The organism is Clostridium sp. 1001275B_160808_H3, assembly GCF_015550425.1.
In the GTDB taxonomy this organism is placed as follows: domain Bacteria; phylum Bacillota; class Clostridia; order Clostridiales; family Clostridiaceae; genus Clostridium.
Genome location: NZ_JADNAT010000015.1, coordinates 1 through 57,671, shown reverse-complemented (window position 1 = coordinate 57,671; position 57,671 = coordinate 1). Strand labels below are relative to the sequence as shown.

Genomic DNA, 57,671 nt, shown 5'->3' with positions numbered 1-57,671 from the left:
TAAGGTGTTAAGGTAAGCAAATACACAAACTTTTATGTTTAGTTTTTAATAAAATAAAAATAATATTATATGTATATAAGTAAAAGGTGCAGTCTCAGAAATTTATTTAATATAAAATTTATTCAATTTCAAGTAAACTTTATTTCCTTAAAAAGTTAATTTATTATTTTTATAAAGGGGCTAACGAAACGTGAGCCCCTTTTAAACCACTGATTCTACTTGCTTAAAGATGTATTTAAACTTAAATAGAAATTTTGATCTATTATTTATATATGTGCAAAAAAAAGGAAGTTCGAATTAGAACTTCCATCTTTATAGGCCAATATCAAAATTTATTTTGATATTGCCATTTTTATTATTTTGATATTGTTTTAAATTTTGGTAAATGATTATCTATAACTAATGATGGAATTCCAGCAATAAGAGGTAAGAAGTAATCCAATGCTTCTTCTTTTATATGATTTCCTTCATCATTAATTAAATTCTTAGGAAAGTATTTAACATTATTAGCTATCTTATCTGCTTCTACAAGGAAGTGAGAAGTAGAATAAGGTGCGTTTGACTCTCTTTTTATAGCAACCATATATCCACTATTGCCTTCAAGTGCAAACTTTAATGCAGAGTATCCAGCTTCAAAAGCTTCATTTAAATCAATATCTGAAGAACAATGGATTGCACATCTTTGTAATACTCCTAATTCTAGAGATTTAACTCTAGATGTTATACCAGAATGTATTATTAAGTTTTTTAGGTATGAACCGACACCACCTAATTGTGCATGACCAAATTTATCATGAGCTTGCTTTTCAACTTCAGTTATAAACTTTCCTTCAGCATTTCTTATACCCTCTGAAACAACTATGAAAACTTTATTTTTTTCTTCAAATCTTTTTTTTACATCTAAAAGAAATTTTTCTATATCAAAAGCAACTTCAGGTAAATATATAAAATCTGCAACAGGCTCACCATTTATTCTAGCTGCGCAAGAAGAAGCTGCTAGCCAACCTGTATCTCTACCCATTGTTTCTAAAATAAATATTCCGTTATTTATGTAAACTGATGAATCTAAATATGTTTCTAGGGCTGTAGTTGCAATAAATTTTGCGGCACTTCCAAAACCAGGAGTATGATCAGTATACATTAAATCATTATCTATTGTTTTGGGAATACCAATAAACTTTATATCTATTCCAGTTTTTCTTGCATATTTGCCTAGTTTAGCAATGGTATCCATAGAATCATTACCACCTACATAAAAGAAGGCTTTTATGTCATTAACTTTCAATATATCTAAAAGCTTGTCATATTCTTCGCTTGATTCTTCTAAACTCTTCATTTTATATCTACAAGAACCTAAGCCAGAAGATGGTGTATACCTAAATGTATTTATTTCATCATCAGTAAAAGAAGATAATTCTATTATATTTCCTTTTAATATACCTTCTATTCCATTTAGACCGGCATATACTTTATCAAATGAACCTAAATCTTTATTTGCCTGCAATAAACCTACTACACTTGAATTAATAACAGATGTTGGACCTCCAGATTGAGCAATTATACAATTCGCCATTAAGTTACTCTCCTTTATATAAAACTACAAAATATGATATACTTTTTCAAATATTATATACTCTATTTAATAATATACAATAAAATTTGTCTTATTAAAAGTACTTATTTAAAAAAAATAATACATAAATACTATACTTTATAATTATATATAGAATAGAATTATATAATTTGGAGGAGTTTCTAGAAGATGGGATTAAAAGAAGTAATTTTAATAGGTGTGGCTATGGCTATGGATGCACTTGGACTTAGTATAAGTTTAGGGATAAATCCTATATTAAAAAGAAGAAATAAAATAGGGTTTATAGTATCATTTGCTTTCTTTCAGTTTTTATTTATATTTTTAGGCGGAATAGGGGGAAAGTTTTTTGATACATATATAGTTGCTATACCTAACGTAATAGGTGGAGTTATAATAGCCTTAATAGGATTTATAATGATACTAGAAGCGTTTAAAAAGAATGATAATGATGAGTCGGTTTTAATAAGAAAATCAATGTATATGATTTTAGGTATGTCAGTAAGTATTGATGCTTTAGTAGTTGGATTTACGGCATTTCATGAAGTAAATGAAATATTATTATTTGTTGATGCTATTTTGGTAGGATTAATAACATTACTTATATGTACAATTGGTTTTTTTATGTGTAGATATGCTAGGCGAGTTGATTTTATATGTAAGTATGCTGATTTATTAGGTGGAGTAATATTATTAATACTGGGAATTAAAATGATATTTTTTTAATATTTAATATGTGGAATATTAGTGTTATAATTATATAAAGATTAGAACGTTAGGAGAATAAAATGAGCTGGGAAAATTATTTAAAAGAAAATGGAATGAGAGTAACAGCAGGAAGAATTTCAATTTTAAATATAATAGAGTCTTCAGATAAAGGGCTATCAGCAGAAAATATATATTGTGAATGTAAAAAGCAAAATGAAAACTTAAATCTTAGCACTATATATAGAACACTAGAGTTACTTGAAGAAAAAGATATAATTAAGAAAATAAATATAGATGGACCTGCAATATATATACTAAAAAAAGAAAGTCATAAGCATACTTTAAAGTGTGATGTTTGCCATAAGTGTGTTGAAATACCTTGTCCGATGGAAGAAATAGAAGAAGCTATAAAGGCTAAAGTTGGATTTAGCTTAACTGAACATAAGTTGGAGCTTAATGGTATTTGTGATCAATGCAAGAATAATAAGTAAGATTTGTAATATAATAAATATAAAAGGATGTCGCACTCTTCTAAATTATAAATGGGATATTTTCTTATGAAAATATCCCATTTATAATTTTTAATATTATTTAAAATTTAAAAATTTATCTAGTATTATTACTATAATTAAAGTAAATACTGAAGTAAGTGCAATAGTACCTCCAGGAGCACTATTTACATAGTATGATAAGAATAGTCCTACCATAATATCAAACATTCCAAAGAATATTGAATATAATAAAGTTGTTTTAAAGCCTTTTTTTAATTGCATTGCAGTTGCAACAGGAACAACCATTATAGATGAAATCACAAGTATTCCCATTATTCTTATAGACATAGAAATAGTTGCACCAACTAATATAGTGAAAATATAGTTAATTAATTTTACTTTTATTCCCGCTGTTTTGGCACCTTCTTCATCAAAGGTAATATAAATAAGTTTATTATATAAAAATATAAGTGCTGTCAAGCAAACTATTCCTACAATTAATATCATAAATATATCTTGCGTAGAAACAGTAAGAATACTACCAAATAAAAAAGAATTAACTTTAGCTGAAGCTTTTCCACTACTTATAAGTATTATTGCTATACCTAAGCTAAAGGTTAAAACTAGTGACATAACAAGTTCAGCATATTTTTTATAATATTCTCTTAATAATTCAATAATTATTGCGCAAAGAGTTGTAAATAAAAATGCTGTTATAAGTGGATTAACCCCTATAACTAATCCTATAGCAACTCCAGCAAAAGAGGAATGTGATAATGTATCACCAATCATGGAGTAGCGTCTAAGCACTAAAAAAAGTCCTATGAAAGGACATAGTATTGATATTATAAAGCCAGCCATAAAGGCGTTTTGCATAAAATCTAATTGAAGCATATAATCTACCTTTCTTAATCATAAACTTAAATAGCATCATTTAACTTAAAATTATTATTTCTAAAATTCTTATATTCATCAACTGTAAATAATGTAATATTTCCATTATCTACTTTAAGTATATGAGTTGAATTATTTAAAGCAATATCTATATTATGTTCGATTGATATAATAGTCTTTTTATCTACTTGATTTAGTTTCTTTAAAATACTGTATATTTCAATTTGATTTGATTCATCAACGCCAGTAGAAGGTTCATCGAGAATAATTATATCTGGATTTCCCATTAAGGCTCTAGCAATAAGAACCCTTTGCTGTTGTCCACCTGATAGCATTCCCAAAAGTCTAGTTTTGTAATCTTTCATATTAACAGTTTCAAGAATAGAAGAAATATTTATATTATTATTTTTTAAACTTTTTTTATGACAAGATAAAACTTCTTTCACTGTAATAGGAAATTGAGAATTAAAAGAATCTAATCTTTGAGGAACATATCCAATAGAATTAGATTGAACTTCAATTGTACCAGAGGTTGGTTTTAATAAACCTAAAATTAGTTTTATTAGTGTTGTTTTACAACTTCCATTTTCGCCAACTATAGATAAATATATACCTTCAGGTATATTTAAATTTATATCTTTAAGTAAATATGGTGGTTTATTGGAATATGAAAAACATAAATCTTTTATATTAATCATTAAAAAAATCATCTCCTAAATAGTCTAGACTTATTATATATGAAAATGCAAATAGTTTGCAACAATTACTTTAGAGATATTAATATATTTGTTTGATTATTTATATTATAGACACATTAACTCTTTAACTATTCATTCTTAACAATTAACTCTTAACTATTTAATTCTGTTGATTTATATTATAAATAAAACATATAATATAGGTAAGTTATTAAAACTAAAGTAAAGATGTTGGAGGAATATACATGGATTTTTCAAGTTTAGTATTAATGGAAAAGGATAAGGATACGGGATTTATAACTAAGGAGCTTGGAAGTTTTCAAGTTTCAGAGGGAGCTTTATATGTAAAGAAACTTTTTGTTGTTAATGATGTTGTAAATTTATATTTTGATACAAATAAAGATGTTGAAGAATGGGAATACTCAGCAATATACGATGTTTTTAATTATGATGCCTTTATAAAAGAAGAGTTTGAAATTGAGGATATGTTAGATGAATATAATCCTACATTTTTAATAAAATTTAAATATGTAGATGATTATGAGGTTATGAAGGAAAGAATAACAAGATGTGTAGAATTAATTGAAGACTCTATGGAAAATGCTTTTAAGGATATTGTAGGAAAAGAAGAAGAATATAATTAGAAGGGAGGGCCTAAAAATTTAGGCAAAAATTATGAGTGAATCAAAGGTATTGAAAAAAAGAGAAGAAATCGAAGATAAATATAAGTGGAAGGTAAATAAAATATTTTCAACTGATGAAGAGTGGGAAAAAACTTTTGAAGATTTAAAAAAAGAGGCACCATCACTTAAGGATTTTGAAGGAAAATTAAATAATGAAGAAAACATTCTAGCTTACTTAAACAAATATGTAGATTTAGGCATAAAGGCTGAAATCGTATATGTATATGCTCATTTAAAATGTGATGAAGATACATCTAACCCTAAATATCAAGCTATGATGAATAAAGTAGATTCTTATATGGCAGAATTTGCATCATATACAGCTTATTTTGTACCAGAAATATTGTCCTTAGAAGATAATTTTATAAGAAATATTATAAATAGCAATGAAAAGCTAAAGATGTATTCATTTATGTTTGAAGATATATTAAAAGAAAAACCTCATATATTAAATAAAGAGCAGGAAGAATTATTAGCACAAGTTTCAGATTGTTTAGATGCTCCAGATTCAATTCACAATATGCTTACAAATGCAGATATGAAATTTGGAAAAATAGTTGATGAAGATGGTGAAAAAGTAGAATTAACTGAAGGAAATTATTCAGGGTTTATAAAAAGTAAGGATAGAAAAGTAAGAGAAGAAGCATTTAAAACTTTATTTAAGTCATATAAAGATTTAGAAAACACTTTTGCAACTACATTAACAAGTTCAATAAAGAACTTTAACTTTAGTGCAAAAGTTAGAAAATATAACTCTGCACTAGAAGCTTCATTAAAGCCAAATGATATACCGCTAGAAGTCTATAAGAATTCTTTGAAAACTATAGACGAAAATTTAAAATCTCTTCATAGATATGTAGCATTAAAGAAACAACTACTAGGATTGAATGAAATGCATATGTATGATTTATATGTTCCAGTTATTGAAATACCAAAAGAGCATATAGAATTTAACAATGCTGTAGATATGGTTTTAGAAGGATTAAAACCATTAGGAGATGAATATTTAAATATCTTTAAAGGCGGAGTTGAAGAAGGCTGGATAGATATATATCAAAACAAAGGTAAAAGAGGAGGAGCTTATTCTTGGGGTGGATATAAAACAATGCCATATGTTTTATTAAACTATAATTATGAGTTACATGATGTATCTACTTTAGCTCATGAAATGGGGCATTCTATTCACTCTTATTATTCAAGAAAAGAGCAACCATATATTTACGCAGGATATACGCTATTTTGTGCAGAAGTAGCATCAACTACTAATGAAGCACTTCTAATACATCATTTAATAAATAAAGAAACTGATAAGAAGAAAAAGTTATATTTAATAAATCAAGAATTAGAACAAATAAGAACAACAGTGTTTAGACAGCTTATGTTTGCAGAGTTTGAATTATATACTCATGAAAGCTTAGAAAAAGGAATACCTTTAACAGCTGAAGATTATAATAAAGCATGGCATGAGTTAAATGTTAAATATTTTGGAGCAGATATGATAGTTGATGAAGAAATTAATATTGAGTGGGCAAGAATACCACATTTTTATTCTGATTTCTATGTTTATCAATATGCAACTGGATATGCTGCTGCATCAGCTTTTGCAAAATCAATATTGGAAGGAAAAGAAGATGCAGTTCCTAAATATATTGAATTTTTAAAGAGTGGTGGTAGTAACTATCCAATAGAAATTTTAAAGAAAGCTGGAGTCGATATGACTACATCTAAACCTTTAGAAGCAACTATTGAAAGATTTAATGAACTTTTAGATATGCTAGAAAAAGAAATTAATTAAATTATTAATATTTAATAAGCAATTAGTAAATAGTTTACTAATTGCTTATTATTATTTAAATGATAGGGGGATATAGTTGGATAAGTTTGAAAAAGTATTTTTTAATTCAATAACAAAGGAATTAAAATTCTTTATGAGAGATTATTATAGTAATTTTCATGAAAAAAATAAATGGATAGGCTTATTAGATTTAGATGAAGTAATAGTTGGCGTTATAGTAGTAAAGGATTCAGATGAAGAAGTTGATTTTAATGAAGCAAGAGAATATTTAGCAAAATCCTTAAATAAGCCATTTATAGTGAACCTAATAATTCTAACTTCTGGAGAATATATAAATTATGGAGAAAGTAATTATAATAAATTAATATTTTCTTTAAAAGAAAGAAAAATAATATATTGTAGTAATGGTTCTAAAGCATTTATTCCTATTATAGATTATATGGTGAATATAGATAGTAAAAGAAAGATAAGCTTTAAAGAATACAAAGTTACATATACAATTATTATTTTAAATATTTTAGTATATTTAATTGAAGTAATTAAATCACGAAATTTAATTGATATAGATATCTATATCTTAATTCAAATGGGTGCTAAAGTTAATGTTTTAATCAATAGCGGAGAAATATATAGATTATTAACATCTGCTTTTTTACATGGTGGAATAATTCATATTTTCTTTAATATGAGTGCACTTAATATCATAGGAAGAGAAGTTGAAGCGGTATATGGAAGTAAGAGATACATAGTAATTTACATTATATCAGCTTTAGGTGGATCAATATTTAGTTATTTATTTAAACCTAATAGCATATCTGTAGGTGCGTCAGGAGCAATATTTGGACTTTTAGGAGCAATGTTAATATTTGGATTAAAAGAAAAAGATAAAATTGGAAAGCAATATATGAAAAACATATTAGAAACTATAGGGTTGAATGTTATTATAGGTATAACTATTCCGAATATAGATAATTTTGCACATTTAGGTGGATTAATTATTGGAGCACTAATTTCGCTTATATTATTTAGAAAGAAAAATCTTAAGATTAATTAGTTAATATTTAGTGAACAATATTTATAAAGTAAAAATAAATTTGAAAATTTGTTATATAATTATTGGTATTAAATTCTAGGAGTGATGCAATTGAAAAATAAAAAATATAATAATGAATTTATACTAGCAGTTATTTTTACTTTATTATTAATAATGACTGCTATATATGATTTTGTGGTAAGAGATGGAGAAAAACTTTTTAGAATAGGACTTACATTTATAACTATAGTAGGAGCATATTTATTATATATAAAGAGCTTTCTTAAGGGATCTAGAATTATATATTATATAAATATAAGTTTTATATTCTTGTCAATGTATTTAGCAAGTGTTTGGGATTTTTATTCAATAACTAATTATGATAAATTCTTACATTTATTATCTGGTGCTATAATTGCTATAATTGGATATGTTTTATTTTTATATTTAACTAATGAGAAAGCAAGGAAAGAAATAAATCCTCTGACTTCAGCTATATTCGTTATATTATTTGCTACAGCTGCAGCAGGAGCATGGGAAATATGGGAGTTTACAACAGATTCGTTATTTGGACTTCATGCACAAAATGGTAGTCTATATGATACTATGTGGGATATAATCTGTGGAACTGTTGTTGGAATAATAACATCTATTCCTATATATATGTATAGTAAGGGTAAAGATATAAAAGTAATAAAATATATAATAGCTGATGTGGAAAAGATTAGAAAATAAATTTAAAAAATAAATTATTATAATTTTAAATATAGGTTATAATAATTTATTTTTTTATTATCCTTATAAATTACTTTTTATTTATAATATAATAAAATTTATATAATGATTTTTAAATGTTTTCAATTTTCTGAAATTATATAAATATATATATAAAATTATTAAATTAGTAATTTTATAGAATATTAAAGAAAGATATGGTAAAAAATATTCTGATAAGGTATTATATATATTATTGGAATTTAAAGGAGTTGGGGCCAATGTTAGGAAGAGACTATGTAAATAAAGTTATTACTGAGGTAGAAAAAAGAAATAATGGTGAAAAAGAATTTTTAGATGCAATAAAAGAAGTACTTAATTCTTTAGTACCAGTATTTGATAAGCATCCTGAATACATAGAAGAGGGGATATTAGAAAGAATTGTAGAACCTGAAAGGCAAATTTTCTTTAGAGTGCCATGGATAGATGATGAAGGAAAGGTTCAAATTAATAGAGGATTTAGAGTACAATTTAATAGTGCAATTGGACCTTATAAAGGTGGATTAAGATTCCATCCATCTGTAAATCATAGTATAATAAAGTTTTTAGGATTTGAACAAATATTTAAAAATTCTTTAACAGGCTTGCCTATAGGTGGAGGTAAAGGTGGATCAGATTTTGATCCTAAAGGAAAATCAGATAGGGAAGTAATGAGATTTTGTCAAAGCTTTATGGCGGAATTATGTAAGCATATAGGACTTGATACAGATGTTCCAGCTGGAGATATTGGAGTTGGAGCTAGAGAAATAGGATATATGTATGGCTATTATAAGAAAATTAGAAATGCAAATGATCAAGGTGTTTTAACTGGAAAAGGATTAACTTATGGTGGAAGTTTAGCTAGAAAAGAAGCTACAGGTTATGGATTAGTGTATTTCACAGAAGAAATGCTAAATGATAATAATTTAAGTTTTAAAGACAAGACTGTAGTCATATCAGGGTCAGGAAACGTTGCTATATATGCCTGTGAAAAAGCAACAGAATTAGGTGCTAAGGTTGTAGCCTTAAGTGATTCAAATGGTTACATTTATGATGAAAATGGAATAAATTTAGATGTAGTAAAAGAAATCAAAGAAGTAAAAAGAGGTAGAATCAAGGAGTATTTAGATTCTGTACCAACTGCTAAGTATGTAGAAGGATTTAGAGAAATATGGAAGATTAATTGCGATATAGCACTTCCTTGTGCAACGCAAGGAGAATTAGATAAAGAATCAGCAAAAGTTTTAATTTCAAATGGAGTAAAGGTTGTTTCAGAAGGTGCCAATATGCCAACTGATTTAGATGCAATTGAGTTGCTACAAAAAGCAGGTGTTATGTTTGGCCCAGCAAAAGCTGCTAATGCAGGTGGAGTTGCATGTTCTGCATTAGAAATGTCTCAAAATAGTATGAGGTTAGCTTGGAGTTTTGAAGAAGTTGATTTGAAACTTAAAGATATAATGAAAAACATATATAAGAACTCTAAAATTGCTGCAGAAAAGTATGGAGAACCTGGAAATATATTAATGGGAGCAAATATAGCTGGATTTGAGAAAGTTGCAGAGGCTATGTTAGCTCAAGGAATAGTTTAATCTCAAAAATAGCAACCCCTATTTTAAGATTATTAATAAGAAGTCACTTAGTTTTAAGTTAATACTTATATCTAAGTGGCTTTTATATTTAGTAGTATAAATTTTTATAAGAAAAAGTATTAATAAAAGGGTAATCATAGCAATATATTTATTTAGGGTAAAAAATTAGGGAATTATTACATAAGTACATTAATTATATCTTTATTTATATAGGATAAAATAATATATAAATAAAGATTTGCTATTAATAAAACTATAGCTAATTGAAATATAGGCAGAGTTATTATTTTAGTAAGTTATAAAAACAATTAAATATTATATTGTTTTAATTTCGTTAATATAGTAATGCGGTAGTTATTTACTGCATTACTAGTTTTGATTATTAACTGAAGTATATATAAGGCTAATATAATATTAATGAATTTTTAAGATTTCTATACTTGATTTTTTACCTCTATTAGAATATATTTAATAAAGATGTCAAAGATAATGTTCAAAAATAGTAATACAAGGAAAATTTCCTTTATTTATAGGAGTGGATGTAATGGAAGAAGTTATTTTAACTGTGACAGGCGTATTTCAGATCAGTGTCTTTGCAATAATGATGTATTATTTTATATTAGCTTTTTTTGGATTAAGAAGAAAAGTTGAAAAGAAAAATTATACACCTACAAAAAAGTTTGCAATGATCGTTGCAGCTCATAATGAGGAAGTTGTTATTGGAAAGTTAATAGAAAGTATGCTGAATCAGGATTACCCGAGAGAGCTTTTTGATGTTTTTGTTATTGCAGATAATTGTGATGATAACACTGCAAAGATAGCAAGAAAATATGGAGTCTATGTTTACGAAAGATTTAACAAAGAACAAAAGGGTAAAGGCTATGCATTAGAATGGATGTTTGATAAAATATTCAAAATGCAAAAGAAATATGATGCAGTTGCAGTATTTGATGCTGATAATTTAGTGTCAAAAAATTGGTGTAAAGAAATAAATTCAAAAATGTTAGAAGGTTATAAAGTAGTACAAGGCTATATTGATAGCAAAAACCCTAATGATTCATGGATTGCTACTTCTTACTCAATAGCTTTTTGGACACAAAATAGAATGTATCAATTAGCAAGAGCAAATGTTGGATTATCAAATCAAATTGGTGGAACAGGATTTGCTATAGACACAGATATTTTAAAGAAATTTGGTTGGGGAGCTACATGCTTAACTGAAGACTTAGAGTTTAGTTGTAAATTAGTTTTAAATGGTGAAAAAGTAGGTTGGGCTCATGATGCAATAATTTACGATGAAAAACCATTAACATTAAAACAATCATGGGTACAAAGAAGAAGATGGATGCAAGGATTTACAGATGTAGCATCTAGATATTTTATTAAACTTATTAAAAAAGGCATCAAAGAAAGAAAGTGGTTTGTTTTAGATTGTGCTTTATATGTTATACAACCTTTCTTTACTTTAATGATTGGTATATCAGCAGTATTGAGCTTTATTCAAGGCATGAGCCCAGAAGGACTTAATATCTTTTTAATTAGTTATTTAACAGGAGATATTTTCTTTAAGGTTATTGGTATTATGCAATTTTTAATTACTCCTTTAATTATGAGATTAGATAAAAAGATATCACCTGGACTTTTTGTAATGCTTATATTCTATTCTTTAAGCGTATTTATATTACCTATATTTGCTACAAAGGCGGAAAATTATGCAACAGTTTTATTAATAGACATAGTTTATAATTTAGCATTCTTATTAGCGACAGCATTATTCTTAGGTAAAAAGAAGCTTGTTTTATTCTTTAGATTCTTATTATATTCATTATATACATTAACATGGATACCAATTACAATAGAAGGTATAATAAGAAAGAATAATAAGGAATGGAATCCAACTAAGCATGTTAGAAATATAGAAATTTGTGATGTTCAGTAATTAAAAGAGCTGTTATAAAACTAATTATATGGTTTTATAACAGCTCTTTACATATGTAAAGAAAATTATAAATATAGTTAGTTCTTATTTTTTTTGCGAACGTTTGTTTGACTTTTTTGGTATAAAGATTTATATTTTTATTTGTAAGTTAATTATGATAAAATTAAAAAGATTATATAAGTTGCATAAGGGCTTAATATTTTAATAAAATATATAAGTAATTAGCAGTATATAAATAAAGTAAATATTTTATTGACTTATAAAAAATAAGTAATATATATGATTTCAACTTAGCTATTTTACTTAATAAGTATATTAATTGTTTAATATACTCTAGATGTAATTGTGTAGATTGTTAATTGAAACATATATATTGAATATGGATGGTTAAACTAATTAAAAGATCTTGGTTTGACATATTAATAGTGATTTTGGAGGTTTGTATGAGCGAAGATTTGATGAAAGGATATGATGTTACTGATTTAACTTCCTTAGAAAAGCTAGAGCCAGTTAGGATAAGACCAGGGATGTACATAGGATCTACAGGAACAAAGGGACTACATCATTGCGTTTGGGAAGTTTTGGACAATTCCATAGATGAAATATCTAATGGGTATGGAGATAAAGCGACAATTATTATAAATAGAGATAAAAGTATTACAGTAATTGATAATGGAAGAGGTATTCCAACAGGTATTCATCCAACTAAAAAGAAATCAGGAGTAGAGATGGTTTTTACAGAACTACATACTGGGGGAAAGTTTAATAATAAAAACTATAAAACTTCTGGAGGATTACATGGTGTAGGAGCTGCTGTAGTAAATGCTTTATCATCATGGTTAGAGGTCGAAGTACATCAAAATGGGAATATATATAAGCAAAGATTTGAATATGCTTATGATAAAGAGTTAAAGAGGGATATGCCTGGTACACCTGTAACAAAGCTTGAGGTAATTGGAAAAACTAAGAATACAGGAACTAAAGTCACTTTTATGCCAGACAAGGAAATTTTTTCAAGTGTTGATTTTAAAGTTGACGTAATAGATGAAAGGTTACAGGAATTAGCATTTCAAAATAAAGGAATGCATCTAGAGTTAATAGATTTAAGAAAAGAAGAAGAATTTAGAAAAGAGTATTATTCTGAAAGAGGACTTTTAGATTTTATAGAATATTTAAATGAAAGTAAAACTACACTTCATCAAGTTCCTATTTATTTTGAAGGAGAAAGAGTAGTTAATAATATACAAATGTTTGGAGAACTTTGTATTCAATTTACAGATTCATCGACAGAAAATATAGCAAGTTATGTTAATAATATTCCTACTACAGAAGCCGGAACGCATGAAACAGGATTTAAAACAGGAATGACTAGAGCTTTTAAAGAAGGTGCTAAGAAGCTTGGACTTGTTAAGGAGAAGGATAAGGATTTTGAAGGTGACGATTTAAGAGAAGGTATGACCGCCATAGTAAGGATTAAAATAACTAATCCGATGTTCGAAGGTCAAACAAAGACTAAATTAGGTAGCACTGAAGCATATACTATGATGAATGATCTAGCATATACTAAGTTCAGTGAATGGATAGAAGATAATAAAGAAGTTGCAACTATGCTTATAAATAATGCGCTTCAAGCAGCTCAAAGAAGAGAGAAAATAAAAAAAATAAATGAAGCTGAAAAGAAAAAGGTAGGAAAAGGAGCTGCACCGCTTGCAGGAAAAGTAGCTGTGTGTACTTTAAAAGATAATACAGTAAATGAATTTATAGTAGTTGAGGGAGATTCAGCTGGTGGTTCTGCAAAACAAGCAAGAGATAGAAGATTCCAAACTATAATGCCTTCAAAAGGTAAGATAATGAATACAGAAAAGCAAAAACTAGAAAATGTTTTAGCTTCAGAAGAATTAAAGATATTTAATACAGCCTTAGGAACAGGTACTTTAGATAATTATAAAGAAGAAGACTTAAAGTATGACAAAATAATAATAATGAGTGATGCTGATGTAGATGGATATCATATAAGAACATTATGGATGACATACATATACAGATATATGAGGCCTTTAATTGCAAATGGTCATTTATATTTAGCACAACCACCACTATATAAAGTATATAAAAATGTTAAAGGAAAAGAAATTCACAAATATGCTTATAGTGATGAGGAACTTGAAAATGTAAAGAAAGAAATTGGTAAAGGTGCACTTATACAAAGATATAAAGGGCTTGGTGAAATGAATCCAGAGCAGTTATGGCAAACTACATTAAATCCAGAAACAAGAACTTTACTTCAAGTAACTATTGAAGATGCTGCTAAAGCTGAAAAAATGGTTTCTTTACTTATGGGTGATATAGTTGAACCAAGAAAAACTTATATGTATAAATATGGAGAATTTTAATTATAGGATGGAGAAAAAATATGGCGAAGAAAGTTAATGATATACCAAGGGATAATAATATAATTAGAGTCCCTTTAGAAGAGGCAATGCCTGATAACTATTTGCCCTATGCTATTGAAGTTGCAAAGGATAGAGCACTGCCTGATGTTAGGGACGGATTAAAACCAGTTCATAGAAGAATATTATATGGAGCGTATCAGCTAAAAGCATTCCCAGACAGACCATATTACAAGTCTGCAAGAATAGTTGGAGATATCTTAGGTAAATATCATCCGCATGGAGATACATCTGTTTATGATGCTATGGTTATAATGGCTCAAAACTTTTCAACTAGAGAAACACTTATAGATGGTCATGGTAACTGGGGCTCTATGGATGGAGATGGGGCAGCAGCTATGAGATATACAGAAGCAAGACTTGCACCAATTGCTATGGAGATGCTTAGAGATATAGATAAAGACACTGTTGATATGGTTCCAAACTATTCAGATAGTGAAATGGAACCTAAAGTTCTTCCAAGTAGATATCCTAATCTTTTAGTTAATGGTACTTTTGGAATTGCAGTAGGACTTGCGACGAATATTCCTCCTCATAATTTAGGAGAAGTTACAGATGGAGTATTGGCATATATAGATAATTCAGAGATAACAACTAAAGAACTTATGAGTTATATAAAGGGACCAGACTTACCTACTGGTGGAATATTAATAGGACAAAATTCTATTCTGGCAGCTTATGAAACTGGAGAAGGTAAGGTAACATTAAGAGCTAAAACTAACATAGAAAGACTTGAAAATGGAAGAGTTGGAATAGTAATAACTGAATTCCCTTTTAGAAGAAATAAAGCAAAACTTCTTCAAACTATATCTGAAATGACTGGAGATAAAAGACATGCTAAAGCTTTAGAGTCTATAGTTGATATAAGAGATGAGTCAGATAGAAGCGGGGTAAGAGCTGTTATAGAATTAAGAAAAGCAGCTGACGAAGATGTAGCAGATAAAGTTTTAAAATATTTATTTAAAAGAACTGATCTTCAATGTAACTTAAGTTTTAATATGGTAGCCCTTGCAGATGGAAAGCCTCAAACGATGGGTATAAAAACTATAATAAAGCATTATGTTAACCATCAAAAGGAGATAGTTACAAGAAGAACTATAAAAGAATTAGCTATTGCTGAAAAAAGATTTCATATAGTTGAAGGATTTATTAAGGCTATAGATGTTCTAGATGAAATAATTAAAACAATAAGAGAATCCAAATCTAAGAAAGATGCAGGAGTAAATCTTATAAGTAAATTTGGATTTACAGAAATACAAGCAGAAGCAATCTTAGAATTGATGTTATATAGATTAACCGGACTTGAAATAAAAGTATTCAAAAAAGAATATGCTGAGCTGGAAAAGACTATAAAGAAACTTAAGAAGATATTATCAGATGAAAAAGAGCTTCTTAGAGTAGTAAAAAATGAGCTAAGCGAAGTAGCTGATAAATATAGAAATCCTAGAAAGACGTCTATTATAAAGGATGACAATGAAGCTAAAATAGATGTAGAAGAGCTTATAGTTGTAGAAGATGTTATGGTTACACTTTCTAAGGATGGATTTATAAAAAGAATACCTTTAAAAACATTCAATAGACTTAGTGCGAAAGCAGAAGACATTGAGTATAGAGAAGGGGATGAATTAAAGTTCTTATTTAAATCTAACACAACAGAAAGTATCCTTTTATTTACTAATAAAGGAAATATGTATCAAACTAAGGGTATAAACGTCCCAGAAGGTAAATGGAAAGAAAAAGGTGAAAGAGTAGACAATATAATAAAAACTTTAAATCTTGAAGAAGAAAGTATTGTATTTGTAACTTCAGTAACTTCATTTATACCAAGCAAGTATGTTCAATTTATAACATCGAGAGGTGGAATTAAGAAAAGTTCATTAGATAAGTTCCAAACTAGCTATACAAAATTACAAGCTATAAAACTTAAGGATTTTGAAGAAGTTATAGATGTAGTAATACTAAATGAAGATGAAGCTAAAGAATTTATAAGCTTTGAAACAAAAGAAGGACTATCATTTAGCTTGCAAATTCCTAAAATAGAAGATTTACCTAGAAATATACTTCCAAGCGTAATGTTTAATTTATCAAATAAAGATGAAATTACAAAGGTAGAATATAGTGAGTTTATGGAGTTTTTCAGCTTTTCAATAGGTATAACTTCTAAAGGAACTATAAAAGGATTTAATAGTATTAAGAAAAATGACAATTTAAAAGTAAGTACGGATTCCTTAAGTACTATACTAATGTTTACAAATAAGGGGAAAGTATTTAAAATACCATCATTCCTTTTATCAGGAGTAAATAAAGGAGAAATTCCACTAGATAAGATTGTAGATAATATAGAAAAAGATGAAAAAGTAATAAAAGTATTTTCTTTGAAAACTTTTGAAGATAACAAATTTATTTACTTCTTTACAAGAAGAGGAATGGTTAAAAAGACTGTTTTAACAGAATTTGATGGTAACTATTCAGCACAAATAACATATAAGTTTAAGTATGATAATGATGAGCTAATATCAGTTGAATTATATGATGAGTGTCAAGTTGAAATGCTTATTATAACTAAAAAAGCCATGGGAATAAAATTCTCTTCTGAAAATGTAAATACAATGGGAAAAGTTGCTTCAGGAGTTACGGGAATAAGTTTAAAAGAAAATGATGAAGTAATTTATGGTGCTTTAATTGGCTCACAAAGTAGAGATATTACAAGTGAAATTGCATTAACCTCTACGGATAAAATAACTTTAATTTCTAAAAATAAAGAAAAAAAGGAAGTTGAACTAGAAGATATAAAGCTTCAAAATAGAGCTGGTAAAGGAAGTAGTATAATGATTATATCTCTAGAGGATGAAATAAAAGAAATTATATAATTATGGAGGAGATTGTAGAATGAAAGTAGCAATTTTATTAGCAAATGGCTTTGAAACTTTAGAAGCTTTAACTGTTGTTGACATTTTAAGAAGAGCAGAAGTAGAATGTCATACTTTCGCATTAGAAGGTGAAGATGTAAAAACATCTCATAATATAATAGTAAAAGCTGATAAAAATATAATGGATGAAGAAATAAAAGATTATGATTTTTTAGTTTTACCAGGAGGTATGCCAGGAGCTAAAAATTTAAAAGATAGTGAAAGGGTTATAGAGTTAGTAAAAGAATTCAATGATAAAAATAAATGGATTTGTGCAATTTGTGCAGGACCTATAGCTTTAGGTAAAGCTGGAATAACAGAAGGCAAAGATATGACATGTTATCCTGGTTTTGAAGATCAAATAAGTAATAGTAACTATAAGGAAGATTTAGTAGTTGTAGATGGAAAAATGATAACAGGCAAAGGTCCAGCAGCAGCAATTCCTTTTGCTTTTGAAATATTATCAAATATTTCAGAAGATAAGGCAGATTCTATTAAGAAGGGTATGTTATTTAAATAGTTTTGTCTTAGGAGGAAAAATGAAGGAAAATTGGATATTAGTAAATAAAAAAGAGAGCTTTTTAAGGCTCTCTAATTCTATAAATGAAAATCCATTAGTATTGAGACTTCTTGCAAATAGGGGTATAGATACTTTTGAGGCAGCTAACAGATTTTTAAATGGAACAATAAATGATTTCTATGATGGATATTTAATGGCTGATATGAAAAAGGGAATAAGCATTATAAAAAATGCTATTTTAAATAATAAAAAAATAATTATTTATGGAGACTATGATTGCGATGGAGTAATTAGTACTACTATATTTTACAAAGCATTAAAAAATGTTGGAGCAAATTATAGTTATTATATTCCAAATAGAGAAGATGAAGGCTATGGAATGCATAGTGGAAGAATAAAAAAGTTAAAAGAAGAAGGATATGAAGTGATTTTAACTTGTGATAATGGTATATCTGCATTTGAGCAAGTAGATTTAGCTAAAGACCTTGGTATGGAAATAGTAATTACTGATCATCATGACATACCAATTAGAGAAAATGATAAAGGTGAGCTAAAAGAAACTATACCTAGTGCCGATGCTGTAATAAATCCAAAGAGAAGTGACTGCAACTATCCATTTAAAAAACTTTGTGGAGCTGGTGTGGCATTAAAATTCTCTAAGTGTTTATATGATGAATTTAAAATAGACGAAGAAAAGTTTTTAGATTTAATACAGTTTGCAGCTATTGCAACAGTTTGTGATGTTGTGGATTTAGTTGATGAAAATAGAATTATAGTTAAAAAAGGATTAGAATTATTAAATGATACGAAAAACTTTGGAATAAAAGAATTAAAAAAAGCAACTGGATTAGGCGATAAAAAAATTGAAGAATATCATTTAGGATTTGTAATAGGTCCATGTATAAATGCTACAGGACGATTGGAAACTGCAGATTTATCAGTAGAATTGTTGATAACAGATGATGTTAATAAGGCTAAAGCCTTAGCAAATCAATTAAGTGAATTGAATACAATAAGACAAGAATTAACTAAAGAAAGTTCTGAAAAAGTAATTGAAAAAATAGAGAATGAAAAAAAGAAAGAAGAAAAGGTAATAGTTGTATATGAGGATACTATACACGAAAGTATTGCGGGAATAGTAGCAGGTAGAGTAAAAGAAAGATATAACATGCCTTGTATAGTCTTAACTAAAGGTAAAGAAATGCCTAAAGGATCTGCAAGATCAATAGAAGGCTATAATATATTTGAAGAACTTAGTAAATGTAGTGAACTTATAGAAAAGTTCGGTGGACATCCAATGGCGGCAGGATTATCTATTAAAGAAGAAAATATAATTCCGTTACGAAATAAGTTGAATACTATATGTAATCTATCAGATGAGGATATAATTCCTACTGTTAAGATAGATTCGCCGCTTGGATTAAATTACTTAAATGAAGAGTTAATAAATGTTATTGAAAGTTTAAGGCCATTTGGAAAAGGTAATTCTAGTCCTTTATTTGCTGTTAAAAATGTTAATATAGAAAGATTATGGCTACTTGGAAAAGAAAAGAATTTCTTAAAGTTAAGATTTAAATTTGAGTCTAATGGAAGATTTTTATATATAGATGGAGTGAGTTTTGATAAATTTGAAACTTTTAAAGAAGAAGTAATAAATAAATATGGAGAAGAAGAATTTATTAGAGCTTGTGACAGTAGTTATATAAATATAAAATCAGATGTGATTTATTATCCTAATATTAATGAGTTTAATGGTAAAAGAAACATACAACTTATGATAAAAAATATAAGAATAAACTGACGAGGAGTTACCTTAATATGATATAAATCACTTTAAGGTAACTCCTTAAGCTTATTGGTTTTTAATGATTTAACACATGAAAACTATTTTATTCCATTTTCATATTGTTCTACCATTCTTTTAACCATTTCTCCTCCGACGCTTCCGCATTGTTTTGAAGATAAATCTCCATTGTAATCAGAGAATGGTACTCCCATTTCGTTAGCCACTTCATTCTTGAATTTAGCTAATCCTTGTTTAGCTTCTGGTATTAAACTTCTGTTACTTGCCATGATTCTTACACCTCCTTCTCTCTTTTGTAATTATAGCTTGTGTATATTTTTAAAAAAATATTATATGTAACTTCAGGGAATTGGACATAATAGTGGAAGAGATAATTTTTTTAGAATAACTTAAATAACATTTAAATTGTATTGAATAATATGATATTATTTAATAAGTAAAAAATAATTAAAAATTAACAACTAGAATTTAATGATTTATGAAACAATTCAGCTTAGTTGAATTATAAAAAAGTTAGACTCCAGAGGAGTTTAGCCTATAATTATCCATTATCAATTATTAATTGTTAATTAAATTAGTGGGGTGTTTAAATGAGTAAATATAAAATAATAATGACTGGAGGAGGAACAGCAGGTCATGTTACTCCTAATTTAGCATTAGTGCCAAGGCTAAAAGAAGAAGGTTTTGATATAAAATACATAGGAAGTAAAGATGGAATAGAAAAAGAAATAATAAAAGATGCTAATATACCTTATTATGAAATATCATCAGGAAAGCTTAGAAGATATTTTGATATTAAAAATTTCACAGACCCTTTTAAAGTTATGAAAGGTGTTATAGAAGCAAATAAAATAATTAGAAAAGAAAAACCAGATATAATATTTTCTAAGGGGGGATTTGTTGCTGTTCCGGTTGTAATAGCAGCTTCTATGAAGAAAATTCCAGTTGTATCGCATGAATCAGATTTAACTCCAGGCTTAGCTAATAAGCTATCAGCGCCATTTTGTTCAAAGCTATGTGTTACATTTAGAGAAAGTCTAAATTATATAAAGGATGGAAAAGGTGTTTTAACTGGAACCCCAATACGAAAGGAAATATTGAGTGGTAGTGCAATTAAAGGAAAACAGATATGTGGGTTTAATGATAATAAGGAAATTTTACTTATTATTGGAGGTAGCTTAGGTGCTAAAAGTATTAATGAGGAAGTAAGAAAAAATATTAAAAAGTTATTAGAAAGCTTTAATATTATTCATATATGCGGAAAAGGAAACTTAGATAAAGAACTAAGTAATTTAAAGGGATATGTGCAATATGAGTATGTTAAAGATGAACTTCCACATTTATTAAAATCAGCTAATTATATAATATCTAGAGCAGGTGCCAACGTTATATTCGAATTACTAGCATTAAACAAACCTACTCTTTTAATTCCATTATCTAAAAAGATAAGTAGAGGGGACCAAATATTAAACGCTAAATCTTTTGAGAAGGAAGGATATTCAGTAGTCCTTGATGAAGATGAAATGATGGAGAATAAAGGAATGCTACTTACAAAAATTAATGAGTTGAAAGAAAAAAGCAGTGTTTTGGTAAGAAATATGAAAAAAAGTGGGATAACGAATGGTGTAGATGCGATTTTAGAAGTAATTATTCAAAGTATGGAGTTAAATAAGTAAAATAGGATTTTTTTAATTTGAAAAGGATATATTGAAGTAATATGGCTTGTATAAAACTTGCAAAAAAAAAATAGTGTTATATAATAAAATAGTGAGTAAAAAAATAGGTAATATATATCCAACAAAGTGACTTAATTTAGTCAAAGGATGAGGTGATGTAATTATGAAAAAAATTTCTATTATCTATTGGAGTAACGGGGGAAACGTAGAAGTTCTTGCAAATTCAATTGCAGAAGGTGCTAAATGTGCTAATGCAGATGTAAATATAAAATATGTTTATGATGCAACAATTGAAGATGTAACAGAAGCTGATGCAATTGCTTTCGGAAGCCCATCAATGGATAATAATAGAATTGAACAACATGAAATGGAACCATTTATCAATCAATTCAAATTGTTACCAAACAAACAAAAGAAAGTTGTATTATTTGGATCATATGGATGGGATGATGGAAAATTCATGGTTGACTGGGTTCAACGTATGAATGATTACGACTTTAATGTTGTAGGACACATCGCCGTTAAGGAATCACCAAGTGAAGAGGAATTGCTAAAAGCAAAAGAACTTGGTGAGAAATTAACTAAATAAATTCTTTGAGGGGGTAAAGACTCAGGGAAGTACCTTAGGGGTTAGGTACGGAGACGTAATTAAGCGGTTGAATCTTTTCTTACCAATAATTTATTTCAATTGAATACAGTGTTAAATTTCTGTATTTAGCGTATTTATAAAATTTTATATATAAGGAAGAGAGGTCAAACACGATGAGAAAAATGAAAACTATGGATGGTAATACGGCTGCGGCTCATATATCATATGCGTTCACAGAAGTAGCTGCTATCTTCCCAATTACACCATCATCACCAATGGCTGAGCACGTTGATGAATGGGTAGCACAAGGAAGAAAGAACATATTTGGACAACCTGTTAAGGTTATGGAAATGCAATCAGAAGCAGGAGCAGCTGGTGCAGTTCACGGATCTTTACAAGCTGGTGCATTAACAACAACATATACTGCATCACAAGGGTTATTATTAATGATCCCAAATATGTACAAGATTGCAGGGGAAATGCTTCCAACAGTATTCCATGTATCAGCAAGAGCTTTAGCAACTTCTTCATTAAGTATATTTGGAGACCATCAAGACGTTATGGCTGCAAGACAAACTGGTTTTGCAATGCTTGCAGAAGGATCAGTTCAAGAAGTTATGGATTTAGCTCCAGTAGCTCACTTAACTTCTATCAAAACTAGAATACCATTTATGAACTTCTTTGATGGATTCAGAACTTCACACGAAATTCAAAAAATAGAAGTTTTAGAATATGATGAATTAGCTAAATTAGTTGATTATGATGCTTTAGATGCTTTTAGAAGAAGAGCTTTAAATCCAAATCACCCAGTAACTAGAGGTACTGCACAAAACCCTGATATATACTTCCAAACTAGAGAATCAGTAAATAGATTCTATGAAGATATTCCAGAAGTTGTAGAAAGCTACATGGCTGAAATAACTAAGTTAACAGGAAGAGAATATCACTGCTTCGATTATTATGGAGCTCCAGATGCAGACAGAATAATTGTTACAATGGGTTCATCAACTGACGTTGCTGAAGAAACTGTAGATTACTTAAATGCAAAAGGAGAAAAAGTTGGGGTTGTTAAGGTAAGACTTTACAGACCATTCTCTATAGAAAAATTATTAAAGGTAATACCAGCTACAGTTAAGTCTATAGCTGTTCTAGATAGAACTAAAGAACCAGGTTCAATTGGAGAACCATTATACTTAGACGTTAAGAGTGCATTCTATGGAAGAGAAAATGCTCCAGTTATAGTTGGAGGTAGATATGGATTAGGTTCAAAAGATCCAAACCCATCACATATAGCTGCTGTATATGCTAACTTAGCATCAGAAAATCCAAAAGATGGATTTACAATTGGTATTGTTGATGACGTAACTAATACTTCATTAGAAGAAATTGGTGACATCGATGCTACTCCAGAAGGAACTAAAGCATGTAAATTCTGGGGATTAGGATCAGACGGTACAGTTGGTGCTAATAAGAGTGCTATTAAAATCATTGGAGACCATACAGACATGTATGCTCAAGGATATTTCTCATATGACTCAAAGAAATCTGGTGGTATAACAGTATCACACTTAAGATTTGGTAAGAAACAAATCAAATCACCATATTTAGTTGACAAAGCTGATTTCGTAGCATGTCATAACCAAGCTTACGTTTATAAATATGACGTATTAGAAGGCTTAAAGAAAAATGGTAAATTCTTATTAAACACAATCTGGAGCCCAGAAGAAGTTAATGAAAAATTACCTGCATCAATGAAGAGATATATAGCAGAAAACAACATTGATTTATATACTTTAAATGCTGTTAAGATAGCACAAGAAATTGGTCTTGGTGGAAGAATTAACATGATAATGCAAGCTGCATTCTTTAAGATTGCTAACATCATTCCAGTTGAAGATGCTGTTAAATACTTAAAAGACGCTGTAGTTAAGTCATACGGTAAAAAAGGTGAAAAAGTTGTTAACATGAACTATGCTGCTATAGATAAAGGTGTTGAATCTATAGTTAAGATAGAAGTTCCAGCAGATTGGAAAGATGCTGTTGAAGAAGTTAAGGAAGAAAGAAATGACGTTCCTGCTTTCATCAAGAATATAGTTGAACCAATCAATGCTCAAAAAGGATTTGACCTTCCAGTTTCAGCATTTGATGGAATGGAAGATGGTACATTCATGGCTGGTACTGCTGCATATGAAAAGAGAGGTATAGCTATCAATGTTCCAGAATGGCAACAAGATAAATGTATCCAATGTAACCAATGTGCATATGTATGTCCACATGCTGTTATAAGACCATTCTTATTAAATGAAAATGAAAAAGAAAATGCACCAGAATCATTAAAGATTGTTCCTGCAAAGGCATTAAAGACAGAAGAGCCAACATTCTATACAATTGGAGTTACTCCATTAGATTGTACAGGCTGTGGAAACTGTGCTCAAGTTTGTCCAGCACCTGGTAAGGCATTAATAATGAAACCAATGGATACTCAAGAAGATCAAATCGAAGCTTGGGATTATGCAGTTAAAGAAGTTGCACCTAAGAAGAACCCAATGAACAAGAATACAGTTAAGGGTAGCCAATTTGAACAACCATTATTTGAGTTCTCAGGAGCTTGTGCTGGTTGTGGAGAAACTCCATATGCTAAGCTTGTAACTCAATTATTCGGTGATAGAATGATGATAGCTAATGCTACTGGATGTTCATCAATTTGGGGTGGATCAGTTCCAGCAACTCCATACACAGTAAATAATGAAGGACATGGTCCAGCTTGGGCTAACTCATTATTCGAAGATAATGCTGAATTTGGATTAGGTATGTTCTTAGGAGTTAAGGCTATAAGAGAAAGAATAGCTGATAACATGAAGAAGGCTCTAGAAATAGAAACTTCAGAAGATGTTAAAGCAGTACTTCAAGACTGGTTAGATCATATGAACAGTGGAGAAGGAACTAGAGATAGAGCTGATAGAGTTCTTGCTACTTTAGCAAATGTTGATGCTGACTATGCAAGAGAAATCTTAAAAGATAAGGAATTCCTAGTTAAGAGATCTCAATGGATATTCGGAGGAGACGGATGGGCATATGACATCGGATACGGTGGATTAGACCATGTTCTTGCTTCAGGAGAAGACGTAAATGTTCTTGTATTTGATACAGAAATATACTCAAATACTGGTGGACAATCTTCTAAATCAACTCCAACTGCTGCAATAGCTAAGTTTGCTGCATCAGGAAAGAGAACTAAGAAGAAAGACCTAGGAATGATGGCTATGACATATGGATATGTATATGTAGCTCAAATTTCTATGGGAGCTGACAAGAACCAAACTCTTAAAGCAATAGCAGAAGCTGAAGCTTATGATGGTCCATCATTAATCATTGCTTATGCTCCATGTATAAGCCATGGTATTAAGAGTGGTATGGCTAACAGCCAAGATGAAGCTAAAAAAGCTGTTGAATGCGGATATTGGGGATTATATAGATATAATCCAAGCTTAATTGGAACTAAGAATCCATTCTCATTAGATTCTAAGGAACCAAAGGCTGATTTCAGAGAATTCTTAATGGGTGAAGTAAGATATGCATCACTTGCTAAGGCATTCCCAGAAGCTGCTGAAGCTTTATTTGAAAAGACAGAAAAGGATGCTAAGGAAAGATTAGCAAACTACAAGAGATTAGCAGAACAACAATAATTTTTATAGATGAGGGGCTATAAAGCTCCTCATTTTTTCTTTAATAATATAAAATATAAAAAAAATTAATATTTTTCTTTTAATTTTTACTAATTAAGGGTAGAATTAAATAGAATCATAATCTATTGAAGGAGGATTATTTTAATGGATAACGAAAAGAAATGTGGATGCCACGAAGAAGAAATGGAATGTGGATGTGGTCACGATCACGATCATGAACATCATGAAGGATGCGGATGTGGAGAAGACCATCATGAACACTTTGTTGTAGACTTAGAAGATGATAATGGAAATGTTATATCATGTCCAATTATAGATGCCTTCGAATTTGAAGAAAATGAGTATATTTTAGCTCAAGATCCAAATGAAGATTCAGTTTACTTATTTAGATCAAATGAAGATGGAGAATTAATAATTCCAGAAGAAGAAGAATTTGATAGAGTATCAAAGTTCTATAGTGAAGATTTAGCTGAGTAATAAATAAAAGAAGTGCCAATTTTGGCACTTCTTTTATTTATGTTTACTTTTTAATTGTCATTTTATATTAATAATGATATATTTTTAATATATACTTAAGAAATAAGGTGTTAAAATGAACTATGCAGATTTACATATTCATTCAAGTTATTCAGATGGTAGTATGACACCAGAAGAAATTGTGGATAAAGCAAAAAGTCTAGGTGTGAAAAGTATTTCTATTACAGATCATGATTCGATAGCTTCGCAATATATAGTAGAAAATAAATCCGATGATATAAATATAATATCTGGAATAGAATTAAGCACTGAATATGATGATTTAGAAATTCATATATTAGGATATTTTATTGATATAAAAAATAAAAATTTAAATGAAACAGTAAATAGATTAAATAAAGCTAGAATAGAAAGAATAGAAGAAATTCTTTTTAAATTAAGAAAGAATGATATCCATTTAACTTTAGATGAGCTTGCTATTGATTTAGATTCTACAGTGATAGGAAGAAGTCATGTTGCTAATGCTATGGTGAAAAAAGGATATTTTGATAGTTATAAAGCTGCTTTTACTAACTTTTTAGTTAAAGGAAAGCCTGCATATGTTAAAGGTTTTAAGCTTAATTATAAAGATGCTATACAAGTTATAAATAGCTCGGGAGGAGTTGCAGTTTTGGCTCACCCAGGTCAGATATATAAAGGATTAGCTATAGAAAATATAATTAAAGATTTTAAGTTTTATGGTTTAAGAGGTGTAGAAGTATATCACCCTAGTCATAGTAGAGAACAAACCAATAATTTTTATAATTTATGTAAAAAACATAAATTATTTATAACTGGTGGAAGTGATTATCATGGTAAAGAATGTTATAATGAAAATTTAATAGGAAGCTATGGGATAAATGAAGCTTTACTAAAAAAATTAATAAATTTTAAAAAGTAAATTGGGGGGTATCAAAATGGATTTATCTAAAAAAGCAATGGGAATTAATCCATCAATAACACTAGAAATTACAGCAAAGGCAAAAGAGTTAAAAGAATCAGGGGTGGATGTAGTAAGCTTTGGGGCAGGAGAGCCAGATTTTAATACTCCAGAAAATATAATAGAAGCTGCTATAAAAGCCATGAGAGATGGAAAGACGAAATATACGCCTACAAGTGGTATTTTAGATTTAAGGAAAGCTATTTGTAATAAATTAAAAAAAGATAATGAATTAAATTATGATGCAGATCAGATAGTGGTATCTACAGGAGCTAAGCAAAGTTTGGCAAATACTTTTTTAGCTATATTGAATGAAGGGGATGAAGTGATAATACCAACTCCTTATTGGGTAAGTTATCCAGAACTTGTGAAATTAGCTGGTGGGATTCCTTTATTTATAAATACTACTAAGGAAAATGATTACAAATATACAGTTGATGAGCTTAGAAAATCAATTACAAATAGAACAAAAGCAATATTAGTAAATAGTCCCAATAATCCAACTGGTAGTATATATACAAAGGAAGAATTAACTGAAATTGCAGAATTAGCTAAGGAATATGATTTAATAATAATATCAGATGAAATATATGAAAAGCTGATATACGATAATGCAAATCATATTAGCATAGCAGCTATATCAAAAGATTCTTATGAAAGAACGATAGTAATTAATGGATTATCAAAAGCATATGCAATGACAGGGTGGAGAGTAGGATATTCTGCATCTAGTAAGAAAATTGCTAAGTTAATGAGTAGTGTTCAAAGTCATGTTACGTCAAATGTAAACTCTATATCTCAGTATGCTGCAATTGAAGCTTTAAATGGACCACAAGATAGCATAAAAATAATGATAAAAGAATTTGAAAAAAGAAGAAATTATATGATTGATAGAATTAATAAAATTGATGGGTTATCAATTATAAGACCTAAGGGTGCTTTTTATATAATGGTATGTGTAGAGAGGTATTTTGGTAAAAAAATTAATGATAAGATGATTAATTCATCTCTAGATTTTTCAAAAAGTTTATTAAATGAAGAAAATGTTGCAGTAATACCAGGAATTGCTTTTGGATTAGATAATTATATTAGATTATCTTATGCAACATCTATGGAAATAATAGAAGAAGGATTAAATAGATTAGATAAATATTTGCAAAAATTAGTTTGATAGATTAAAAAATATAAATATTACTACAGTGATCCTGTGGTAATATTTTTTTTATAGAATAATAATAAAGTTAATATTATTTTATATTTAAGTCAATTCAGTTACTAATTTGTTTAATTATAGCAAATTATAGTATATAATTAATAATGAATTAGCTTAGGAGGAATGATAATGGATAAATTAGCAATATTTGATGTAGACTATACTATAACTAAAAAAGAAACTTTAATGCAATTATATAAATATGTTATTAAAAAAGATATAAGAAATATTAAATTTCTTCCAAGAGCTTTATATAGTGGAGTTATGTATTCTATAAAGGTTTATGATGAAAAGAGAGTAAAGGAGAGTTTCCTTAAATTTATAGATGGTATAGATGAAAATGATTTAGCTATATTAGTGAAAGGTTTTTATAGAGATGTTTTAGAGAATATATTATATAAAGATGCTATAAAAATGATGAAAGATTTAAAAAGTCAAGGATATAAGGTATATTTAATATCTGCATCTCCAGAATTTTATTTAAAAGAATTTTACGCTATAAAAGAAGTAGATATGGTGATAGGAACAAAATTTACTATAGATAGTGGTAAGTTTATAAGAAAAATGGAAGGTGAAAACTGTAAGGGGGAGGAAAAAGTAAGAAGGCTTAAAGAAGTACTAGCAAAAGAAAATATCAAAGTTGATTTTAAAAATTCCTATATGTTTTCAGATTCCTTATCAGATAAACCATTATTAGATTTAGTTGGAAATGGTTATTTAATAAATTATAAAAAGAAAAATAATTTTGAAGTATTAAAATGGAAATAAGAGGAGGAGTTACTTATGGAAGCTATTTTAAAATATTATTTAGAAGATGGACATTTAGAAGAGATAAACAATTATACAAGTGATTCAACAGAAAAAAACAGAATCATATATGAAGTTATACGAGTTATAGATAGAGTTCCATTATTCTACGAAGATCATATTAAGAGATTGGAATCATCTTTTAGGCTTATGGGAAAAACATTTTCTTATAAATATGATAAAATAAAAGATTATCTTATAAGGTTAATTGAAGCAAATAATGTAGAGTGTGGAAATATTAAACTTACATTTGATATACAAAGTGATACTATGAAAGTCTTTAGTATTAAGCATAGTTATCCAACCGAAGATATGTATAAAAATGGAGTGGAGACTATACTTTATCATGGAGAAAGAACAAATCCTAATGCTAAGGTAATTGATAGTAATTTTAGACAAAAAGTAAATGATGAAATTAAGAAAGCAAATGTTTTCGAAGCAATACTTGTAAATTCAAATGGATTTATAACAGAAGGAAGTAAGTCAAATATATTTATGATTAAACAAGATACATTATACACTTCTCCATTAGATGATGTTTTACCAGGGGTGACAAGAGGTAGAATTATATCATTAGCTAAAAGCTTAGGTATAAGTTTTGAAGAAAGAAAAATAAATTTTGATCAATTGGAAAGTATTGATGCAATGTTTATATCTGGAACATCACCTAAAATATTACCGATTTCTAAAGTTGATAAAATTAATTTTAATATTGAAAATAAAAAAATGCAAAAATTAATTAAAAGTTTTGATGAAGAGATAAAAATATATGTTAATCAATTTAGATAAAATAAGAGTTTTTTGTATTTTTAAAAGATTTATGTCTATTCAAAAATATTTTAAATTATGGTATTATTAAACTGGTAAATTTATTACCATATATATGCAATGGGGGCTTGGGTATGGAAGAAAATTATAATAAGGTCAATAACATTGATGGAACTGTCTATGTTAAAGATAGAAAAATAGTAATTAGAAATCCAGTTGGAAATGGGAAATATGCAACCATTTTGCCGCCTATAAATGGAGAGTTATATATAAATGGAGAAAAGGTAACCAAGCAATCTATTATAAAAGCGGTAGACATTATAGACTTTAAAGGGTTAAAAGAAAAAGCACAACGTCTTATTGATATAAGATTTAATGATGATAAAACAGAAGCGTATATTTCAATTACATATAATAAGGAATTAGTTTATTATTTGAAAGATTCAAAGGAAAGTAATATCTTATCATTAGATGTAGATGTTGAAGAAGGAATAGATGCACCTATAATAACAGAATCTGAGCTGTTTACTTTATTAAAAGATAAGGGTATATCTTATGGTATAGATAATGAAATTATAAAATATATTGTGTCTAATAGAGAAATTGAAAATAAATTAATAGCACAAGGAATAAAGGAAAAACTTCCTATTGAAGACAAAATAAACGTGTTTTTTAATTCAAATAATAAATTAGAAATAGATGAAAATACAGAAAAAATAGATTATAGGGAGTTTAATTCTATAACAAGTGTTAAAGCTAACGAAGTTTTAGCCGAGATTATAAAGGGAGAGAATGGTGTTGATGGAAAAAATGTTTTTTCACAACGAATACCAGGAAAGGCTAAAAAGAAAAGTAATTTTTCAGCGGGACAAGGATGTAAGATAAAAGATAATTTAATAATTTCAACTATTTCTGGAAAGCCATATTTTAGTAAGAATACTATAGGAGTTGAGCCTATATATGTATTAAATGATGATGTTACAATTTTAAGTGGAAATATTAAATTTCCATCAAGTGTGCAAATAAATGGCAAGGTTACTGAAGGAATGAAAGTTACTGCAGGAGGTAGCCTTGCTATAAAAAATGGAGTATTTGGTGGATTTATTGATGCAAAAGATACATCTGAAATTACTGGAAATATAGTTAACTCTAAAGTTGAAGTTGGAGGAACCAATTTAATTAAAGAAAAGAGAGTTAAAGCATTAAAAGAAATTAAGAATGATTTAGAATCTTTATTAAAAAACTCTATATATCTAAAAGATAATAATTTGATTAAGAGCAATATAACAGATGGAATGATAATTAAATCGCTAATTGAAACTAAATATAAAAATATCCCTAAAACATGCATCAAAATAATTTCAAATGCCATGCAAGATAATTGCTATAACTCTATTGTTGTAGAATTGGCTAAATCAAAACTTATGGGCGCTGGTCCTAGCACTATAAAGGATATTAATGAAATAGAGAATATAATTTATCAAGTTGCTAAGGAATTAGAAGATTTGGAAAAGGATGTTATAACAACATCAGACTTAACAATTGAGTATGCACAAGAATCTGAGATAAGTGTTACAGGAGATATAAATATAATAGGAAAAGGTTTATTTACTAGCCAATTAAATTCATCTGGTAATATTAATTTTTGTCTTAAGTCTTCTGTCTGTAGAGGAGGTCACTTAAAATCAGGAAAATTAATTAAGGCTTCAATAGTAGGAAGTGATTCAGGAGTATTTACGAAATTAGAAGTAGATAAAGATGGAGAAATAAATGTAGATGTTGCATATCATAACACTATTTTTATTATAGGAAATAAAAAATATATCTTAGAAAAGCCGTCTAAAAATGTACATGCATATATAGATAAAGATGGCAGTTTAATTGTGGATAAATTACTTCTATAGGAGGAAAAGAAAAGGGAATGAAGGAGATAAAAATTTTAGTTTTTAAATTAGGTAATGAATTCTATGCTACTGATATAATGGAAGTAGAGAGAATTTTAGGGTATGAGGAACCAACTATTTTGCCTGATTCACCAAGTTTTTTGGATGGTGTTATTAACTATGAAAATGGAGTTTTACCTATTATAAATCTTGCAAATAAATTCAAATTAAAATTAGAAAATAGTTTAGATAAAAAAATAATAGTTGTAAAAAGAAATACAGGGAAATTTGGAATATCAGTAGATAGTGTTAGTGAAGTTCTTAGTATATTTGATGAGGAAATAAATAATCCAGAAAGTCTTTCAACTTTAATTTCAAAGAAATATATAAAAGGATTAATAAAGAAAAACAACAACATAATCATAATGTTAGATTTAGAAAAAATACTAACAGTAGAAGAAGAAGAGAGTATTTTTCAGGGGTGACAAAATTGGAAGAAAAAAAAGAGGTTAGAGTTGGAATAGCCGATGGAGCTATTGTATCTGCCCCAGATAAACTAATAACGATGGGACTTGGATCATGTGTTGGAATAGCCTTATATGATAAAGAAAAGAAAATTGCAGGACTTGTTCACATAATGTTACCAGATAGCACACAATTCAAGAATATATTAAATCCTTTTAAATATGCAGATTTGGGAATTCAAAATTTACTAGAAAAAATGCTATCTCTTGGGTGTAGAAAAGATAATATTGTAGCCAAAATTGCAGGGGGAGCATCAATGTTTAACTTCCCAGATAAGAAAATTATTAGTGATGTAGGAAAAAGAAATAGTACTGCTGTAATTGAATCTATAAGAAATTTATCTATTCCAATAATAGGAGAAGATATAGGAGGAAACAAAGGAAGAACTATGATTTTAGAGAGTGAAGATGGTGCAGTTATAATTAAGAGTATTGGAAATAGTCTAAGAAGACTATAGGAGGTGCATGCACTATTGATACATAATGACATAAATAACAGGCGGGATATAATTTTAATAGGTGCATCAACAGGTGGACCGAAGGCAATAGAAAGAGTAATTACGGAATTAACTAAAGATTTAAATGTATCTGTTTTAGTTGTTCAGCATATGCCAAGTGGGTTTACAAAAGCATTTGCTGAAAGATTAAATAAAAAATGCTCATTACATGTTTTAGAAGCAGAAGATGGAATGAAGATAGAGAAAAACAAAATATATATAGCTCCAGGTGGATTTCATATGATAGTCCAGAAGTCCGGTATTTTAAAGCTTAATACTGATGACGCAATCTGGGGAGTAAGGCCTGCTGTAGATAAATTATTTATATCAGCATCTACTGTATATGCTAGTAGAGTAATATCTGTTGTACTAACAGGAATGGGAAAAGATGGAGCAGAGGGAACTGTAGTTGTAAAAATGAATAAAGGTATAACTATAGCACAAGATGAAGCTAGTTCTGTTATTTATGGGATGCCAAAAGTATCTTATGAAACAGGATGTGTAGATTATGTACTTTCTATAAATAATATTGCAGCAAAGATAAGAAGTTTAGTTAATGCAACTTAGGAGGAGATATGGACTTTACAGAATTTCATAATTGGATATATAGAGAGTTCAATATTAATTTAAACGCATATAAGCAAGAACAATTAAATAGAAGAATTGGAAGCTTGATGTCAAGAATAGATATAAAATCATTAGATGATTACAAGAGGCTTTTACTATCTAATAATAAAGAAAGACAGAGGTTTTTAGATTTTATAACTATAAATGTTACAGAGTTTTTTAGAAATCCAGAACTATTTAAAGAATTAGAAAAAAACTTAAAATCTTATCTTTTAAATAATAATAAATTGAAAATTTGGAGTGCTGCTTGTTCAATAGGGTGTGAGCCATATAGTATTGCAATGATGGTGAATGAGCTAAATCCTATTGGAAGGAATACTATAATTGCAACAGATATAGATAATACTATATTGAATAGAGCAAAGCTTGGAGAATATGTACAAGCTGAGATGAAAAATGTAAGTGAAGATTATATGAAAAAGTATTTCCAATTAGAAAAAGATAAATTTTTAATAAATAATAATATAAAATCCATGGTTATATTTAAAAAGCATGACTTAATTTTAGATAACTATGAAAAAGATTTTGATTTGATAGTATGTAGAAATGTAATAATATATTTTAAAAATGAAGTTAAAAAAGAGATATTTAAAAAATTTTCAAGCTCTTTAAAAAAGGGTGGATTACTATTTGTTGGCGCAACAGAAAGTATTTATAATTATAAAGATTATGGATTAGAGAAAGTTTCTACTTTTATTTATAAAAGAGTATAAAGGGGTGAATAAAATGGACGTATCTCAATATATGGGAATGTTTTTAGAAGAGTCAATGGATAATTTACAAACCTTAAATGAAGCTTTATTAGATTTAGAGCAAGAACCAGAAAATATAGATAAAGTAAATGAAATATTTAGGGTAGCTCATACGATAAAGGGTATGGCTGCAACAATGGGATTTAGCAATATAGCTGAGTTAACTCATAAAATGGAAGACGTGCTATCAAAGTTTAGAGAAGGCAAGTTACAAGTTAGTAGAAATGTTGTTACAGTTTTATTTGATTGTTTAGATACTTTAGAAAGAATGGTTAGAAATATAGAAGAAGGCAATGACGAAGAGATTGAAATAGAAAATATAATGAAGTCTCTAGAAAATGTTGGAAGCAAGGAAGTGTCAATAGCTAAACAAGAGTATATAACAGAAAAATATAATAGTGAACAGGATAGTAAATTAACAAATGAATCTATTAATATAGGTTTAAATGAATATGATTTATCAGTCTTAAAGCAAGCAAAACAAAACGGATTTAATGGAGTTAACGTTAAAATAATATTAAGAGATGATACATTATTAAAATCAGCAAGAGCATTTTTAATTGTTCAAGAACTTGAAGCGCAAGGGGAAATATTAAAATCTTTTCCTTCTACAGAAGATATAGAAAATGAACAGTTTGATACAGAATTGATATTTGTTTTAATTACTACTAGATCAAAAGAAGAAGTTAATGAAATAGTAAGCAATATTTCAGAAGTAAGAAAAGTAGAAACATCTTATGTTTCTATTGAAGATATTTATCAAGATGAAGAAACTACATTAAAAGATGAAATAATAAGTGGAATAGAGAAGATTCATATAAAAGATAATATATCAAGTGATAAAATAGAAAAGCAAGATAAGAAAAAAGATAATAATAAGAGAGCGCATCAATCAGTTAGAGTTGACTTACAAAGAATAGATAAGCTAATGAATATGGTATCAGAACTTGTTATATACAGAACTAGATTAGAACAAATTGTAATTAATGATAAGTCTCAAGAACTAATAGAAACATTAGAGCAAGTTGAGAGAACAACATCAGATTTGCAAGATTTAGTTATGAAGATAAGAATGCTTCCGTTGGAAGTAGTATTTAATAGATTCCCTAGAATGATAAGAGATTTATCTTTAGAACTTAAAAAAGAGATAAATTTCATTATAGAAGGATCAGAAACAGAATTAGATAGAACTGTTATAGACGAAATTGGAGAACCGTTAATACATCTTTTAAGGAATGCAGCCGATCATGGTATAGAAACTAAAGAAGAAAGAATTGCAAATGGCAAAGATCCTGTTGGAAAAATAAAACTAGTTGCTTATCAAGAAGGAACTAAGGCTTTAATAAAAGTTAGTGATGATGGAGCAGGAATTAGTATTGAAAAAGTAAAGGCTAAAGCCGAAAAAATAGGAATAAATACAGAAGGATTAAGTGACAATGACATTAGGAACTTAATATTTGCTCAAGGTTTTAGTACAAATACTGTAGTTACAGATATATCGGGTAGAGGTGTTGGAATGGATGTTGTTAAAACAAAAATTTCCTCACTAGGTGGTACTGTAGATGTTGTTAGTGAAGAGGGAAAAGGGTCAAGTTTTATAATAAAGTTACCTTTAACACTTCAAATAATTCAAGCACTTTTGGTTAAGGTGGGTGATGAAACTCTTGCTATATCATTAGGATTTATTGATAGAGTTATAGATTATAAAGAAGAAAATATTAAAAAGACAAATGGAGAGGAAGTAATAGTTTATAGAGATAGTATTATACCTCTTATAAGATTAAATGAGAGACTTGGAATCGAAAATAAAGAAAGTAAAAAGAAGTTCATTATTATAGTAAAAGTTGGAGAAAAAACAGTAGGATTACTTGTTGATTCATTATTTGGTCAACAGGAAATAGTAATTAAGCCTTTAGGCAAAACTTTAAGATCCTTAAAAGAATATATTGGAGCTACAATACTTGGAAATGGATTAGTAACATTAATTCTTGATGTGGCGGCATTGATTTAGAAGGGAGGATTTTTATGGAATACAAGAATTTAACTTCATTTCAATTGGATGCATTAAGGGAAGTTTCTAATATAGGAGCAGGAAATTCAGCAACAGCTCTATCAATGCTACTTGGAACTAAAATTGATATGTCAGTTCCAAATATGAACTTAATAGAATTCGATGAGTTATTTAATAGTTGCAGAGAAAATGAAGTTGTAGCTGTATTGGTGAAAGTACTTGACGATATTCCCGGAAGTGTCCTTTATATATTTGAAGAAGACGTAGCATTAAATATGATATCAAAAATGACTTATAAAGATGAAAAAACTTTTACTGAGATGGGCATTTCAGTTATAGGGGAGATTGGGAATATAATATCCTCATCTTTTATGAATGCAATTGCAAATTTTACAGGGCTAAAGGCAACTGCCTCAGTACCTGCAGTAGCTAATGATATGCTAAGTGCAATACTTGTTTCAACATTCGTTGAAACAGGGCAACACGAAGAGTATGTTTTAGATATAGAAACATTATTTATGGGAGAAGGAGATAACAAAATAGAAGGACATTTTTATTTTGTTCCAGCTCCAGGATCATTAGAAAAAATTTTAGAATCATTAGGAATAAGATAATTTGGAGGGATTAAAATGACAAAAGTTTTAATAGTGGACGATGCAGCTTTTATGAGAATGATGATAAAGGATATACTACAAAAAAATGGATTTGAAGTAGTAGGGGAAGCTTGTAATGGTATAGAAGCAGTAAATTTATATAAAAAAGAAAATCCGGATGTTGTTACAATGGATATTACTATGCCAGATATGGATGGAATTGAGGCAGTAAAAGAAATAAGATCATTCGATCCAGGAGCAAAGATAATTATGTGTTCAGCTATGGGACAACAATCAATGGTTATGGATGCAATTAAGTCTGGTGCAAAAGACTTTATTGTGAAACCATTCCAAGCAGATAGAGTTTTAGAAGCAATAAGAAAGGTAGTTGGTTAAAACTATTTAGGAGGCAAGTTAAATGCAATTTGTAGTATTTAAATTAGGAGAAGAACATTTTGCAGTAGAGACAGATAAAATATTAAGTATCAATGATATGATGACTATAACAAGGGTGCCTAAGGCTCCAAATTATATAAGAGGTTTAATAAACCTAAGAGGTAGCATAAAATCTTTAGTTGATGTTAATTTATTACTTAATATAGAATCAGAAAAAGAACAAAATAACATAATAATATTAAAGGTTGACGAAGAAGAAATAGGCATATCTGTAGATGAAGTTGAAGAAGTAATAGATATAGATGAAGATAAACTGCAAAGGTTAGAAACGCATAATACTGAAGTTTATATAAAAGGAGTAATTGACTTAGAAGGAAGATTACTAACAATTATAGATATAGAAAAGCTACTAAATTACTAGGAAATGAGGGAGAGAAATGGCAGAGGTTTTAAGTCAGAGCGAAATAGATGCTCTTCTTTCTGCCCTATCTACAGGAGATGTTGAACCAGAACAGCTAAAAGAAAAAGAAGAAAAACATAAAATAAAAAAGTATGACTTCAGAAGTCCTCAGAAGTTTTCTAAGGATCACATTAGGACATTAGAAATGGTTCATGACGCTTTTGCAAGAATAATAAGTAATTACCTTTCAGGTCAACTTAGAAAGCATGTCAAAGTAGATATCCAAAGTGTGGAGCAGATAACATATGAAGAGTTTGTGCACTCTATTCCTAATCCAACTATACTTACTATATTTAAGATGCCACCACTACAAGGAAACATATTACTTGAAATGAATCCACAATTTTCATTCCAAGTATTAGATATACTTTTAGGAGGAACAGGGGATAGGGATGAAAAGGCAAAAGAGTTTTCAGAAATAGATAAAAATATTTTATCAAATATAACTTCAGAAATGATTAAGTCTTTAATCTTAGCTTGGGATGGAATATTAGAAGTGAAGCCGGAATTTGAAGGACTTGAAACTAATCCATCAGCTAATCAAACTTTAGCACCAAATGAGCCTGTTGCTTTGCTTAGCTTTTTAGTTGAGTTAGGTAAAAGTACAACATATATGAACTTATGTATTCCATATCTAAGTATTGAAAAAGTATTAGATAAGCTTGTTGTACAATATTGGTTTAAAACTGATGAATCAGAATTACAAGATGAGGCTAGAGAAAAGCTCAAAAAGGGAATAGATCCTGTAGAAGTGAATATGCATGTTGAACTTGGAAAAACAGAGATAACTGTTGATGATTTTTTAGAGTTAGTTAATGGAGATGTCTTATTATTAAATTCTCAATGCAGTGATCCTGTAAGAGTTTTTGTAGAAAATGAAGAATGTTTTATAGCTAAACCAGGAATTATAGGTAAAAATATGGGGATACAACTTTTAGATATTTTAGATAAGGATGTGATTGAGAATGAGTAATGGGTTTTTGTCTCAAGAAGAAATAGATTCATTGTTAAATGGTGCTACAGATAGTGAAAAACCAGAGTTAATATCAGAAATAGAGAAAGATCTGTTAGGTGAAATAGGGAATATTTCCATGGGATCAGCTTCAACGGCTCTTTATCAACTTATAAATAAGCAAGTAAATATAACAACACCTAAGGTTAGGATTACAACATTAAAAGAAATAAAAAATGGATTTGATTATCCTAATATAATATTAGATGTTGAATATGTTTCTGGGATAACTGGAAGAAACATATTAATAATGCAAACTACAGATGCAGCTGTAATTGCCAATCTTATGATGGGTGGAGATGGACAAGTTAATACTTCTACGTTATCAGAAATCGAAGTTAGTGCAGTTCAGGAAGCTATGAATCAAATGATAGGTTCTGCAGCAACTTCTATGGCGACTATGTTTGCAAGGGAAGTTAATATATCACCTCCTAAATCAAAGATATGGAAGGATATGAATGAAAATATATCAGAAACTATCCCAGAAGATGAACCAATAGTTGAAGTTTGTTTTGATTTAACTATAGAAGGATTACTTCAATCAAATATGATGCAAATATTACCAATAGGTACTGCAAAAAAAATTGTTTCAATAATGATGGGTGAAGATCAAGAAGTTGCAAATGAAATAGATGATAGCTATGAGTCTTCAGATATTTATAAAGAAGAATATAAGATAGAAGAAAAGCCTATTGTTAATACAGTAGAAGAAAAAGTAGCTAAAAATGTAGTAGAAAAGCCAGTAGAAGTTCATGGAGCTACTTTTGAGCCACTGTCACAAGGTCTTGTTGGAGAATCACATAGAAATATTGATTTAATACTGGATGTTCCATTAGAGGTTTCAGTTGTTTTAGGAAGAACTAAGAAGAGCATTAAGGATATATTGGATTTAAGTACAGGATCTTTAATAGAGTTAGATAAACTTGCAGAAGAACCAGTAGAAGTATTAATAAATGGCAAGAAGATAGCTTATGGAGAAGTTGTTGTTGTTGATGAGAACTTTGGAGTTAGAATAACAAGTATCGTAAGTGGAGCTGACAGAATAAGGTCACTTAAATAATACATAGATTTAAATATTTAAGAATTGAACCTATATAATAGACACTTAAAAAGAGTGTATTTATATAGGTTCTATTTTATTTATATCTAGATTAAAGTTAGAGGTAAATATATTAATTTAAGAGAGAAACAGTGAATAATATTAAATGGATATATAAAATATAGATTTAACAATTTTAAATTAACGTCTAAACTTATAATTAATAATTACGATAAATAAATATAAGAAGTATTATTAGGAGGAAATTATGAATATTAAAGGTATAGGTTATGCAAATGGAATTAACTATTATAATAAGGTAACTTCTAATAAAATTGAAAAGTTAGAGAAAAAAGAAACTTATGACAGAATTGAATTATCAGAAGCTGCAAAAATATTAAATGATTATTCAATAGATAATAAAAACTTTGATAATAGAAAAAAAGTTTTAGAAGTTAAAAATAGCATTTACAATGGAACATATACTTATGATTCAAAGCTTATTGCTAAAAGTATGTTAGATGCTATGAGAGGAAAAGAATAGTATGATAAATAGTTTAAGAGATGTACTTTATGATGAAGAAAAAGAGTTAAAAGAATTATTAATTCTATTAGATAAACAATATAAATTAATTATATCCAAAGATATATTTGGAATGGAATCAATAGTAGAAGATATAAAACAAAAAAATAAAGATGTTGCTGAAATTGAAGTAAGAAGAAGAAGGTTATTAGGGAATCAATCCATAAAAGAAATTATATCAAACTATAAAGATGAAGAATTAGAAAATGGGTATAGAAGGATACAAAATCTACTAAATGAAATGATTCTTCAAAAAGATACAAATGACTTATTAATAAAGCAACAGCTAAGCTTTACAAATAAACTTTTAAATTTAATAAATCCTAAAAGGGATATACCAACCTATAACTCTTATGGAAGTATAAAAAGATAGTAGGAAACTGGAGGTGAGGGAATGTCAGGATTATTTTCAACATTTAATATAGCAAAAAGAGGAATGAATGTACAACAAAAAAGTATAGATGTGACATCTCATAATATTGCAAACTCTAATACTGTTGGATACTCAAGGCAAAGAGCAAAAATAGAAACAAGTAGACCTTTTGGAGGAACATCAATGGGTTCATCTGTACAAGCAGGACAGCTTGGTACAGGAGCTCAAATTCAGGCGATAGAAAGAGTTAGAGATAATTTTTTGGATTATCAAGTAAGAAGTGAAAATGCAGTTTTAGGAAAATATGATATAAGAAATAATTTTTTATATGAAGTAGAAAGTGTTTTTAATGAACCATCAGAAACTGGTATTTCAACTTTAATGGGAAAGTTCTTTGATTCATTTCAAGAGTTATCAAAACAGCCAAATAGTTCTAATGCAAGAACTGTAGTAGCTCAGCAAACAGCAGCTTTAACAGACGCATTAAATGCAACATATACAAAGATTGAAGGCTTACAAGCTAATGCTCAAGATATGTTAAAGAGCTCTGTTACAGAAGTAAATAGTGTTTTAGAACAATTAGATAGGGTAAATCAAGAAATAATTAGCGTAACTGTATCTGGAAATACTCCAAATGATTTAATGGATAAAAGAGATTTATTGTTAGATCAATTAAGTAGCAAGTTTGGAATACAAGTAGATAAAAGAGAGTTTAATGGTATAGATTTAAAGCCAACAGAAACAGGTAGCATGAAAGCACCGCTTTTAGTAAATTCAAGTCCAAATGGAGATGTTGCGAGATTTTCATATGTAACAGATGTTGAATTAGATTCAAGTGATTTTTCAGGCAAGACGTATATAGTTACATACTATAAAAATGGTAATATGGATAGCGAATCTAATAAACAAACACTAAAAGTAACTGGTATAACACCAGAACAAGCTAAAGAAATTAAAGATAATAGAATAATATGGGCTGATAATAATGGACAAGCCGCAAGAGGAGATGGATATCCAATAAAAGATGGAGATGTCATCAATTACTCAGAGCTTATGATATTTAAACCGGAAAGTGGTAGTGTTAATGGGTTAGTTTCAGTACAAAAAGATATAGAAGACTACATGGGACAATTAAATAAATTAGCAAAATCAATAGCTTTTTCAGTAAATGCAGTGCATAGTGGAATGGAAGATCCTTTAAGTAATATTGCTGGGGCAGAGAAAGATTTCATACCATTCTTCGTTAATAAAGATATTGCTAAGTATAAAAGTAATGGTATTTTAAGTAATTTAGATGAAACATTAGTAGGAGAATCTGAGATCACGGCTAAGAACATAACTGTTAACAAGGAAATATTAGAAGATGTAATGAAAATAAAAACTAAGACTCATGATGATTTATTCCCATATACTCACGAAAATAACATGGATGGAGATAGTGATGGTTCAAGAGCATTGTCAATAGCGCAATTAAGAGATTCGTTAATTAGAATTCAGGATATAAATGAAACAGTAATATCTAGAAAAGATATATTTGATAAAAATAAGGGTGGTAACTCACTTATAAATAATGGATTGAAAATTGAAAATAGTACATCAGGAATGAAAATGGATTCTTACTTTAAGGATACAATTGATAGGCTAGGTGTTCAAGCACAAGAGGCTCAAAGAATGGTAATAAATCAAGAAGATTTATTATATAGCATAGAAGAAAGTAGAGCTTCAGTTTCAGGGGTATCATTAGATGAAGAAATGGCAAACCTTGTACAGTTCCAACATGCTTATAATGCAAATGCAAAAATAATATCAACAGTTGATGAACTTTTAGATGTAATAATAAATGGACTAAAAAGATAGGGGGAAGAAGTAAATGAGAATTACTAATCAAATGATGAGTAAAAGCTTCTTAAAGGATCTTGGTAGAAATCAAGGTTATATGAAAAAACTAAATGATCAGCTTACTTCAGGAAAGGAAATTAGAAGACCTTCTGACAATCCTTTTAAGGTTGCAAGAAGTATGCAGCTACATAGAGATATAGGAGCTAATACTCAATATAATGAAAATATAAAGGATACTACAAATTGGTTAGATACTACAGATACTGCGCTAGAGCAATTAGGAAACAGTTTTGGGAGATTTAGAGAACTAATGGTTTCAGCTGGGAATGCTGCATATGGAAGTGATGAGAAAAAAGCAATAAAAGATGAAATGAATGAAAAAGTAAATGAAATAGCACAAATATTAAATAGTAGCTTTGATGGTAAATATATTTTTGGTGGTACTAAGGGAAGTACAAAACCTATTGGAACTAATAAAGATATAAGTACCGGAAATAATTCTATTCATCTAAGTGGAAATGATGGAGAAGTTTTAGAACTTGATAATTCAGATGAATCAGTACAAAATCAAATAAGTATGATAAATAAAAAGCTTACTGTAGAAGTTTCACAAGGAGTAACTATGGATTACAATGTATCTGCTACAGATTTATTATTGTTTAAAGATAAAAATGGAGCAGATGTTAATGTTATGGACTTATTAAAAGAAATAACAAACAATATAGATTCAGAAGATTCTAATATAAGTGGTAAAGTAACAAATGAAAATCTAAAAGTTATGGATGAAACTATATCTAATCTTTTAAAGGTAAGAGCAGAGGTTGGAGCAAAGCAAAATAGAATGGAGTCAGCTGGAGATCAAAATGAAGAACAAAACTTCAATTTAAAAGATATATTATCACAAACAGAAGATATAGATTTAGCTGAAAAGAATATAGAAGCTACAGTTGCACAAAGTGTATATATGGCTTCACTTCAAGTAAGTGCAAAAATAATACAACCATCACTTTTAGATTTCCTAAGATAGGAGAAGATATAATATGGAATTAATATCACCAATACATGGAAAGATGATATATGAAGAAAATGAAATAATATATTTTGAAAAAGGAATTCCTGGATTCGATAATTTAAAAAAATATATAATAAAAGAAATTGGAAATGAAAGTCCATTCAATATTTTACAATCAATAGAAGATAAAGAATTAGGTTTTATAATTATTTCTCCGTTTTTTATAAATGATAAGTATGAAATAAGACTAAATGATGAAGTAATAAAAAACTTAAATTTAGAAAATCCAGAAGATGTAATGTTATATTCAATTGTGACATTAAATTCTAAATCAGAAGAAATAACAGCAAATTTAAAAGCACCTTTAGTAGTAAATATAAAAAACAAAAAAGGGGAACAATATATTTTAGACAAAGAAATATATAGCATAAAAGAAAAAGTATTCAAGTAAGAAGGGTGTGTTAAATTTGTTAGTTATAACAAGAAAAAAAGGAGAGTCTATTTTAATAGGTGATGAAATAGAAATATCTATTTCTAAAATAGAAGATGGCAGCGTGAAACTAGCAATAAAAGCACCTAAAGAAATGACTATTTTAAGAAAAGAGCTTTATGAAGAAGTTGAAAATGAAAACAAAGAAGCAACAAAAATGAGTATAGAATTATTAAAAATGCTAGGAAAAAAATAAGAGAAATGAAATAGTGAAAAATGAAAAAACGAAAAGTTATTTGAAATTTCTTTCAAATAATATTAAGAAATTAATGAAATAATTCAGCTTTGCAGAATTATAACAACAATTTTTTCATTCCTTAATTTTTTCATTCTTTCATTATAACAAGGGTGGTGTTTTAAAATGGAAATAAAGGTTGCAAGTCAAGGAGGACAAGTTAACCTAAGTACAGTTAAAAATCCAGAAATTAAGCAAATTGCAGAAAACAAGGATGTAGTAGGAGCTGTAAGTGCTAAAGATAAAAATTATCGAAAAGATGATGTAATAAAGGCAATAGATAAATTAAATGAGTTTTTAAAAGATGAGCATACCTATGCAGAGTATTCAGTCCATGAAAAGCTTGGAGATGTAATGGTAAAAATAATAAATGAAGATACTAAAGAAGTTATTATGGAGTGCCCACCTAAGAAAATACTTGATCTAGTAGCTAAAATGATGGAACTAGTTGGTGTTGCAATAGACAAAAAAGCTTAATAGGGGGAAGTACTATGAATTTCTTACTAAATAAAATAGATACAGATCTTAGAAAAAAGGTTTACGAAAAAACAAAAGATGGTAAGGTTCATAGAAAGTCTAACATAAGTATTAATAAAGATAGTGAAAAGCAAAAGAAAAAGTTTTTCAATGAATATGTAAAAAAAGAAAGAAAGCAAATGGAGCAAAATAAATTTACTGTAGATGCTACAAAGTTAGAAAAGTCCACTATAAGTCTTCATGGTGAAAAAGAAGAAAACTTAAATGCAATAGGTTATGGCACCTTTTTAGATGTTAAAAAGTAGGAGGAAACAATAAAATGTATGGCAATAATGCATTAAATGTGTATAAAAATAATAGCGTAAACTACGCATCAAAAGAACAATTACTATTAATGTTAGTAGATGGAGCTGTAAAATTTGCAAAAATAGCAAGAGAAGCTTTAGTTAGTAAAGACATTAAAAAAAGTCATGAAAATCTAGTTAAAGTTCAAGATATATTTACAGAACTTATGATAAGTTTAGATCAAAATGCAGGTGAGTGGGCAAAGCAAATATATCAAGTATATGAATTTATAAAAACAAGATTATTTGAAATAAACCTAAAAAAAGATGTGAAAATGATGGACGAGCTTATGCCAGTAATAGAAAATGTAAGAGATACATGGCATGAAGCATACGAAATATCTAAAAAATCTAGATAATATATATAATTGATAATGCACAATTGACAATGGACAAATTAGGATATAATTCAGACGGGCTGAATTATTAAAGAAATTTATTCAAAGTAAAATTCCATAGGAGTTTTTTTAATAATTATCAATTGTCCATTATCAATTATTAATTGTAAGTCGGGGGTGTTTAAGTGAGAATAACAGGTTTAGCAACTGGCTTGGATATGGATCAAATTGTTAAAGATTCCATGAAGCCTTATAGAATAAAGATAGATAGAAAAGGTCAAGATAAGGAAATTTTAGAAATAAAGCAAAAGCTTTATAGGGAAGTTATTAAAGATTCAAGAGAACTTTATAATAAATATTTTGATGTAACAAAAAGTGATAGCATATTATTGAGTAAAAACTGGGCAACTACTAGATTTACTTCGTCTAATGAAAATGTATTGACAGTTACTGGAGGTAGTGATGCAAAGCCGGAGAATTATACTATAACTGGTACTACTGCTAAAGCTGCTAAAACAGTTTTATCAACGGGAATAGATAAGGATGATAAAATTAGTATAAATGGTAAGGAATTTATATTAAAAGGAGATACAGAAAAAGATAGAGCTGCAAATTTAAATAAAGAATTAAAGGAATTAGGAATAAATGTATCAGTAAGATATAGTGATTTTGCAGGAAGTGAATCTGGAAATGCTAAGGGATTTATATTTGAATCTACGGTATTAGGAAAAGATAGTACTTTTACTATTGGAGGAACTTTTGATAATAAAGGAACTGTTAATAAAGGTATAAATGCAACAGCAGCAACAATAACTGGAGATAATTTTACAATTAGGGATTTGGAAGCTTCATATGGGAAAATATTTATCAATGGTGAAGAAATATCACTAGATATTAATGATACTCTTACAAATTCAGATATAGAAAAATTATTACAAAGTAAAATAAAAGATAAAAATTTAACGGCAAAAGTAGCTGATGATGGAAAGATAACTTTTAGCAGCACTGTTTTGGGAAGTGATGTTAAAGATCCTGAGATATTTATAAATGGGGAAGGTGGAACATTTGTAAAAGGAATAGATGCTACTGCAACTACTAATACATTAGATATAAACTTGATAAAAGATAAAAAAATATCTGTTAATGGAAATATGATTGATCTAACAGGTAAAAATGATAGTACTGATATATTAAATCACTTAAATAAAGTGTTAAAAGATGAAAACACAAATGTTACTGCTAGTATAAATGTTGATGGTAAAATAGTGTTAACATCCAATAGACTTGGTGCTGATTATGATGTCAATGTAAGTATACTGGATAAATCATTAGGAAATGTAATTGAACCTTCTGCAGGTAGAGATGCGGAAATTGTATTTAAGGATAATAAAGGTGGAGTTTATACTCATAAAGGAAATTCTAATTCAGTTATATTAGATGGAGTAACTTTTAAGTTTTCTGGAGAAATATCATCAGAAGGAATAACTGTTAATGGAAAAACAAATGTAACAGATATTAAGGAAAAGTTAGTTACTTTTATAAATGACTATAATACTTTAATCGAAAAATTAAACACTTTAACTATGCAAAAAAGGAATAGAGATTTCGACCCTCTAACATCAGATCAAAAAAGTGAAATGTCAGAGAGTGAAATTAAGCTATGGAATGAAAAAGTTGAAAAGGGACAACTGAATAGAGATTCAGATTTAACAAGAATTTCAAATAGTTTAAAGCAAGCTATGAGGACTTTTGTTGAAGGATCTGGTTTAAATTTAGAAAAGATAGGGATAAAACCAACAGAAGATTATCAAGGAACTAAAAATGGTACATTCACAATAGATGAAACTAAGTTAACAAAAGCATTAGAAGAAAATACAGAAGAAGTTATGAATTTATTTATAAAAGCAAAACCAACTACAGAAGGTCTTTCAGATAGTAAAAAGTATGCACAAACAGGATTAATGCAAAGAGTCAAAGATATATTATATAAAGAGTCTGTAACTGTTTCTGCTCTATTAATGAATAAAGCTGGACTAGAGGGTTCTTCTACTGCTTATACTAATGAATTAACTAGATCCATTGAAAAATATGAGCAAAAGATGAAAGATATGGAGAAGGATTTTACTAGAAGAGAGCAAGTTTTATATAGTAAATATGCAACTTTAGAGACAATGATGAATAAATATAATTCTCAACAAAGTTATTTAATGCAGCAACTAGGATTGAGTTAAGATATGGTAGATATGATATTAAATGATTATAAGAAGATAACTGAAGATATAATAAGTAATTTAAAAGAAGATTTGCCAATTGATGAACTTATGAATATACGAGAAGAGTTAATACATAAATTATTTGATCAGCAATGTATAAGTAAGAATGAAATAAAAGAATTATATATCTCGAAGGGGTTATTAGAAATTGACAAGAAATTAAGGATTTCTATTGAGGAACAGCAATTAAAAGTAAAAGAAGAAATTAAAAATCTTCATAATATTAAAAATGCTAATAATGCCTATGAAAAAAATAGAAGAATAAATAGTTTTTTTAGTACAAAAATATAAAAAACTTTATAAAAATATATAAAGTTATGTAAATATGTACGATACTTATAATATAAGCTTAAGCAACTTAAACTCTATATAGAGAATTTCTCTACCAAAATGGTAGGATTTCTAAATATAAAATTAAATGACAAGGATGTCAAGTTAAAATCAAGGAGGAATAAAAATGATAATTAATCACAATATGAATGCATTAAATGCACATAGAAATATGGGAATGAACACATCAGCAGCAGGAAAATCAATGGAAAAATTAAGCTCAGGTTTAAGAATAAACAGAGCTGGAGATGATGCTGCAGGACTTGCAATATCAGAAAAAATGAGAGGACAAATCAGAGGATTAGATCAAGCATCAAGAAACTCTCAAGATGGTATCTCATTAATTCAAACAGCAGAAGGTGCTTTAAATGAAACTCACAACATTCTTCAAAGAATGAGAGAACTTTCAGTACAAGGTGCTAATGATACAAATGTAACAGTTGATAGAGCTGCTATAAAAACTGAATTAGATCAATTATCTTCAGAAATAACTAGAATAGCTAAACAAACTCAATTCAACAAACAAGATATATTAGCAGGAGCTGCAACAGTAAATATTCAAGTTGGAGCAAATTCAGGACAAACAATAGCTATTTCACTAAAGACTATGGATGCTGCAGCATTAAAGGTTGTAGGTGGAACTTTAGATGTTACAACTACAGATAAAGCAAATGCACTTACAGATGCTTTAGATACAGCTATAGAAAATGTATCAACTCATAGATCAAGCTTAGGAGCTCTACAAAACAGATTAGAACATACTATAAGCAACTTAAATAATACATCAGAAAACTTAACAGCAGCAGAAAGCAGAGTTAGAGATGTAGATATGGCTAAGGAAATGATGAGTTTCTCAAAAAATAATATTTTACAACAAGCTGCACAAGCTATGCTTGCTCAAGCTAATCAACAACCACAAGGTGTTCTTCAATTATTAAGATAAGCAAGGAACCAATTTTAAGCTTTAGCTAAAATTTTGTGAGTTGCTTACTCCTTCGAAGTAGTGAGAAGGAGTTTCCTTTAATAAAGGAAAGATATTTTATATGATATTAATAATATTATGACAAGGATGTCAAGTTAAAATCAAGGAGGAATAAAAAATGATAATTAATCACAATATGAATGCATTAAATGCACATAGAAACATGGGAATGAACACATCAGCAGCCGGAAAATCAATGGAAAAATTAAGCTCAGGTTTAAGAATAAACAGAGCTGGTGATGATGCTGCAGGACTTGCAATATCAGAAAAAATGAGAGGACAAATCAGAGGATTAGATCAAGCATCAAGAAATTCTCAAGATGGTATCTCATTAATTCAAACAGCAGAAGGTGCTTTAAATGAAACTCATAACATTCTTCAAAGAATGAGAGAACTTTCAATTCAAGGAGCAAATGATACAAATGTATCAGTTGATAGAACAGCTATTGAAACAGAGTTAAATCAATTATCTTCTGAAATAGATAGAATATCAAGCCAAACTCAATTTAATAAACAAAGTATATTAGCTAATACTTCAAAAGTAAATATTCAAGTTGGAGCTAATTCAAATCAAAAGATTACTATTTCATTAAAAACTATGAGTACATCTGGATTAGGAATAACAGCAGCAAGCTTAAAAGTAACTAATACATCTTCAGCTAATACATTAACAAATGTTCTTGATAAGGCTATAGAGAAAGTATCAACTCATAGATCAGATTTAGGAGCTCTACAAAACAGATTAGAGCATACTATAAGTAACTTAAATAATACATCAGAAAACTTAACAGCAGCAGAAAGTAGAGTTAGAGATGTAGATATGGCTAAAGAAATGATGAATTTCTCAAAGAATAATATTTTACAACAAGCTGCACAAGCTATGCTTGCTCAAGCTAATCAACAACCACAAGGTGTTTTACAATTATTAAGATAATAATTATTTTTAGGAGGGGCTTAGGTCCCTCTTTTTAAATTATAATTTAAGGAGTAATATTAATGAAAGAAGCAAATAAGCATATCGAGGAATTAAAAAATAAGTATAGTTATAGGCTTAGTGTATGTATGATAGTCAGGGATGAGGAAAAGTTCCTTGATAATTGTTTAAAAAGCTTAAAGCCATTACTTGATTTAAACTTAGCAGAATTAATAATAGTTGATACAGGTTCAGTTGATAAGACTATTGAAATAGCTAAAAAATATACAAACAAAGTATATTTTAAAGAATGGAATAATAATTTCTCGGAAGCGAGAAATTACAGTATTTCTCTTGCTAAAGGCGATTACATATTTATAATGGATGCAGATCAAGAAATGGAAGAAAATGAGGTTAATAAATTAATACAACTTTTTAGTAGCAATGAATATAAAAATTTTAATACATATTCATTAGTATATAAAAACTTTACAAAAGAAGATTTAAGTGAATATACCTATTTTTCGTTGAATTTAATATTTAAAAATGATGGAACATTCAGATATGAAGGTAAAATACATAATCAGCCAATATATAAAGGACCTGTAAAAAATTTAGAAATATACATGATGCATTATGGATATATAATGACTGAGGATATAAAAGAAAAAAAGTTTAAAAGAACAGCGACACTATTGAAAAGTGAATTGAAAAAAGATCCAAATAATATTTATTATATATATCAACTTAGTAGAAGTTATGAGATGCATGGAGATACTAAGGAAGCAATAATTGAATTAGAAAAATATCTTTTGTTAATTGAATCAGAAAAAATTAATGAAAGTTTAAGAATAAATTATTATCATAATGCCACAATAATATACTTTAATGCAAAGAAATATGATAAGTGTATTTATTATTGTGAAAAAATGAAAGAATTAGACGAAGAATTAATAGATTGCTACTATCTAATGGGAAAATGCTATCTTATTGAAGGTGATCTTGATAGAGCGGTTTATAATTTGAAAATGTATTTAAATTATTTAAATACATTTAAATACGAAAAATATGCGAGCACTAATGGATTAGAAGTATTTTCTTATGGACATAAGTTTAGTGTCATTGGAGATATTTTAAGGCTTAAAATTAAGATAAATCAATTAGAAAATATAGAAGAATACATAAATAAGCTAAATGAAGATAAAGAAACATACATGCTAGTGGTTGGAAAAATATTGAAAGTAAATATTTTGAAAGAAGACATATCTTCTATAAATAATTTAATCGAAAAATTAAAGGAAGAAGATGAAATTATACTACTTAATTATTTACTTTCAAAGATAGTTGTTAGTACAAAAAATATAGATGAGGATTTACTTATAGAAAAATTAAATTTAGATGATGAAGAAAGAAAAATAGTAAAGAAAAAGATTAGTTTCGAAAAAGATAGCAGTTTTAAAAATTTATTAAGTTTCATAGATGAAAACTCAAAATTAAATAAGGCAATTAAAATAGAAAATTGTATTGAATCTTTAATTGACACTTTAAATAATTCATCTATTGATGATATAGTTGGATGTAATTACAGAAATGAGATTATTTATATAATAGGATATTTACTTGAAAAAAGTGATATGATAATCAATTCTTATTTAATTAATAAAGAAAAGCTAATAGCTTTAATGTATAAATATATATTAATAGTTGAAGATATTGAAGATAGTAGTCTAAATGATGCTAGAGAGTTTTCAAACAAAATCAATAACTTCAATAAGTTTATTAAAGAAAAAAATATATTAAAAGCAATTTCTGTTTTAAAAGAAGCAGTTACTATAAAGCCTGAGTTTAGTAATTTGATATCTATAATAAAAGATTCTTTAATATTAGAGGATATAGAAGACAATAATTTGATTACAGAGAGTGATATAAGAAAAATTAAAGAGAATCTAATAACTTTAATAAATAATAATATGATTATAGAGGCAATAGAGGTATTGAATCAATTAGAAGAACTATATAATCTTAAGCAAGATGTTGAGTTACTATCTATTAAGTCAACCTTGAAGTTCTATTCAAATGAAATAAAAGAAGCAGAAGATATCTTAAAAAATGGGTTAAAATATTACTCACAAAGTATAGATTTATTATATAATTTAGCTTATATTTATGAGTCAAATAATAAAAATATATCGGCATTATCTATTTATTATGATATTTTAGATATACAAACTGAAAAGATAAATTTAGAGGAAATCAATACTAATATAATTAGATTGAAAGAAAAAATAGATATTATATAAAAATAGATTAGTTTAATAAGGAAGATAAATATGAAAAAAAATCTAAGTTTAAGTATTTGCATGATTGTTAGAAATGAGGAAAAATATATAGATAGTTGCTTGAAAAGTATGAGCCCATTAATAGAAAATGGTATTGCAGAATTAGTGATTGTTGACACTGGTTCCACAGATAAAACTATAGAGATATGTAGAAAGTACACAGAGAGTATTTATGATTTTGAATGGCAAGACAATTTTTCTATGGCCAGAAATTATAGTATTTCTAAGGCTAAGGGTGAGTATATATTTATTCAAGATGCTGATCAATGCGTAGATACGAATAGTATTAATGATCTTATTAATCTTTTTAAGAGTAAAGAATATAGGAATTATAATACCATATATTTAAAATTAAGAAATTATTTAAATGAAAATTTAAAAGAATATTCAGATTTGAAATTTCCTTTGATATTTAAAAATGATGGAAATTTTAAATATATTGGGGCTATTCATAATCAACCTATTTTTACTGATCCTATAAAATTTACAGATATTCAAATAAACCATTTTGGATATATAATGGATGATACGAAAAGGTTAGCTAAGTTTAATAGGACAGCAACTATATTGAAAAAAGAGTTATCTAAAAATCCTAGCAATTACTATTATATGTTTCAACTGGCTAAGAGTTATAATTCAATAGGAAATTTTGAAGATTCTAAGCATCAAGTTGATAGGTATTTAAAATTAATATCAAAAAAAATTGATGAAGAATCATTAATGTATTATAGGACGGCAGCACAAACTTATTACTTAAATAATGAATTTATAAAAACTATAGATATTTGTAATGATGTTTTGAAAGTATTTCCTTACTTCTTAGATTGTATTTATTTAGAAGGATTATCCCTAAATAAAATAAAAAAATATGATAAGAGTATTGAGTTTTTAAATAACTATTTAAATATTTTAGATAATAAGCTATATATTGATGATATAAGTGTAGAAATGTTTTCTTTATCTTCTAAAGAAAATGCTATTAAAGTGATAGAAGAAAATAAAAAGATAATAGAGTTTAATGATTGGATAATAAAACTAAAGGAAAATTTAAAAGTATTATTAGACTCTAATATTGAAGAAGCAATTAATATTTTAAATGAACTACGAAATATGCCTGAATATAAATATATTACAGATGCAGAATTTTTTACAATAACTTCAGCTATATATTTTCTAAGTAAAGATTATAATAAAGCTTTAGAAGAAGTTAATTATGGGCTTATTATTAACGGAAATAATAGTGATTTAATTTATAATAAAGCTTGTATATTAGAAATGCTTGGAGATAAAGTGGGAGCTATATTTAATTATAAATTATCAAGAAATCAATATGTCGAAGAAGATATATTAGCTGTTATAGATAGAAAAATATTAGAGCTCCAGGCTAAGTAATCATGAAGACATTTGAAACAGGTATTCATTTGGTTTGCCTGTTTTTTTCATATAAAATAAATAATGAAAGGAGTAATTTATGAAAATATCATTAGCTATGATAGTTAAAAATGAAGCGGAAGTTTTGGAGGACTGCCTTGGAAGTGTAAAGAATTTGGTGGATGAAATAATAGTGGTAGATACTGGATCCCAAGATGGCACAATAGAAGTAGCAAGAAAAATGGGAGCTAAAGTATATGAATTTCGATGGTGTAATGATTTTTCAATGGCTAGAAATTTTGCAGCAGAGAAATGTAGTGGCGATTGGATATTAGTATTGGATGCAGACGAAGTAGTTAATATTGGAGAAAAAGAAGATTTAATTGATTTTGCCATTAATAATCCAAGATGCATAGGGAGAATTAAAATTGAGAGTAAATTTATTGATGGCAATGAAATTAGTTCTTCAACTGAATATGTATCTAGATTTTATCCAAAGGGATTGGTGTATAAGGGATGTATTCATGAGCAGTTGGAATCTTTGTATATGCGAAAGAATATTAATTTAGAAGTAATCCATAGTGGGTATTTTAATAAAGATAAATCTAAAAGAAACTTAGATTTGCTTTTTAAGGAATTGGAAAGCGATAGCAATGATAATTATATTTTATATCAAATTGCAAGGACATTACATGTAGCTAAAAGGTATGAAGATGCAGATATGTACTTCGAAAGATGCTATAAAAATATTAAGTTCAATTATTCATATAATAAAAGTTTTATTAATCTATACATAAATAACTTAGTAAATATAAATAAATTTGATATTGGGCTAAGTATTATTGAAAAATATTATAATCAATATTCAAATGATGCAGATTTTAATTTTTCTTGTGGTATATTCTATATGAATTTAATTTTATCTAATGTGATGGAATATGGACAATATTTATACTTAATTGAAGAAAGTTATTTAAAATGTCTAGAGATAGGAAGTACAGCAAATGAGATTGTTAAAGGTGTAGGAAGTTTTAAAGCTGCTTATAATTTAGGTGTGTTTTATGAAACCACTGGGGACTTAGATAAAGCTAAATATTATTATAAAGTATCATATAATGAAGGGTATAAGAATGCAAAAGATAGATTTGAGAAAATAAAAGATAAATAAGAAAGTTGGTAAAGTTTTATAATTAGAAAAATAAATAGACAATATATTTAAGAGCACTATTTATGAAGATTTATTATTACATATTAAACTTTATGAGGTATAAATGTGAATGAAGAATTAAAAGAATTAAAAAATAAAGCAAAAAATAATATAAACATACTAATCAGTAATGGATTATTTTTTGAAGCTAGGAAATATTTAAAAGAGTATAAGGAAATATTTAAAGATGATATTGAGATATATTCAATTGAATCAATTTTATTGATTTTAGAAGGAAAAATGGAAGAGGCTAAAAATATAATAAATGATGGTCTTAAAAAATCATGTATTAACTTTGATTTAATATATAATCTTGGATATTTATATGAAGTAAATAACGAGATAGAGGCAGCCAAAATTATATATAATATAGCTAGAATCGCAAATGAAAATAATGATTATAAAGAAATAGTAAATAGTAAATTGAATGAAATTGGATATAATAGAAAAAAATATGATGTAATATTATTAGGAAATTATGATAGATGTATGCAATTTAATGAATTATTTGATGAATGGAATGTATTAAAGATTATAAATCTTGAAATTTTATATAATAACGAGTATATTTTGAATCTAGAAAATTATAAATACGATTTTATCTTTGTAGTTGAAGATATTGATAAAAATAAAATATTAAAATCTATAAAAAAATATAATAAAAAAAATATTTATTTCTTTGAAGATTATAAACTCTCAGTTATAGAAGGATTAGACTATAAAATTTTGGACATGTTAAGAAGAAATAAAATTAATGGAATAATAACGGGATTATCTTATGCAGAGGTAGGAATAAAAGAAGATATTAATGACAATTTTATTAATTTTTCTTTTTCATCTCAAGATTTATACTATGATTTTAAACTAATAAAGTATTTATTTAATTTTAAACAGGTAAAAGATAACTTGAAGTATGTAATTATAAATATGGGGTATTATTCTTTTGATTACGATATGACTAAAACAAGTGCTAGCAATAGAATTCATAGATATATTAATTATTTTAAAGATTATCATAATAATGATAACATCATCGAGTTAGATATAATTAAGTCTTTTTATGAAAAGCGTATAACGTTTGAAAAATATATAAATATGAATAAAATAAAAGAAAGAACAATATTAACTTTAAATGATACAAGTGGAATTTATGAAGCTCAAAAGAATTCATCTATGAATTATATGGAAACAAGAATTGAAAATGAAAAAATATTAGAACAATATATAGTATTTTTAAAAGAAAATAATATAACTCCTATTATTGCAATATGTCCTACAAGCAAATATTATAGAGAGAATTTCGATATAAATAGAAAAAATATATTTTACAGCATACTAGATAAGCTAAAAGATAAATATAGTTTTCAAGTCATCGATTATTTTGACAGTGATTTATTTGAAGATGATGATTTTTGGGATTATTCTCATTTAAACGGAAAAGGATCAGTAAAGTTTACTGAAGTATTGAAGAAAGAGATTATATGGTAGAATTAACTAATGATAACGAGTTAGATGAGTTATAGAAAATATGGAATACCATGGAAACAAATATGAAGTAAGTAAAATAAGTAAAGATATTTTTATAGGGCTATAATAAAGTTTTAAGGTGATTATAATTTTATATATAGTTAGAAGTATATAAAGGAAATTATAAAAGTAACGATAAATTAAACATAAGTATTTAAATTTGTATAATGTAGGAGATAATATTATGAGATTAAATCAAAATATGCAATCTTTAAATGTATATAGAAACTATAAAAAAAATTTAGTTACCCAATCTATTGCTTTAGATAGAATTAGTACTGGTACTAAGATTAATTCGGCTAAGGACAATCCAAATAAACTTGGAGTTAGTGAAGGGCTTAGAATGCAAATCAGGGGACTTCAAATGGCTGAAAGAAATATTCAAGATGGAGTTTCTATGATGCAATCAGTAGATGGTGCATTAAATACTGTAAGTGAAGCTTTAAATAGAATTAAGGAATTAACTGTACAAGTTGGTGGAATTCAAAATGATGAAGATTTGTCTATAATTCAAGGTGAAATAAATCAACTTAAGGAACATATTGATTATACAGTAAATAATTCTGAATTTAATGGTGTAAAGTTATTGAATTCTGATAAAGTTACTAATAATGATTATCCTAAGTATTTAAATCATGTTGTAGGAGCTAATGCAAAAGAAGAAATAAAAATACCTGTGTTTAATGTAAGAACAGATATGCTTATTGATTCAGAAGGAAATTCATTGAAAAATATAAATATAATTAACACAAATGAATTAGATAAAAATTTAAATATTGTAGATTCAGCAATAGAAACTATGAACTCTGTAAGAAGCAGGTATGGAGCAATTCAAAATAGAATGGATACTTCAGCTCAAAATTTAAATGGAAGCTCATTGAATTTAGAAAATGCTGAAAGTAGAATAAGGGATTCTGATTTAGCATTAGAAATGGCTGAGTATGCTAGAACATCAATACTACATGAAACTTCAATTGCTTTAATGCAACAAACCAATAAATTTCCACAGGATGTGCTAAGAGTATTAGAGAATATGAAATAAAAAAATAGTCATAATACAAATTTAAAATTTTTATTGTAACATATATAATTTGTTTTTAAAGGGGCTCGCGAAATAAACTGATACCTATGTCAAGGACATTATAAAAAAAGGGTTATGCACAAAGAAGATGATTTCTGTATTGAACAGGGG

At 27.9% G+C, this 57,671-nt stretch carries 53 protein-coding genes; 49 read left to right on the top strand and 4 right to left on the bottom strand.

The annotated features are described in order from the left end of the window. Positions 1–355: 355 nt before the first annotated feature. Positions 356–1,573 (bottom strand): 6-phosphofructokinase, encoded by a 1,218-nt coding sequence (locus tag I2A75_RS12360; protein WP_195264889.1) that lies wholly within the window; start codon positions 1,571–1,573, stop codon positions 356–358. Between the two features lie 189 nt (positions 1,574–1,762). Here I2A75_RS12360 and I2A75_RS12355 point away from each other — a divergent pair, with 189 nt between their 5' ends. Continuing rightward, positions 1,763–2,317 (top strand): manganese efflux pump, encoded by a 555-nt coding sequence (locus I2A75_RS12355; protein WP_195264887.1) that lies wholly within the window; start codon positions 1,763–1,765, stop codon positions 2,315–2,317. 62 nt (positions 2,318–2,379) lie between these two features. After that, positions 2,380–2,790 (top strand): Fur family transcriptional regulator, encoded by a 411-nt coding sequence (locus I2A75_RS12350; protein WP_195264885.1) that lies wholly within the window; start codon positions 2,380–2,382, stop codon positions 2,788–2,790. A gap of 96 nt (positions 2,791–2,886) precedes the next feature. On the opposite strand, the gene I2A75_RS12345 is transcribed toward I2A75_RS12350, so the two are convergent. Together I2A75_RS12345 and I2A75_RS12340 are read right to left on the bottom strand one after the other, a co-directional pair. Beyond that, on the bottom strand, positions 2,887–3,684 hold the full coding sequence (locus tag I2A75_RS12345) for a metal ABC transporter permease (RefSeq protein WP_195264883.1): 798 nt from the start codon (positions 3,682–3,684) through the stop codon (positions 2,887–2,889). Between the two features lie 26 nt (positions 3,685–3,710). Continuing rightward, positions 3,711–4,382, bottom strand: a complete 672-nt coding sequence (locus I2A75_RS12340) for a metal ABC transporter ATP-binding protein (protein WP_195264881.1) — start codon at positions 4,380–4,382, stop codon at positions 3,711–3,713. A 245-nt stretch (positions 4,383–4,627) separates the two neighbouring features. On the opposite strand from I2A75_RS12340, the gene I2A75_RS12335 reads away from it, so the two are divergent. The 10 genes from I2A75_RS12335 to recJ all read left to right on the top strand — a co-directional run bounded on the left by I2A75_RS12335 (position 4,628) and on the right by recJ (position 19,854). Next, positions 4,628–5,026, top strand: a complete 399-nt coding sequence (locus I2A75_RS12335) for a DUF6762 family protein (RefSeq protein WP_195264878.1) — start codon at positions 4,628–4,630, stop codon at positions 5,024–5,026. Positions 5,027–5,057: 31 nt separating this feature from the next. After that, positions 5,058–6,860, top strand: coding sequence for an oligoendopeptidase F (gene pepF / locus I2A75_RS12330; RefSeq protein ID WP_195264876.1), 1,803 nt, complete (start codon positions 5,058–5,060; stop codon positions 6,858–6,860). Between the two features lie 76 nt (positions 6,861–6,936). After that, positions 6,937–7,914, top strand: coding sequence for a rhomboid family intramembrane serine protease (locus I2A75_RS12325; RefSeq protein ID WP_195264874.1), 978 nt, complete (start codon positions 6,937–6,939; stop codon positions 7,912–7,914). Between the two features lie 90 nt (positions 7,915–8,004). Continuing rightward, positions 8,005–8,628: a hypothetical protein gene (locus I2A75_RS12320; protein WP_195264872.1), complete on the top strand. Its 624-nt coding sequence runs from the start codon at positions 8,005–8,007 to the stop codon at positions 8,626–8,628. 260 nt (positions 8,629–8,888) lie between these two features. Further along, entirely contained in the window at positions 8,889–10,235 is a 1,347-nt protein-coding gene (gene gdhA, locus I2A75_RS12315; RefSeq protein ID WP_195264870.1) for an NADP-specific glutamate dehydrogenase, read from the top strand. Between the two features lie 544 nt (positions 10,236–10,779). After that, on the top strand, positions 10,780–12,174 hold the full coding sequence (locus I2A75_RS12310) for a glycosyltransferase family 2 protein (RefSeq protein WP_195264868.1): 1,395 nt from the start codon (positions 10,780–10,782) through the stop codon (positions 12,172–12,174). Positions 12,175–12,617: 443 nt separating this feature from the next. Further along, positions 12,618–14,567, top strand: a complete 1,950-nt coding sequence (locus tag I2A75_RS12305; protein WP_195264866.1) for a DNA topoisomerase IV subunit B — start codon at positions 12,618–12,620, stop codon at positions 14,565–14,567. 20 nt (positions 14,568–14,587) lie between these two features. Further along, positions 14,588–17,494, top strand: a complete 2,907-nt coding sequence (locus I2A75_RS12300; RefSeq protein WP_195264864.1) for a DNA topoisomerase IV subunit A — start codon at positions 14,588–14,590, stop codon at positions 17,492–17,494. A gap of 19 nt (positions 17,495–17,513) precedes the next feature. Further along, positions 17,514–18,053, top strand: a complete 540-nt coding sequence (locus tag I2A75_RS12295; protein WP_195264861.1) for a DJ-1 family glyoxalase III — start codon at positions 17,514–17,516, stop codon at positions 18,051–18,053. Positions 18,054–18,072: 19 nt separating this feature from the next. Continuing rightward, a complete protein-coding gene (gene recJ / locus I2A75_RS12290; RefSeq protein WP_195264859.1) occupies positions 18,073–19,854 on the top strand; it encodes a single-stranded-DNA-specific exonuclease RecJ in 1,782 nt (593 codons plus the stop codon). A gap of 83 nt (positions 19,855–19,937) precedes the next feature. Here the strand turns inward: recJ and I2A75_RS12285 are convergent, their stop codons facing one another. Further along, positions 19,938–20,126, bottom strand: coding sequence for an alpha/beta-type small acid-soluble spore protein (locus I2A75_RS12285; RefSeq protein WP_195264857.1), 189 nt, complete (start codon positions 20,124–20,126; stop codon positions 19,938–19,940). A gap of 321 nt (positions 20,127–20,447) precedes the next feature. On the opposite strand from I2A75_RS12285, the gene I2A75_RS12280 reads away from it, so the two are divergent. The 37 genes from I2A75_RS12280 to I2A75_RS12100 all read left to right on the top strand — a co-directional run bounded on the left by I2A75_RS12280 (position 20,448) and on the right by I2A75_RS12100 (position 57,521). Beyond that, positions 20,448–21,533, top strand: a complete 1,086-nt coding sequence (locus I2A75_RS12280; protein ID WP_195264855.1) for an undecaprenyldiphospho-muramoylpentapeptide beta-N-acetylglucosaminyltransferase — start codon at positions 20,448–20,450, stop codon at positions 21,531–21,533. A gap of 163 nt (positions 21,534–21,696) precedes the next feature. Further along, entirely contained in the window at positions 21,697–22,122 is a 426-nt protein-coding gene (locus I2A75_RS12275) for a flavodoxin (RefSeq protein ID WP_195264853.1), read from the top strand. A 173-nt stretch (positions 22,123–22,295) separates the two neighbouring features. Beyond that, positions 22,296–25,808, top strand: a complete 3,513-nt coding sequence (gene nifJ / locus I2A75_RS12270) for a pyruvate:ferredoxin (flavodoxin) oxidoreductase (protein WP_195264851.1) — start codon at positions 22,296–22,298, stop codon at positions 25,806–25,808. A gap of 144 nt (positions 25,809–25,952) precedes the next feature. Then, the gene (locus tag I2A75_RS12265; protein ID WP_195264850.1) at positions 25,953–26,285 is read left to right on the top strand and encodes a DUF1292 domain-containing protein; all 333 of its coding nucleotides are present in this window, start codon (positions 25,953–25,955) and stop codon (positions 26,283–26,285) included. A 115-nt stretch (positions 26,286–26,400) separates the two neighbouring features. Next, a complete protein-coding gene (locus tag I2A75_RS12260; RefSeq protein WP_195264848.1) occupies positions 26,401–27,225 on the top strand; it encodes a PHP domain-containing protein in 825 nt (274 codons plus the stop codon). Positions 27,226–27,241: 16 nt separating this feature from the next. Beyond that, the gene (locus I2A75_RS12255; RefSeq protein WP_195264846.1) at positions 27,242–28,435 is read left to right on the top strand and encodes a pyridoxal phosphate-dependent aminotransferase; all 1,194 of its coding nucleotides are present in this window, start codon (positions 27,242–27,244) and stop codon (positions 28,433–28,435) included. A gap of 171 nt (positions 28,436–28,606) precedes the next feature. Continuing rightward, on the top strand, positions 28,607–29,245 hold the full coding sequence (locus I2A75_RS12250; RefSeq protein WP_195264844.1) for an HAD-IB family hydrolase: 639 nt from the start codon (positions 28,607–28,609) through the stop codon (positions 29,243–29,245). 15 nt (positions 29,246–29,260) lie between these two features. After that, complete coding sequence (locus tag I2A75_RS12245; RefSeq protein ID WP_195264842.1) at positions 29,261–30,073, top strand: aminotransferase class IV; 813 nt, start codon at positions 29,261–29,263, stop codon at positions 30,071–30,073. A gap of 113 nt (positions 30,074–30,186) precedes the next feature. Beyond that, positions 30,187–31,956 carry a flagellar assembly protein A gene (locus I2A75_RS12240; RefSeq protein WP_195264840.1) on the top strand — a complete coding sequence of 590 codons (1,770 nt, stop codon included), beginning with the start codon at positions 30,187–30,189 and terminating at the stop codon, positions 31,954–31,956. 17 nt (positions 31,957–31,973) lie between these two features. After that, positions 31,974–32,420, top strand: coding sequence for a chemotaxis protein CheW (locus tag I2A75_RS12235; protein ID WP_195264838.1), 447 nt, complete (start codon positions 31,974–31,976; stop codon positions 32,418–32,420). Continuing rightward, a complete protein-coding gene (locus tag I2A75_RS12230) occupies positions 32,417–32,917 on the top strand; it encodes a chemotaxis protein CheD (protein WP_195264836.1) in 501 nt (166 codons plus the stop codon). Before I2A75_RS12235 ends, I2A75_RS12230 begins: the two co-directional genes overlap by 4 nt. A gap of 15 nt (positions 32,918–32,932) precedes the next feature. Beyond that, a complete protein-coding gene (locus tag I2A75_RS12225; protein WP_195264834.1) occupies positions 32,933–33,523 on the top strand; it encodes a CheB methylesterase domain-containing protein in 591 nt (196 codons plus the stop codon). 8 nt (positions 33,524–33,531) lie between these two features. Continuing rightward, positions 33,532–34,296, top strand: coding sequence for a protein-glutamate O-methyltransferase CheR (locus I2A75_RS12220; RefSeq protein WP_195264832.1), 765 nt, complete (start codon positions 33,532–33,534; stop codon positions 34,294–34,296). A 13-nt stretch (positions 34,297–34,309) separates the two neighbouring features. Beyond that, on the top strand, positions 34,310–36,346 hold the full coding sequence (locus I2A75_RS12215) for a chemotaxis protein CheA (protein WP_195264831.1): 2,037 nt from the start codon (positions 34,310–34,312) through the stop codon (positions 36,344–36,346). 14 nt (positions 36,347–36,360) lie between these two features. Then, positions 36,361–36,960, top strand: a complete 600-nt coding sequence (locus I2A75_RS12210; RefSeq protein ID WP_195264829.1) for a chemotaxis protein CheC — start codon at positions 36,361–36,363, stop codon at positions 36,958–36,960. 15 nt (positions 36,961–36,975) lie between these two features. Further along, positions 36,976–37,335 (top strand): response regulator, encoded by a 360-nt coding sequence (locus tag I2A75_RS12205; protein ID WP_142690943.1) that lies wholly within the window; start codon positions 36,976–36,978, stop codon positions 37,333–37,335. A gap of 22 nt (positions 37,336–37,357) precedes the next feature. Beyond that, a complete protein-coding gene (locus I2A75_RS12200) occupies positions 37,358–37,756 on the top strand; it encodes a chemotaxis protein CheW (RefSeq protein WP_195264827.1) in 399 nt (132 codons plus the stop codon). A 16-nt stretch (positions 37,757–37,772) separates the two neighbouring features. Continuing rightward, on the top strand, positions 37,773–38,768 hold the full coding sequence (gene fliM, locus I2A75_RS12195) for a flagellar motor switch protein FliM (protein ID WP_195264826.1): 996 nt from the start codon (positions 37,773–37,775) through the stop codon (positions 38,766–38,768). Continuing rightward, positions 38,761–39,867, top strand: a complete 1,107-nt coding sequence (gene fliY, locus I2A75_RS12190) for a flagellar motor switch phosphatase FliY (protein ID WP_195264824.1) — start codon at positions 38,761–38,763, stop codon at positions 39,865–39,867. Before fliM ends, fliY begins: the two co-directional genes overlap by 8 nt. 247 nt (positions 39,868–40,114) lie before the next feature. Further along, complete coding sequence (locus tag I2A75_RS12185) at positions 40,115–40,390, top strand: flagellar biosynthesis anti-sigma factor FlgM (RefSeq protein WP_195264821.1); 276 nt, start codon at positions 40,115–40,117, stop codon at positions 40,388–40,390. Between the two features lies 1 nt (position 40,391). Next, positions 40,392–40,802 (top strand): flagellar protein FlgN, encoded by a 411-nt coding sequence (locus I2A75_RS12180; RefSeq protein WP_195264819.1) that lies wholly within the window; start codon positions 40,392–40,394, stop codon positions 40,800–40,802. 21 nt (positions 40,803–40,823) lie between these two features. Next, complete coding sequence (gene flgK / locus I2A75_RS12175) at positions 40,824–42,659, top strand: flagellar hook-associated protein FlgK (protein WP_195264817.1); 1,836 nt, start codon at positions 40,824–40,826, stop codon at positions 42,657–42,659. A 13-nt stretch (positions 42,660–42,672) separates the two neighbouring features. Beyond that, complete coding sequence (flgL, locus tag I2A75_RS12170; protein ID WP_195264815.1) at positions 42,673–43,668, top strand: flagellar hook-associated protein FlgL; 996 nt, start codon at positions 42,673–42,675, stop codon at positions 43,666–43,668. A 13-nt stretch (positions 43,669–43,681) separates the two neighbouring features. Beyond that, a complete protein-coding gene (gene fliW, locus I2A75_RS12165) occupies positions 43,682–44,104 on the top strand; it encodes a flagellar assembly protein FliW (protein ID WP_195264813.1) in 423 nt (140 codons plus the stop codon). A gap of 16 nt (positions 44,105–44,120) precedes the next feature. Continuing rightward, positions 44,121–44,339, top strand: coding sequence for a carbon storage regulator CsrA (gene csrA, locus I2A75_RS12160; RefSeq protein WP_195264811.1), 219 nt, complete (start codon positions 44,121–44,123; stop codon positions 44,337–44,339). 165 nt (positions 44,340–44,504) lie between these two features. Beyond that, the gene (locus tag I2A75_RS12155; protein WP_195264809.1) at positions 44,505–44,855 is read left to right on the top strand and encodes a flagellar protein FlaG; all 351 of its coding nucleotides are present in this window, start codon (positions 44,505–44,507) and stop codon (positions 44,853–44,855) included. A gap of 14 nt (positions 44,856–44,869) precedes the next feature. Beyond that, the gene (locus I2A75_RS12150) at positions 44,870–45,160 is read left to right on the top strand and encodes a hypothetical protein (RefSeq protein ID WP_195264807.1); all 291 of its coding nucleotides are present in this window, start codon (positions 44,870–44,872) and stop codon (positions 45,158–45,160) included. 14 nt (positions 45,161–45,174) lie between these two features. Beyond that, positions 45,175–45,558 (top strand): flagellar export chaperone FliS, encoded by a 384-nt coding sequence (gene fliS / locus I2A75_RS12145; RefSeq protein ID WP_195264805.1) that lies wholly within the window; start codon positions 45,175–45,177, stop codon positions 45,556–45,558. A gap of 164 nt (positions 45,559–45,722) precedes the next feature. Next, positions 45,723–47,768 carry a flagellar filament capping protein FliD gene (gene fliD, locus I2A75_RS12140; RefSeq protein ID WP_195264803.1) on the top strand — a complete coding sequence of 682 codons (2,046 nt, stop codon included), beginning with the start codon at positions 45,723–45,725 and terminating at the stop codon, positions 47,766–47,768. Between the two features lie 3 nt (positions 47,769–47,771). Beyond that, the gene (locus I2A75_RS12135; RefSeq protein ID WP_243242158.1) at positions 47,772–48,101 is read left to right on the top strand and encodes a flagellar protein FliT; all 330 of its coding nucleotides are present in this window, start codon (positions 47,772–47,774) and stop codon (positions 48,099–48,101) included. A 166-nt stretch (positions 48,102–48,267) separates the two neighbouring features. After that, positions 48,268–49,083: a flagellin gene (locus tag I2A75_RS12130; RefSeq protein WP_195264793.1), complete on the top strand. Its 816-nt coding sequence runs from the start codon at positions 48,268–48,270 to the stop codon at positions 49,081–49,083. A gap of 157 nt (positions 49,084–49,240) precedes the next feature. Continuing rightward, complete coding sequence (locus I2A75_RS12125; RefSeq protein ID WP_195264792.1) at positions 49,241–50,056, top strand: flagellin; 816 nt, start codon at positions 49,241–49,243, stop codon at positions 50,054–50,056. A 62-nt stretch (positions 50,057–50,118) separates the two neighbouring features. After that, positions 50,119–52,335: a glycosyltransferase family 2 protein gene (locus I2A75_RS12120; protein ID WP_195264790.1), complete on the top strand. Its 2,217-nt coding sequence runs from the start codon at positions 50,119–50,121 to the stop codon at positions 52,333–52,335. Between the two features lie 30 nt (positions 52,336–52,365). Beyond that, on the top strand, positions 52,366–53,766 hold the full coding sequence (locus tag I2A75_RS12115; protein WP_195264788.1) for a TPR domain-containing glycosyltransferase: 1,401 nt from the start codon (positions 52,366–52,368) through the stop codon (positions 53,764–53,766). Between the two features lie 79 nt (positions 53,767–53,845). Then, positions 53,846–54,913, top strand: coding sequence for a glycosyltransferase family 2 protein (locus I2A75_RS12110; protein ID WP_195264786.1), 1,068 nt, complete (start codon positions 53,846–53,848; stop codon positions 54,911–54,913). A 105-nt stretch (positions 54,914–55,018) separates the two neighbouring features. Further along, positions 55,019–56,440 carry a hypothetical protein gene (locus I2A75_RS12105; protein WP_195264784.1) on the top strand — a complete coding sequence of 474 codons (1,422 nt, stop codon included), beginning with the start codon at positions 55,019–55,021 and terminating at the stop codon, positions 56,438–56,440. 223 nt (positions 56,441–56,663) lie between these two features. Beyond that, complete coding sequence (locus tag I2A75_RS12100) at positions 56,664–57,521, top strand: flagellin (RefSeq protein ID WP_195264782.1); 858 nt, start codon at positions 56,664–56,666, stop codon at positions 57,519–57,521. Positions 57,522–57,671: the final 150 nt, after the last annotated feature.

What these genes read in the sequence shown, in the direction of transcription:
- I2A75_RS12335 (WP_195264878.1), top strand. Translation starts at nt 4,628, where the DNA reads ATGGATTTTTCAAGTTTAGTATTAATGGAAAAGGATAAGGATACGGGA.
- I2A75_RS12345 (WP_195264883.1), bottom strand. Translation starts at nt 3,684, where the DNA reads ATGCTTCAATTAGATTTTATGCAAAACGCCTTTATGGCTGGCTTTATA.
- I2A75_RS12280 (WP_195264855.1), top strand. Translation starts at nt 20,448, where the DNA reads ATGAGTAAATATAAAATAATAATGACTGGAGGAGGAACAGCAGGTCAT.
- I2A75_RS12125 (WP_195264792.1), top strand. Translation starts at nt 49,241, where the DNA reads ATGATAATTAATCACAATATGAATGCATTAAATGCACATAGAAACATG.
- I2A75_RS12150 (WP_195264807.1), top strand. Translation starts at nt 44,870, where the DNA reads ATGAATTTCTTACTAAATAAAATAGATACAGATCTTAGAAAAAAGGTT.
- I2A75_RS12155 (WP_195264809.1), top strand. Translation starts at nt 44,505, where the DNA reads ATGGAAATAAAGGTTGCAAGTCAAGGAGGACAAGTTAACCTAAGTACA.
- pepF (WP_195264876.1), top strand. Translation starts at nt 5,058, where the DNA reads ATGAGTGAATCAAAGGTATTGAAAAAAAGAGAAGAAATCGAAGATAAA.
- I2A75_RS12120 (WP_195264790.1), top strand. Translation starts at nt 50,119, where the DNA reads ATGAAAGAAGCAAATAAGCATATCGAGGAATTAAAAAATAAGTATAGT.
- I2A75_RS12115 (WP_195264788.1), top strand. Translation starts at nt 52,366, where the DNA reads ATGAAAAAAAATCTAAGTTTAAGTATTTGCATGATTGTTAGAAATGAG.
- I2A75_RS12305 (WP_195264866.1), top strand. Translation starts at nt 12,618, where the DNA reads ATGAGCGAAGATTTGATGAAAGGATATGATGTTACTGATTTAACTTCC.
- flgK (WP_195264817.1), top strand. Translation starts at nt 40,824, where the DNA reads ATGTCAGGATTATTTTCAACATTTAATATAGCAAAAAGAGGAATGAAT.
- I2A75_RS12265 (WP_195264850.1), top strand. Translation starts at nt 25,953, where the DNA reads ATGGATAACGAAAAGAAATGTGGATGCCACGAAGAAGAAATGGAATGT.
- I2A75_RS12200 (WP_195264827.1), top strand. Translation starts at nt 37,358, where the DNA reads ATGCAATTTGTAGTATTTAAATTAGGAGAAGAACATTTTGCAGTAGAG.
- I2A75_RS12130 (WP_195264793.1), top strand. Translation starts at nt 48,268, where the DNA reads ATGATAATTAATCACAATATGAATGCATTAAATGCACATAGAAATATG.
- fliS (WP_195264805.1), top strand. Translation starts at nt 45,175, where the DNA reads ATGTATGGCAATAATGCATTAAATGTGTATAAAAATAATAGCGTAAAC.
- flgL (WP_195264815.1), top strand. Translation starts at nt 42,673, where the DNA reads ATGAGAATTACTAATCAAATGATGAGTAAAAGCTTCTTAAAGGATCTT.
- I2A75_RS12340 (WP_195264881.1), bottom strand. Translation starts at nt 4,382, where the DNA reads ATGATTAATATAAAAGATTTATGTTTTTCATATTCCAATAAACCACCA.
- I2A75_RS12300 (WP_195264864.1), top strand. Translation starts at nt 14,588, where the DNA reads ATGGCGAAGAAAGTTAATGATATACCAAGGGATAATAATATAATTAGA.
- I2A75_RS12260 (WP_195264848.1), top strand. Translation starts at nt 26,401, where the DNA reads ATGAACTATGCAGATTTACATATTCATTCAAGTTATTCAGATGGTAGT.
- I2A75_RS12295 (WP_195264861.1), top strand. Translation starts at nt 17,514, where the DNA reads ATGAAAGTAGCAATTTTATTAGCAAATGGCTTTGAAACTTTAGAAGCT.
- gdhA (WP_195264870.1), top strand. Translation starts at nt 8,889, where the DNA reads ATGTTAGGAAGAGACTATGTAAATAAAGTTATTACTGAGGTAGAAAAA.
- fliM (WP_195264826.1), top strand. Translation starts at nt 37,773, where the DNA reads ATGGCAGAGGTTTTAAGTCAGAGCGAAATAGATGCTCTTCTTTCTGCC.
- I2A75_RS12245 (WP_195264842.1), top strand. Translation starts at nt 29,261, where the DNA reads ATGGAAGCTATTTTAAAATATTATTTAGAAGATGGACATTTAGAAGAG.
- I2A75_RS12220 (WP_195264832.1), top strand. Translation starts at nt 33,532, where the DNA reads ATGGACTTTACAGAATTTCATAATTGGATATATAGAGAGTTCAATATT.
- I2A75_RS12285 (WP_195264857.1), bottom strand. Translation starts at nt 20,126, where the DNA reads ATGGCAAGTAACAGAAGTTTAATACCAGAAGCTAAACAAGGATTAGCT.
- I2A75_RS12350 (WP_195264885.1), top strand. Translation starts at nt 2,380, where the DNA reads ATGAGCTGGGAAAATTATTTAAAAGAAAATGGAATGAGAGTAACAGCA.
- I2A75_RS12235 (WP_195264838.1), top strand. Translation starts at nt 31,974, where the DNA reads ATGAAGGAGATAAAAATTTTAGTTTTTAAATTAGGTAATGAATTCTAT.
- I2A75_RS12310 (WP_195264868.1), top strand. Translation starts at nt 10,780, where the DNA reads ATGGAAGAAGTTATTTTAACTGTGACAGGCGTATTTCAGATCAGTGTC.
- nifJ (WP_195264851.1), top strand. Translation starts at nt 22,296, where the DNA reads ATGAGAAAAATGAAAACTATGGATGGTAATACGGCTGCGGCTCATATA.
- I2A75_RS12110 (WP_195264786.1), top strand. Translation starts at nt 53,846, where the DNA reads ATGAAAATATCATTAGCTATGATAGTTAAAAATGAAGCGGAAGTTTTG.
- recJ (WP_195264859.1), top strand. Translation starts at nt 18,073, where the DNA reads ATGAAGGAAAATTGGATATTAGTAAATAAAAAAGAGAGCTTTTTAAGG.
- I2A75_RS12100 (WP_195264782.1), top strand. Translation starts at nt 56,664, where the DNA reads ATGAGATTAAATCAAAATATGCAATCTTTAAATGTATATAGAAACTAT.
- I2A75_RS12185 (WP_195264821.1), top strand. Translation starts at nt 40,115, where the DNA reads ATGAATATTAAAGGTATAGGTTATGCAAATGGAATTAACTATTATAAT.
- fliW (WP_195264813.1), top strand. Translation starts at nt 43,682, where the DNA reads ATGGAATTAATATCACCAATACATGGAAAGATGATATATGAAGAAAAT.
- I2A75_RS12210 (WP_195264829.1), top strand. Translation starts at nt 36,361, where the DNA reads ATGGAATACAAGAATTTAACTTCATTTCAATTGGATGCATTAAGGGAA.
- I2A75_RS12275 (WP_195264853.1), top strand. Translation starts at nt 21,697, where the DNA reads ATGAAAAAAATTTCTATTATCTATTGGAGTAACGGGGGAAACGTAGAA.
- I2A75_RS12135 (WP_243242158.1), top strand. Translation starts at nt 47,772, where the DNA reads ATGGTAGATATGATATTAAATGATTATAAGAAGATAACTGAAGATATA.
- I2A75_RS12250 (WP_195264844.1), top strand. Translation starts at nt 28,607, where the DNA reads ATGGATAAATTAGCAATATTTGATGTAGACTATACTATAACTAAAAAA.
- I2A75_RS12360 (WP_195264889.1), bottom strand. Translation starts at nt 1,573, where the DNA reads ATGGCGAATTGTATAATTGCTCAATCTGGAGGTCCAACATCTGTTATT.
- I2A75_RS12205 (WP_142690943.1), top strand. Translation starts at nt 36,976, where the DNA reads ATGACAAAAGTTTTAATAGTGGACGATGCAGCTTTTATGAGAATGATG.
- I2A75_RS12255 (WP_195264846.1), top strand. Translation starts at nt 27,242, where the DNA reads ATGGATTTATCTAAAAAAGCAATGGGAATTAATCCATCAATAACACTA.
- I2A75_RS12180 (WP_195264819.1), top strand. Translation starts at nt 40,392, where the DNA reads ATGATAAATAGTTTAAGAGATGTACTTTATGATGAAGAAAAAGAGTTA.
- I2A75_RS12240 (WP_195264840.1), top strand. Translation starts at nt 30,187, where the DNA reads ATGGAAGAAAATTATAATAAGGTCAATAACATTGATGGAACTGTCTAT.
- fliY (WP_195264824.1), top strand. Translation starts at nt 38,761, where the DNA reads ATGAGTAATGGGTTTTTGTCTCAAGAAGAAATAGATTCATTGTTAAAT.
- I2A75_RS12355 (WP_195264887.1), top strand. Translation starts at nt 1,763, where the DNA reads ATGGGATTAAAAGAAGTAATTTTAATAGGTGTGGCTATGGCTATGGAT.
- I2A75_RS12215 (WP_195264831.1), top strand. Translation starts at nt 34,310, where the DNA reads ATGGACGTATCTCAATATATGGGAATGTTTTTAGAAGAGTCAATGGAT.